Genomic DNA, 57,671 nt, shown 5'->3' with positions numbered 1-57,671 from the left:
CCCTGACGGCCCTTAAGTACATGGCACTTCAGAACCATCAGAAGGAGATTGGGGACATGATTACTGCCCTGGTGAAAATACTGCGCAGCACGGTGAACCGGGACGGCAGATTCATCACAGTGGCGGAGGAGCTGGATAATCTGAAGCAGTATATACATATCCAGAGTGTGCTGACAAAGGATAGAATCCGCTTCCTGGTGGAGGTGGATCCTGAAGTGATGGGATGCTATATGCCCAACTTCATTCTCCAGCCGCTTGTGGAGAACGCGGTAATACACGGGCTGAATCCCAGGGGCTGTGAGGGGACGGTGAGCATTGTCTTAAGGCAGCAGGAGGGAAGGATGCTCATAGAGATCACGGATGACGGCGTGGGCGTGGATCTGGAAAAAATCAGGACGGACAGCCCGGTGCATGTAAAGGGAAAGGGACTATCCAATATTGCCCTGCCCGGTGTGATTAAGAAGATAGAGCTGCTGTATGCAGGAGAGGGGAGCTTTTGTATCGCGCCTGTGGAAACAGGAGGGACGAGGGTGACTATTGTTTTGCCGATGAGGTTTGATAATTGGGAGATGGGATCAGATGATAAGGGTTATACTGGTGGATGATGAACCTTTCCTGCTACAAATGCTGGAGAGCTCCATCGCATGGGAACAATATGGCATGTCCATTATTGGGACCTTCTACAACGGAAAGCAGGCGCTGGAATATATCCGGGAGAACGAGGTGGATGCGGTTATTTGCGACATCATGATGCCGGTGATGGACGGCATGGCATTGCTGCGGGAATTAAAGCGCATGGACTATCCGGCGGAATTTGTGGTGCTCAGCGCTTATCGGGATTTTGAGCTGGTGAGGGATTTCTTCCGGGTGGGGATTTTTGACTATCTGACGAAAATCGATATAGATTCCCCACAGACAGCGGAGGTATTGTCCCGGCTGTCCCTGGAAATTAAAATGAAAAAAAGCGCCGGGAATACGGAGCAGCCCCTGGCTTCCCGTCTCCGGATGCTGTTGCAGGAGGCGGAGGGAAGGGAACAGGAGCGCGTCCGGCTGATGCTTTTGCGCATTGTAAACAAAAGCTATTTATCGGAATTTAATGCTTTTATCGGCCGCTTTTCCACGGAGAGAAAATACAATACCGGACAGGGGGAGGCCATATTTCTTTTTGCAGATCAGCAGGCATCCCAAAGGAAGATGGAGCAGATTGCAGATGAAATGAAACGGATGCCCTATCGTATTCTGGGAGGATCCAGCACGGCGGATTATCCGGAACGGATGGAGGTGCTTCTGGAGGAAGCGGAAAAGGCGGTGAACTATTCCTTCTATTCTGATGAACCAGTTATTTCCTATGTAGATATCCCGGCAAGGGAGAGTAATGTGCAGGCGTTGGAGCCGGTGGCCCTGGATATGTGCAGGCATTATATCAAAAACAATCTTTCCCAGGGTGACAGGAATAATGTCAGGGATAAGATCCTGGATGTCCTGGAGGCGTACCGTAAGTGGAATATGCCCTATTCCGAATTAAAGGAGGGGATCAGGGAGCTTCTGCTCTATCTGAATTACCAGCTCCGGGATGCGGGTATGCCTGAATCTGTGCTGGAGGAAAAGACGGAGAACGTCTTTGCGCTCCTGGAGGAAAACGACGAGTACAATAAAATGAAGTCCTTGCTAAGGGAGCATCTGCAGATGCTGTGTTCCATTGATCCCCAGAGTGGGACGGAGGGACTGGTGGAGAGAATACGCCTATATATTGATGCCAATTACGACAAGGAGCTGGATTTGAAGAGTATTGCCAGGAAATTCGGCATCAGCGGCAATTACCTGAGCAGAATCTTCGTGAAGGAAAATGGTATTACCTTCAAACGTTACGTGAATGCCCTGAAAATAGATAAGGCCAAAGAATATCTGGGCGGGACAGCCCTGCGGATCGGCGAAATCTGTGAACGACTGGGCTACCACAATGTGGAGCATTTTTCCAGGCTGTTCAAGGATGAAACGGGTTTTTCCCCATCAGAGTATCGTAATATGGGGAAAAATGAAAATATGGCAAAAGTGACAAAATGACAACTTAATATTTGGTAAAACAAACGGCATATGGAAATGTTTTCTAAAAGAAACATAAATATATGCCGTTTTATGTTGCGTGTATTGTTATATGGTACAAAAAATGACACAAAACATCAAATTCATGCAATATTTTATCATTCAAATAAATAGGAAAATATTTATAATGGAACATGAAACAAAACGAACCTATCATTTGTAAAGGAGTAGTGGGGTATGAAAAAGAAAAAGGTATTGGCATTAGTACTTGCGGTTGCCACTCTGTTGGGCGGCTGCGGCAAAGCTCCTGCAGAAACTGCGGGAAATACGGCTGCGGAAAAGGAAAGCGGCGCGGCATCCACAACGGCAGCGGAAAGCACAGGATCTGAGGCAGCTGCGGGAGAAGAGGGCGGCGAGCCCATGGAGCTGGAGTGTATGGTGGATCTGTCCACCGACGATAAAGTATATGAAAACAGCCTCCTGATTAAGGAAATCGAGAAGGAACTGAATGTAAAGATAAAGCTCATTCCGGAGCCGACAGGAACCGCAGATGATATAAGGAAGGCAATGAACCTGCAGATTGCGTCCGGTGATTTCCCTGATTTTATCCCGAACGTAAAATTCCCTGATTATTATGCTTACGCACAGCAGGGGCTGCTGGCTGAAATCCCGGTGGATATGATTAAGAGTGAAGCACCCACAATCGCAAGCTGGATTGAGGACAACCTGTATGGTGAAAGCTCCTGGGATTATTATGCAATTGACGGTAAGAACTACATCGTTCCCAGTATCTGGACCATTGGGCCTGCCTTCAACACCATGGTTATCCGTCAGGATATGCTGGAGGAAGCCGGAGTAACCAAGCTTCCCGATACCCTGGAGGAGTGGGAGGCTGCGCTGCTGAAAATAAAAGAAACAAAGAATATTGCCCCTATGATGGGAGCAGCAGGCTTCAAGGGGATTTATGACTGTGTATTCGGCGCATTCGGCCTGTATCCTCAGATTTTCACAGAAAAAGACGGCAAGGTAGTCTACGGCGCTGTGGAACCGGAAGCAAAGCAGGCGCTGGAGGTATTGCACCGCTGGTATGAGGAAGGACTGATTGATCCTGAATTCGTAATCGATGACGAGACAAAGAAGCGTGAAAAATGGACCGCTGAAAAGGCTGCTGTAACCACAGGCGCATTCTACCATGCAATTACAGGAGAAGCCTATTGGGGCGGAAAATATTATGACCCTCTTATGGAGAAGAATCCCAATGCCAAGGTGGTTACCATTCTCCCTCCCGCAGGGCCTGACGGAGAAAGAGGCGTGGGACAGGACAGTCCGATCGTAAACGCAGGTGTTGTATTCAGTAAGGAACTGGAAAGCCAGCCTGAAAAGTTAAAGAAATACCTTCAGCTTTGCGATTATATGCTGAAGGAACAGAAGAAACTGACCATTGGTACGGAAGGCGAGACTTACCAGCTGGATGCTAATGGAAATGTGGAATGGCTGCCTCCCTATGATGATATGGAGACAAGAAAAGAGTATGGGCTTTCTACCTCCGACGTGGTGGACGGATTCTGCGATTATGACATTGATTTCGAATTAAAGCCTGCCCAGTATGCGGATGTGAGAGAGGCAGCAATCAGCAATTGTGTTGGCAAATATGATGTTTTAGGCCCTGCGCCCAGACCGGTTTACCAGGAGAAGAAGGAAGCCCTGGAAAGAATCGTATCCAAGAATCTGATTGATTTCATCACAGGAGACAGGGATCTGGCCGAATTTGATGCTTTCGTGGAAGAATGGAATGCGGCAGGCGGTACGGAGGTTATGGAAGAGGCTCAGGTTTATTTTGAAAAGCTCGGCCTGAATAACGTAACATGGGGCGAAAAATAATTAGCAGAGCAGCCTGATATCGCGGGTTCCCGGCGGTAATTATGCAGCAGGCGATGGAATTGGAGGAAAGAAATTATGAAAGCGGCCATCCAGAAGCGTTCTTCGTTTCATGAAGTAATGAAACACAGACAGTTATACAGCTTGATGCTGCCGGGACTGGCGTTGTTAATAGTATTTATGTACATTCCCATGGTAGGTATAGTCATAGCCTTTAAGGACTATACCTTCGTGGGAGGGATCTTTGGCAGTGAGTGGGTCGGACTGAAGCATTTCCAGAAGACATTTACAGATCCCTATTTTTACCAGGTGTTGGGGAATACACTGATAATCAGCGCTTATAAGCTGCTTTTCAACTTTGTGACACCGGTGGTATTTGCGGTTCTGTTAAACGAAATAACAAACCAGAAGTTTAAAAAGCTGGTACAGACCACCTCTTATCTGCCGTACTTTATCTCATGGATTGTACTGTCGGGGATCGTTTCCTCCGTGCTGTCCATGGACGGAATTGTGAATACCATTTATAGCTTTTTTGGAGGGACGCCCAAGTCCTTCCTGACAGACGAAAGTATTTTCAGGGGAATCCTGATTATATCGGATGTGTGGAAAACCTTTGGCTGGAACGCTATCGTTTATTTGGCGGCGATTACGGGTATTGATCCGACGCTGTATGAAGCGGCCAGGGTGGACGGTGCGTCCCGTTTCCGGAGGATTGTCAGCATTACCATTCCCTCCATTATGCCTGTTATCTGCATCATGTTAATTCTTAATTCGGCAAGCATCCTGAATGCAGGTTTTGATCAAGTATTTAATATGTACAATACGAACGTTATGGATGTGGCGGACATTATTGATACCTATGTATACCGGAAGGGTATTGAGGACCTGCAGTACAGCTATTCCACTGCCATCGGATTGTTCAAATCCATCGTATGTATGGTGCTGATGCTGGTAAGCAATACTGCTGTGAGAAAAATGGGAGGGGAGGACTACGCGTTATGGTGAGCAGAGAAAAGTCCGGAAGGCACCAGCCGAGGGCGCCAAAGCAGAAGTTTAAAAAGTCAATGGGCGATCGGCTGTTTGACGGATTCAATGTGTTATTTATGCTGTTTATCCTGTTCGTAACCCTGTATCCCTTCTGGGAGCAGCTGGTTATGTCCTTCAGCAGCGGTTATGCGGTATATGAGGGCGGAATCAAGCTTTGGCCCAAGCAGTTCTCGCTGGAGGCCTTCCAGGTGGCCTTTGATTATGACGCCATCTGGGTTGGCTACCGGAATACAATTTTCAGGGCAATTATCGGAACAGCCTTCAGCCTGATGGTATCGGCAATGCTGGCTTATCCTCTTTCCAAGAAGCATCTGCCGGCGCGCAGGTTTTTTACCACGATGTTGATTTTTACCATGATTTTTTCAGGAGGGCTGATTCCTTCTTACCTGTTGATTCAGCAGCTGCATCTGTTTGATACCTTCTGGGCGCTGATTCTGCCTACGGCGGTTGTTCCCTGGAATATTTTTGTACTGCGTAACTTCTTCATGTCCATTCCTACGGAGATTGAGGAATCGGTGCAGGTAGACGGCGGCGGCTGGTATACTATTTTCTTTAAATTTGTATTGCCTCTTTCCAAGCCGGTGCTGGCTACAGTGGGACTGTGGATTATGGTGAGCCACTGGAATGCATGGCTGGATGCGCTGCTGTATGTGCGTGATCCTGCAAAGCAGGTGCTGCAGATTATATTGAGAAACATTCTGGTGGTAAATGATATGACGGATATCAACAATGTAATGAACGAGGCCAGCAGGGGCGTTGATCTCACAGGGCCTACGCTGAAGGCGGCAGTGGTTATGATGAGTATCCTTCCGATGTTAATCATTTATCCGTTTATCCAAAAGTATTTTACAAAGGGTGTTATGGTTGGATCGGTAAAGGGATAGATTTTTTACCAATTGAACGGTATTTGTGGCTGGGGTATATTAATATAGTGAAAAATCCATGACAGAATCTTTTCGTGAGATATGTCGTGGATTTTTTCATAAACAGGTGAAAAAATGCAGAAGAGTCAAATGCGGAAAGACCCTGAATAAAAAGGAGAAAACAGAGACAATGGATGAAAATAAGGTGACAGATACGATGGATGGGGAGAGTTTTTTTAAGGGACAGCCCAATATTTTATGGATTATGGCGGATCAGCATAAGGCGACGGCCTTATCCTGCCTGGGAGAGGAGGCGCTGAAAAAGGATCTGACCCCCAATCTGGATTCCCTGGCAGCAGACGGCATTCTTTTTCCCAATGCCTATTGCCCTTCTCCGGTTTGTGGACCAGCCAGGGCTGCCATGAAAACAGGGAAATATCCCCCGGCTACAGGGATGGTAAAGAATTTGCGGCCGCTTCGGGAAAACAACGCCTATTTGCCCGCTCTGTTGCGGGATTCCGGCTATGAAACCGGTATGGCCGGAAAGCTGCACCTGTTTCCTGCGGATAGGGATTATGGCTTTGAGGTACGTCATCTCAGTGATGCGCCTTATTCCGTTTACGGGAATGAGGATAAATATTCGGAGTATATCAAATGGCTGCGGGACAATTATTTTGATGCAAAGGGGATCGATCCGGTAAAGATTTTTGATGAGGATGAGGCTTCTTATGATGAGGACATCAAGCGCTTTATGATGGGCTCTTGCTTTCGGGAAGAGGAGGAGCATGAAACTGCGTGGACGACAAAGCGTACCCTGGAATTTCTGGAAAACCGGGATCAAAAGAGACCGTTTTTCTTCTACACTTCCTATTTCGGCCCGCATCAGCCCTACGGCGTCCCAAAGCCCTATGCGGATTATTATTCTCCGGAGGACATCACGCTGCCGGAATCATTTTACCAGGAATACAGAGAAAAATCACCGTTGTTTCAGGAGAATTGCGGCGTGCTGTACCATCATCTGCGGGACAGCTTAAGCGAGGCGGACTGCAGGGAGCTGATTGCTGCCTATTTGAACCAGGTACGGATGATTGATGCATATATTGGAAAACTTCTGCGTTGTCTGAAGGAAAAGGGGCTGTATGATAAGACCATGATCATATATTCCTCGGATCACGGGGAGAACCTGGGGGAGCATGGACTTTTTTTTAAGAGCCAGATGTATGATTCCTGTGCGAAGGTTCCTCTGATTATCAAGCCGGCGGCCTATGGAGACTGCGGGGCTGGAGAGCCGCCCTGCCAAAGACAGGAAATTGTGAATACTGTTGACCTTTTTGCCACGGTCCTGGAGACGGCGGGATTGGACTGGCAGTCCCTTGCGGCGGCGACTCCGGACATTGAGAGCCGGAGTATGAAGGAACTGCTTTACAGGGGGAAAGCCGGAGAAGCCGTGGGGAGAAAAACAAACTGGGAGAACCGGACATATTCCATCGTGGGTTTTCAGCGGGATAAAGCGCTGTGTATGCTGCGGGAGGGCGACTGGAAGCTGATCCGGCTGGCCCATGGGCCACAGGAGGCTATTTACGAGCTGTACCATATGACGGAGGATCCTAAGGAAATGGAAGATCTGTATCCCGGACGGAAGGAGGATGCGTTGGTGAAGCAGATGAAGGAAAGGCTGGATTGCTGGTTCAGGCGGCAGTATGCGAATTATCCGGTTACTGTTTAGCAGGCTTGCAGGCGCTCTCGCGGATGGACAAGGGAATTCCTGTTGGGCATTGTGTCTGCGCCAGGATGATATAATAGTACCTGCCTGATTCCAATTAATGATATTTATTTAATAAAATGAAATACATTTTTAATAGTTTCTGCTATTATAAATAAATAGGAATATGCATCGGGGATAACTTGGGATATGCAGGGGGGAAAAGTATGAAATACAGAACGCGGATGGCGCTTTATTTCTGTATCATAATTTTAATGATTGCAGTTGGACTGGGAACTATAAATTATTGGAACAGCAGACAGATGGTGATGCAGAATGCCAGGCTGCGGGCGGATGATACCCTGCTTCAGCTGAAAAATACAAATGACCTGCTGCTGGAAAATCTGGGTCAGTCATTAAAGGCGTTTTCCAGTTATCCGGAACTGGAACTGTTTGCTTCCAATTATAATATGATTACGGACTATAAGGCGAAGCAGGCAGTGTTTGACAGGGTTTCGGGGATTCTCAATATGAATCAGTATTTTACCTCCTGCTATGTATATTACCCATCGCAGAAAACAGTTATTGATGTAAATACATACACATCCAGCTATAAGCCGCTTAGTGCCTGCAGTAATTTCAGGCTCATTGAGATGGCGGCGGCAGAGTATGAAAAGGGGAAGGATGTTCCGGGAAATAATATGTTCTGCGTAACGCTGGCAGGCGGGGGAAAAGAGTGGGTTATGGTAGTGCCGGTACGTTATTCTTCCCAAATCGTAGAACCCCCGCTCCTTATTGTTACGGTAGACGGTTCCTATTTTTTTCAGAGCCTGAAAACTGTGGAAAATTCCCGCAAAGCTGAGGTTTATATTGCCAATAATGAACTTATCTGGATAGACAGACAGCCAGAGGAGGACATATTGTCCCGGTTTAAGGAAGAAAGCGCAGGCGAGGAATCGGGGAATTTTGTCTGCAGGAAAGAGGACGGAAATTATATGGCGGCCTATATGGTTTCCGGGGAATCCGGCTGGAGCTATATTTATATGGTGCCGCTGGACAGTGCTTATGAGAAGATTACTGTGCTGGCTTTTACATCCGGGGCGGCGGTTCTGCTGTGTGCACTGGCAGGGATTCTTGTATCCGGCTATCTGTCCGGCAGGCTTTATAAGCCGATCGATGCTCTGTTCAGACAGCTGAAGAATAATGAACAAATTGTCCGGAATTCTTTTCTTAAGCAGCTGCTGGAAAATGAACTTGAACTGTATGATTCTGTTTATGAAAATTTTAGCTTGTATCATATAGACTTCAAGGAAAATATGAGATACACGGTGGCGGTTCTCACAGCAGAATGGGAAGGGGAGAGGCTTCCGGCGCAGACGGCGCATCAGGAACAGCTGAGGCTGCTTGGAGGGATGGAACAGGCTGTCCGTGCTGCAATTTCGAAGCAGGAACCCGGGATTCATGTAGAAATCGTGAAAATGAATGAACGGGAACTGGCTCTTGTTATAGGGCTTGATGAAGAAAGGGCGGATAAGGATGCGATAGAGTTGCTGCTTGCCGGTATTCTTGATAGAACAGAGCATACAGGGAATTGTAATGCAGCTATCGGTTACAGTGTGTCGTCTCTGGATGCAGCAAAAATCCCGTTCCTTTATAAACAGGCAAAATCTGCCCTGGAATATCAGTTTATACTCACGGATTCCCGAATCATTGGATTTTCAGAGCTTCCGTCTAATGTTGCCGACAGCTGCAGATATCCATGGAATACGGAAAAAGTAATCTTGTCCGCATTAAGGCAGGGACTTTCTGAGGAAGTAAAAACAGGCCTGGAGGATTTTTCATCCTTCCTTTTGGAACATGTGAAAAATGTGGAGCAGATCAGGCTGATGTTCGCCCATTTATGTACAGATATTTTACAGGCGGCTGAAGAAATGCGTTGGGGAGATGCTCCGGAGGCGCTGCCGGCGGATCTGTATAATGAAATAATGACATCAGCCAGTATATCGGATATCGTAGCATACCTGAAACATTTCTGCGAAGCTCTTTGCGAGGAAGCCAGGCTAAAGAAAACAGGCAGGGAAAATAAGATTGCCGCTGCCGCGGCTGCGTATCTGGATAAAAATTTTGCATCCAGCAATATGGATTTGGAGCAGCTTTCCGTGGAGGTTGGTTTCAGTGTTTCCTATATCAGCAAGATGTTTAAGGCTTATACAGGAATTCCTGTAAAAGAATATATTACCCAAAAAAGAATAGCAATGGCCAGTGAGCTTCTTTTGAATACCGGGAAAAAGGTCTGGGAGGTAGGAGAGGCAGTGGGATATGACCAGCAGCGTTCTTTTATTGAAATTTTTAAAAAGTACAGGGGCATGACGCCGTCGGAATACCGGAGAGAGGGGAAAAAAGCGGATGAAGCACAAAAATAAAAAAACTCTTTTGGCAGTGATAATTCTTCTGGCGGTTCTGGCGGCAGGTATGGCCGGTACCGGCTGCGGCGCTCCGGAACAGGAAAGAGAGAAGCAGCTACAGGCAGGTGCTCAGGGCATACCGGATAGTATCTGGGAGGATCAGACGTTTGCTTATTTTCAGGAAAATCCGGTGAATAACGGGGAACCGGTAGAACTTACCATGTGGGTAAATGAGGATTGGAAGGAGAGTTATTCCTATCTGATTGAACAATATCGGAAGTACAGGCCGAATGTGGAAATAAAGCTTACATGCTTTCCCTGGAAAAGCTATTGGATAAAGCTGCGGCTGGCGATGGAAAATGGAAATGGTCCGGACATATTCCACATGCATAATGGTTATGGAAAGGACTTTAAGGAATATATGAGCGCTCTTCCGGCAGAAATTTTCGGAGAAGATGGTATGGAGAAGGCAATATCCCAGCCGCCGGGAATCCATATAGATGGGGAATTATATTTTGTGGGCCTGGGGAGCGCTACCGGCGGGATTTTCTATAACAAACAAATGTGGAGGAATGCTGGGTTGACAGAGGATGATATTCCGCTTACCTGGGACGAACTGAAGCAGACGGCGGGAAAACTGACAGAATATGACGCTTCCGGGAATATTATTGTGGACGGTTTTAATTTCAACGGAGAAACGCAGAGTCTTCTGTTTGCCATGCAGGCACAAAAGGGGATGTCCGTATTTTCCCAGGACGGACAGCAATTCCGGCTGAATAATCCGGAGAATATGGAAAATCTGGACTATATCAATTCTTTATGTAATGAGGAAAGGGTATGCAGGACTTTTGAAGCGCCTGCCAATGAATTGCTGGGGACGGGAGAGGCTGCCATGATTTATGGATGGTCGTGGGTGGCAAATTATCTGGAACAGAATTATCCGGAAGTGGAATATGGCTTTTTCAGGACTCCATCCTGGGAAGAAAATGTGCCGCCTGCCTATGATTATAATAATTATGAAAGCAGCTTCGCGCTGAACCGTCAGGCAGGGCAGGAAAAGCAGGAGGCGGCTGTTGATCTGCTTCTTTTTTATCTCTGCAACGATGACGTGTTGATTCGCACGGCCAGGCAGGCGCAAATCGTCCCTGCCAAGGAATCGCTCCTCAGGCAGCATATGGAGGAACTGGGAGATGTAATACGGATACAGTCCTCTTATATTGACCGGACTGCTTTTAAAGGAGTGGTGCCGGAAGCGGTATATGCATATTTGACTCCTCTGATGAATCAGGAACTGTGGGAACAGGGCAATGACAGGAAAGCTATGCTTGAAAATTTGGATAATGAGGTAAGCCGGATATTAAAAAGCTATCAGTTTGAACCGCAGTTAATTCATTATGAGTATTATGAAGAATTCACCAGACAGAATCAGTAACTGGTTATTGGGCCTGGTATGCAATGGAGGAGTGATGATACAAGGCAGTTGTAAAAAGTAGATAAAATATGCCAATGTAAATTGTATATAATATACATAAAATAATTAAAAAATACCATAAAAATAGATAAATACACTATTCTTTGAAAAATATAGCAGGAATCTGTTATGCAATATATAATGCAAACCTGTTCTTTTTATACTGTGTTTTCCATGCTACATTGAAACCACAGTAAGGCGGATTAAAAAGTCTGGCGGCAGAATCACCATGGCAGCCGGGTCAGAAAAAGTTACCGCCAAAGAAAGGGAGAGTATTATATGAAGAACAAAGCCATCAGTCTTATTTTAACGGGAATGCTTGCTGTGTCCATGCTTGCCGGATGCGGTCCAAAAGAGCAGACAGCGGCGCAGGGGAGTCAGAGTGCGGAACCATCAGCACCCGCTGCATCTGAGGAGGCACAGACGTCTGAGCCTGCGGCGGATGCCGGGACGGATGCTGGGACGGATGCGGGAACCGCTTCCGCAGAACTGATTGGGAATGGAGCTGTAACCTATGATCCTTCGGCACCGGTAAATAATGGAGAAGACATTACGATTACCTTCTGGTATGACGATCCGGGCCCGGAGGGATATCAAAGATATGCACGGGCAATTGCAGATTATCAGGAGCTTCATCCAAATGTAACTATTGAGGTCAATAATTCACTTGGCTGGGGAGATTATTGGTCTAAGCTGCCGGTGGCGGTAGCCAGCGGAACCGGACCGGATCTTATGCACTTTCATCTGGGCTGGTATGGCGATTTTATACCTGAGCTTGCAGAACCTTATCCGGAGGATCTGGCACAGGCATTAATAAAGGATTTCCGTGGTGTGGAACCGATGATTTATGAGGGAAAGGTGTATACAATTCCTGTGGGTGATATGACAGGGGCTATTTTCTATAATAAGGAAATGTGGAAGGAAGCCGGACTTACAGAAGCGGATATACCACAAACCTGGGATGAACTGCGGGAGGTGGCTAAAAAGCTTACAAAAACGGAGGGCGATAAGATCGTTGTAAACGGAATGGACATTCCCGATGGTTATTTCCTGCTGGCGCTGAATTATCAGAAGGGCTATAACGTATTCACAGAAGACGGAAAGCATACCCAGATGGATAATCCCGGGGCGCTGGAAGCGGCGCAGATGCTTCAGGGCTTTATTACGGAGGATAAAATATTTGCTCCCGGTTCCGGCTCTTCCCAGGAACGTTTTGGCAACAAACAGTCTGCAATGATGTATAACTGGACATGGGCCGGCGGCTGGCTGGAAGGAAATGTCGGCGACAGTTTTGAATGGGGTGTATTCCCGACTCCCGTATTCGGGGAAGAAACAAAAGTGGTTGACAGAAATAATCCGGAAGTATCAGCAGTGGTAAATGCCAAATCGTCTCCGGAAAACAAAGCGGTGGCTATGGATTTCCTGCGGTTCTATTTTGCAAATGACAGTTATCTTGTAGAATTGGCTGATAAAACCTATACAGCGCCCACAAAAATTACCTGTGCGGAAGATCCTGTGATTGCAGAGAATGAGGTAGTTGCTACCATTTCAAGTTATATTGACAAGACTGTATGGACGGGTATCTGCACAAGCGGATTTGGCGATGCCGTGAATCAGATACTGGCTGATGAGCTTTTCATCCAGGGAAAGGATGCAAAGACAACGCTGCAGAAATTTGATGAAGAAAATGCCAAGCTGGCGGAAGAAGCCCTGCTGGAAACTGCAGAAAGAAAATCTTCTCTGGCACAATATCTGAAGTAAGACAGAATATTGACGGGGCAGGAGGATATCCTGCCCCGGTTTGCCAGAGAGGGCACATTGCTGATTAATGCAGTATCGCAGGCAGGCCTGCGTTAGCGGGGGTATAAAGATGAATAAAAAAAAGAACTTGCATTCTTCCGTATTCAAAGGAAGAAAACGCCAGGAAAGATGGCTGATTCTTTTTTCCATGGCGCTGCTCCTGGTTTATATTGGAATATTTAATTACTTTCCTATTGCTTACAGTTTTATCGGCAGCTTTTTTGAATGGAAGCCAATTAAAGGTATTTTCCGGTTTGAAGGCTTTGACAATTATGCATGGATGCTGAGCGAACCACTTTTTTGGAAGTCGATGTCCAATACACTGGTATTTGCGCTGGCCGCCTGTTTTTTTTACGTGGCGCTGGGGCTTATATTTGCAACATTAATTTATATGTCTCCCAGATTTCAGGGATTTTTCAGAACAACCTATTTTTTGCCTGTAATCACCTCGGGAGTGGCGGTATCCCTGCTGTGGAAATATGCGTTCTATAATACGAATAATGGGATATTCAATGTGGTTTTGGAATTTTTCGGCCTGCCTCCCCAGATGTGGCTGTTGGATGAAAACCAGGTCCTTCCCTGTATTATATTGATGACAGTCTGGAAAGAAATCGGCTACGCTATCATTATTTTTATTGCCGGGCTGAATGAAATCCCGGGGGAACTTTTTGAAGCGGCGACAATAGATGGGGGAAGCCGTTTTCAGTGCTTCCGCTATATAATCATTCCCAGGATAAAGCCCACTACCATGCTTGTGGCAGTGACGGGGATGATTAATTTCCTGCAGGTATTCAATCAGGTTATGCTGATGACCAGCACAGCTGGGAAATCACCGGGAGGCCCGGGGACCTCTTCCTATACAATGATGCTGCTCATATATGAAAAAGGCTTCCAGGATTTTAATTTCGGCAGGGCTTCCGCCATCGGTTATGCACTTGTGCTGATTATTCTGGTATTTACATTGATTCAGTTCCGATTGAATGCGGCGGAGGATTAGCTATGAGAAAATTGAAAAAAGGTCCGGTATTATGGCTTGTATATTTTTTGTTGTTTGCAGTTGCAGCCTGTATGCTTTTTCCCTTTATCTGGATGGTGATTTCCAGTTTCAAAACGCCTGTTGAGATATTGGCAATTCCGCCCACCTTTTTCCCGAAAGAGCCTACCCTGGAAAATTATCAGGTATTGTGGGAAAAATTTGACTTTGCACGTTTTTTTGCAAACAGTATATTCATTACGGTGATTTGCGTGGCAGCCCAGCTGTATACGGCTTCTCTGTTTGGGTTTGTTTTAGGGAAATATAAATTCCGTGGCAAAAACCTGATTTTTATGGCGGTTATGTTCTGTATGATGGTGCCGACGACCATAAATATTATACCCTTGTATCAGATGATGATGTGGTTTGGCTGGATTGACAGCTATAAAGCGGTGATTGTCCCGAATCTGATTACTTTGTTCGGAACCTTTATGATGCGCCAGTTTGCGGGCAGTATTCCGGATGAGATGATGGAGGCGGCCCGGATAGACGGGGCGAATGAGTTCCGGGTATTTCACCGGGTATGTCTGCCGCTGTTTAAAAACCCGCTGTCAGCGTTGGCAATTCTTCAGTTTCTCTGGACATGGGACTCCTATCTGTGGCCCATGCTCATGCTGAATGATGTGAAGAAATATACAATAACGCTGGGGCTGGGAGCTTTGAATGGCCAGTATGGGACGCCGATAGAAAAAATGCTGGCAGGGGCCAGTATTGCGGTAATTCCCGTATTGATTGTATATCTGATATTCCAGAACCGCTTTATTGAAGGAATGGCAGGCGCCAGTGTGAAGGGCTGACAAAGCAGGGGTGTTTACATTTATAAAAAGGAGATTGACGATGAAACAGGTTTGGCTTAGGGATTACGGATTGCTGCCGGATACAGGGACGGACTGTACGGCGGCGCTTTTAAAAGCGCTTCAGGAGAATTCCCGGGATACGGAATTTTGCCTGGAGCCGGGACGATATGATTTCTGGGCTAAGGAAGCGCTGCTGCAGGATTATTACCTGTCAAACAGTGATATATGCAATCCCCGGCATTTATCTGTGAAAATGTATGGCATGGAAAATATTGTTTTTTATGGAAACGGTAGCAGCTTTATCTTCCATGGACAGACCATGCCGTTTACGATTGAAAAATGCAGGGGTATTATAGTGAAAGGGATTTCCATTGACTGGGAAATCCCTTTAAGTGCAGAAGGAACTGTGGTGACCAGCGGCACGGATTATATCGATGTTCATATTGACAAAAGCCGCTTTCCTTATGTTGTGGAAGAAAAAACGCTTTATTTTCTGGGGGAGGACTGGAAGGAGCCTGTATGGAAATGGGGAAATACGGAATTTGATGTCCATACACATAAGGTGGCCTGGCGGAGCGGGGATACCTTTCCTCCTACCTGGCAGGAACAATTGGCTAACGGACTGGTGCGTTTTCACGGGAACTTTGAAAGAAGGCCCGGGGAAGGAAATTTCCTGGTGCTGCGTCATGGAAAACGGATACATGCCGCTGTTTTCATGAAGGACAGCGCAGATATAACGATGGAAGAGATGACCGTTTATCATTCGGGCGGATTGGGGTTTCTGGCGCAGTTTTGTGAGAACCTGACATTCCGCAGAATCCAGATGCGCCCGAATCAGGAGCGCGGCAGGAACTTTTTATCAGGACATGACGACGGAATCCATCTGACAGGAAACCGGGGGAAAGTTATGGTGGAGGAATGCTATTTCCATGGCCTGATGGATGACTGCCTGAATCTGCATGGTGTGGCGGCAAGAATAGAAAAAAAAGCCGATGCCCATACAATCATAGGAAGGTTTGTCCATGAACAGTCCAGGGGCTTTGAAGAATGGGCCGGAAAGGGGCACCTGATTTCTTTTTTGAAAAGCGGCAGCATGTGCAGGGGAGCCTGTCTGGAAGCGGAAGAATACCGGCTGCTTACACCCGGGGAATTCCTGATAACGTTCCGGGAAACTGTTCCGGCGGATGTGAAAGAAGGGGATTCCCTTGAGAATCTCACCTGTACGGCAGCCCTGACCTGCCGGAATAATTTTTTCGGAAACGGCAGGGCCAGAGGTATTTTATTTACAACGCCGCAGCCGGTGGTGATAGAAAACAACGTATTTGAATCCGCCGGCGCCGCTGTTTTAATTGCCGGGGATGCATCGTGCTGGTATGAATCGGGAAGCTGTGAGGATGTGCTGATACAGAAAAACCATTTTGGGGATTGCTGTCTTACCTCTTCTTATTTAGGCGGAGAAGCGGTTATCAGTATTCATCCTGAAGTGGAGAAACCGGATAAAGCCTGCCCTTTCCACCGTAATATACGGATTGTGGAGAATACGTTTCAGCTGTTTGACGTTCCGGTCCTTTATGCCAGAAGCACGCAGGGGCTGGTCTTTGCCAAAAACAGGCTTATCCGAAGCTATGTGTACAATCCCTGGAATGCGCAGGGAAGCATGGTATGTCTGGATGTTTGCGGGGATGCGTACATAGGGGACAATATTTTTATCGGGGATATTTCCGCAAGGGAAACGGAGAGAAGGGGTTAGTCAGGTGGCAAAAGGGAAAGGGAAAAGGTCGAACATTCTTCGAACGATATTTACCAAAATCTGCGGTGCCTTTTTGGGATTTATCATAATAATACTTGGATTGGCTTATGGCCTTTATTCTGTGGGGATAGCTACAATAAAAGGGCAGCTTCAAAAAGAGCTGTCTGTTCAGAATGCCAATTTTTCTGAAAGTCTGAGGACGGAGCTGGAACGAATCACACTGCTTCAATATGATTTGATTAATGATTGGGATCTGAAAAAGCTGACACTTGATATACCTATCTATACAGACTATGAAAAATCAGAAATGATCCTGAATATAAAAAACAGGATCGTTCCCATACAGACCAGCAGCAAACTGGTTCAGGAAATTAAAGTAATTATTCCGGCGATAGATCAGTATATAGGAACCCGCATGGTAAGCCAAATAGATGACCATATTCGGCGGATTATTGATGAATATGAAAAAAACTGCCATACCCATATCCTTTATCATGAAGGCGAGTGCATGATATTGATTTCCTATCCTCAGCTTTACAATATGACAAATCGGAAAATGCAGTTTATGCTGCAGACAACGTTGTCAGAACGGGCGATAAACAGTTATCTCCGGGAACAGCGTCAGGAACGGGACGGGAGTGTATTTCTGGTAAGCGAAGAACAGAAAATGGTTATAGGGGAAGAAAATGAAGCTTTTCAGGAAGCGGTGCGTAATTGCATCCGGGAAAAGGAAGTGGAAGAGGGAAAGCCTCATCCGGAGGAACGAAAGACACTGTTTTTGGATGGGAAAATAGATGGTAAATCATATTTTATTGTATATACGGATATTGGTTTTCAGGATCTGAGACTGGTAAACTGTGTGGCAGCGGATGCGGTTTTCGGGGAATTGAAAAATTACAGGCTATGGATGATGGCATTTGCTTCCGTTTCGGTTATTGCTGTATTTTTGTTTGCCATATATATAAGAAAAGAAATCCATCAGCCGCTTCATGAACTTATGGAGGGTTTCCGTGAGGTGAAGGCCGGAAACCTGGATATCCGTGTAGAACACAGGCAGGAAGATGAATTTCGGTATATTTATGATGATTTTAACGATATGCTTCTGCGGCTGAATGACTTAATCGATCAGCAATACAAGCAGAAAATACTAATTCAGAAATCAGAGTTAAAACAGCTGCAGGCGCAGATAAACCCTCATTTTCTTTTTAACAGTTTTCTGATACTTAGCAACCGGATAGATATGGGAGATATGGAGTTCGCTGCCGACTTTTCCAGGCAGCTCGGCTATTTTTTTCGTTTCATAACAAAAAATAAAAGCAGTATCATCCCTTTGAAGGAGGAAGTGGAGCATGCCTGCATTTATTGTAATATTCAATACGCCAGGTTTGCAAGCAGGATGGATATGGAGCGGGCAGAGCTTCCGGAAGATTGTGAATCCATTCCCGTGCCGCGGCTGATACTGCAGCCAATCCTGGAAAACATGTTCCTGTATACGCTGGAAGTCATTGACTACAGGGGATTCCTGAAAGTTTCCTATGAAAAAAACAATGAATTTTTAGATATTGTATTTGAAGATAATGGCGATACGGTATCCGAAGAAAAACTGGAAAGTATGCGCAAAATGCTGGAAGAACATGAAACCGGGGAGACAACCGCCCTGATTAATATTCATGAACGGCTTCGGCTTGCTTATGATGAACGGTGCGGCCTGCAGTTTGACAGAAGCAGCTATGGTGGGATCAGGGTAACGGTACGGATTTTAAGGGATGGGGATAAAATGCGATGGAACGATTACTGATTGTGGATGACGAATGGGAAGCGGCAGATTACTTTGAAAGGATCCTGCTGCAGGAGGAGTCGCTGCAGCTGGATGTTTACAAGGCGCATTCGGCCAGAGAAGCATTGGAATGTCTGGGAAAAATAAGAATGGATGTGGTCCTTTCCGATATTAAAATGCCGGGAATGGACGGCCTGCAGATGTACGATATCATTAAGGAGCGGTGGGCGGAATGCAGGGTGATTTTCATCAGCGGCATTATGGATTTTGATTATGTCTATTCTTCCTTCCAGAAAAAAGATGTAAGGTATCTGACCAAACTGGAACCCAAGGAAAAGATTATTGAAACGGTCAGGGAAGTTCTTTTGGAAATCGAGGAAAATTATAATCAGGCAAAAGAACTTCAGCTGTTCAGAAGACAGCTGGATGAGGCAATGCCTCTGCTAAGGAACAAGTTCCTATCAGAGTTTTTGTCAGGGGCCGGGGGAGACAGGGAACAGGCAGATAAGAGGATGAAGGAACTGGGAATACCTTTGTCTACCCGGGAAAAGAGCATTCTGATTGGCGCTGTTTTTGACGGGGCGGAAGAAAAGGAGGATCCCGGAAGCAAGGATCGTGAACGTGCCGCCGCGGATTTGATGTTTCTGCAGTTATTTGAGGAGTCATATTATATCGCCTCTTTTCTGCCTGATCAGGATCTTTTGATATGGATTCTGCAGGAAAAAGAAGGGGGGAAGGAACAGAAGCTGCCGACGCAGTCCATGCTTAACGGAAAACTGGAATACTTGCAGAAGCATGTGAAATTCACATTGAATAATACCCTGTCGCTGACTTATTATAAGGAACCGTCAGGCTGGGAAGAACTTCCCCAGATTTTCAGTTACCTGAAAAGAACGCTTGGATACAAGGCACGCCTTTTGTCGGAAGGAATAATTATTTGCTCCGGCTATGAGACAGAGGATATCTGGCAGATGGATAGGGGACAAATCGACAGCCAGAAGCAGCTGGCCTATATCAATGAACTGGAAGGATATCTGGAATTGGGAAAGGCGGAGGCTTACAAGGAGCTGCTGATCCGTATGACCTCCTGTCTGGAAGAGGTTAACAGTTTTCACTATGGACCTGCCCTGGAGGTGTATTACCGTATTATGGGAGTGATCCTGAAATATATAAACAGCTGGAAACTGACGGAAAAGCTGATATTTAAAACGGATCTTTACAAGCTGTATCATCCGGAGCTGCACAGCTCCTGGAGGGCGGCGGCCGTTTATCTTCAGGATATATCGGACTGTATCTTTGAAATCCATTTTTCTGATGAAAGGGCATGGTCTCTGTCTGCAGTCACAAGGGTGCGTAATTATATTGAAGCCAACCTGGAGAAGGATCTGTCGCTTGTGAGGCTGGCAGAGGAGGCGGGGCTGAATGCCACCTATTTGTCCCGGCTGTTTAAGAATGTGACAGGGGTTAATATTTATGAATATGTACTGGACTGTCGGATGAGGAAGGCAAAAGAACTGCTTCTGAAAAGCAGTGAGAAAATTCAGGACATCGGAATCCGCGTGGGTTATGATTCGGCACAGTCTTTTACCAGGGTATTCCGAAAGCATACAGGACAGACACCAACGGACTACAGGGAAAAAGAAAAGAATTGTTAACAAAGGTAAAGTATAGAATATGGTGTTTTTCTCCCTGCGAAAATATAATTTAAGTATACCTGATACAAATAAAAAGGGAGGGAAACAAATGGTTAAGTGTAACATGAAGAAATTATGGGCAGTTGCGTTGTCGGCCTGTATGGCGGCATCCACATTCCTTGCGGGCTGCGGTTCGGAGCAGACGGGCGGCGCCGCGTCAGAAGCAGGAACCGGGACAGTCGGTGAGGCAGATACGGCAGCTCAGGAAACTGTTCCCGCAAAGGAAACAGGCGATGCATCCACGGCAGATGCGTTAGACACGGCGGAAGTGGATCCTTACGGAAAATATGAGGAGCCGGTAACAATTACGGTGGCACGCCGCAGCTTTGGTACCGAAAAGGTGGATGAATACTGGAAAGAGGTCCTGCTTCGTGACTACAATATCAATGTGGAGATCGCACTGGAAGCAGATGCCTCTCAGTATGACGAGAAGGTGAATGTAGCCATTACATCAGGTTCTATTCCTGATTTAATGCTGGTAAATCCCCAGCAGATGGATACGCTCATCAAAGCCGATATGGTAAGCGATATGACAACGGCATTGAACGATTATCTGGCTCCGGAGCCTCATCAATATCTTCTGGAAGGAACGGGAGCGGAGGCCCTTGCCAGTGTTACCTATGATGGGAAAGTAATGTTCATCCCGGCGAACATCACCAGCCTTGAGAATAATGCATTCCCGCTGTTCATCCGCAAGGACTGGCTGGATAATCTGGGTTTGGACGTGCCAAAAACCATTGAAGACTTTAAAAATGTGGCAATTGCTTTTACAAAAGATGATCCGGATCAGAATGGAAAAGATGATACCTATGGCCTTGCGGTATCAGGGCAGAGTAACCTGCTTCATGACTGGGGCGGCCTGTATGGCTTCTTCCCCGCATACGGCGTACAGCCCTGTACCTGGTATGACTATATGATTTTCTATTCTGAGGATGAGAACGGAAATATTGTATGGGATGGAGAAAAGCCGGAAGTAAAGGAAGGGCTTCAGCTGCTGGCTGATCTTTATAAGGAAGGCGCTATCCCCAAGGATTTCATTACTATGGACAATAACAAAATCATGGAGGACATGAATGCAGGCAAGGGCGGTATGACCTTCGGTGTAAGGGGGCTTCCTTACTGGGCGATCCAGAATACGATTAAGAACAATCCCGAGGCAGAATGGTATGCCATGAATATGCCGACTAAGGATGGTTCACAGCCTCCGATCTTCGTATATCAGCCGGTCAATGTGGCTTATGCAGTATCCGCAGAATGCGAACATCCCGAAGCAATTGTTAAGATGATGAACGCATACTATAGACTGGCCGATCCTGAAAGCCCGGATTTTGACAGCAAGACATTGGAAACCACAGTAAGCGCAGGGGAGTTTATCGCAGTTCATGATCCGGATCAGGAAATGAACGATCATAAGGCTCTGTTTGAAGCGATTAAAAAAGAAGATAAATCCGGTCTGAATGCCAGCCTTCAGGTACAATATGACGAAGTTATGGAATATGTGGAAACGAAGAATCCCGAAAAGTGGAGCAGATGGAATGCGGTTTATCCTGAGGAAGGGCATGCATATTATCTGGTATTTGGATTAAATGATGCCTCTATGCTGAAAAAGAATGTGTGGTGGAAGCTGCCCTCTGAGAATATGGTAGAGAAGCTCCCTATCTACAGAGATATGGCGCAGGAGACTATGACCAAGATTATTGCAGGGGCAGAACCGGTTTCTGCATGGGATGACATGGTGGCACAGTGGAAGAAGCTGGGCGGTGATGAAATTACACAGGAAGTCATCGAGTCAGCAAAATAAACTGACACAGAAGTAAATGAATAGTACCTGGCGTGTACTATCCGGAATTGGAAAATGCAGAGTGTACCCGCTCTGCATTTTCTGATATAAAAGCCTGTATAGAAGGAGGCCTCAGGAATGAAATTTAAAAAAGAAAAATTTAAGAGACAGCTTCCGCTGCATCTGATGCTGCTGTTTCCGGTGTCTCTTCTGATTATTTACTGTTACGGTCCCATGGTGGGGCTACTTATGGCATTCCAGAACTATATTCCGTCCAACAAAGGTTTTTTCCGCTCATTGGCAAACAGTCCCTGGGTCGGGCTGGATCATTTTGAATATATGCTGAATATGCCCGATGTCCCACGCGCTGTCTGGAATACCTTATTTATAGCGGTGCTGAAAATTGTCTCCAAAATTGTGTTCCCTCTTATTTTTGCACTTCTGCTCAATGAGGTGAGAAAAAGCTGGTTCCGTAAGGGAATACAGACAGTAACCTTTCTGCCTTATTTCCTGTCCTGGGTAATTCTTGGGGGAATCTTACTGGATATTTTTTCACCCAGAGGCGGAATTGTCAGTTCTCTGTTTGAAGCGTTCCATCTGGAAGCACCATATTTCTTTGGCGATCCGAAGCTTTTCCCCTTCATGCTGGTGGCAACCGATCTGTGGAAGGAAATTGGCTTTAATACTATTATTTTTCTTGCGGCACTTACCGGTCTGGATGTAAGTCTGCTGGAGGCGGCGGCCATTGACGGCGCCGGACGGTGGCAGCAGATAAGAAATATTGTGATTCCCAGCATTGCTTCCACCGTAGTTCTGGTGACCATCCTGGGAATCGGCAACATCATGAATGCCGGGTTTGATCAGGTGTTTATGCTTTATAATCCCATGGTATATTCCACGGGAGACATTATTGACACCTACACCTACCGGATGGGTATGGAAAACGGCAGATATTCCCTGGCTACCGCTGTGGGGATGTTTAAGTCGGTGGTCACCCTGATTATTATGGTCACCTCCTATCACCTGGCAAAAAAACACTGCGATTACAGAATCTTTTAAAGGGGGAAGCGGGAAATGAAAAATGCAAAAAAAACAAGAACGACAGATGAGATCCTCATGGGCAGTTCCCGGAAAAGAAGGGCTTTTGAGGTCTTCAATTACTTGCTTCTGACTTTTATGGGAGTGATTTCCCTGTTGCCTGTATGGCATATATTGATGAAATCCTTCAGCGCGCCGGAAAGCGTGGAGGCCGGTCTGGTGAAGCTTCTGCCAGTTAATTTCAGTACCTTTTCCTATGAATTTATTCTGCAGAAAAAAGAATTTTATACCGCCTTCTTTGTTTCCGTCAAACGTGTGCTTCTGGGAGTGCCGCTGCAGCTTCTTTGCACAATACTTGCAGCTTATCCATTGTCCAAAGAGGACAGCCAGCTTTATGGACGCAGGTGGTATGTCACTTTGTTCATTATTACTATGGTTTTCAGCGGTGGGATGATTCCCACTTATATGGTGGTAAAATATACAGGGCTTCTTAATACGATATGGTCTTTAATTCTGCCCGGGGCGGTATCCGTATTCAATATACTGATATTGATGAATTTTTTCAGGGATCTGCCAAAGGAAATTGAAGAATCCGCGTTAATTGACGGGGCGGGGCATTTCACTATTATGGCCAGGCTTTTTCTTCCGCTGGCAAAGCCGGCGCTGGCCACGATAGTGCTGTTTATCTTTGTAAACCACTGGAACTCCTGGTTTGACGGGCTGATTTACATGAGCCTGCAGAAAGATTTTCCGCTGCAGACCTATCTGCAGTCCATACTTACTGTGCCGGATATTCAGAATATGACCACAGAACAGCTCAGCCAATTGGGAAAAGTAAGCCGGGCGGCTACGAATGCGGCACAGATTGTTATTTCCAGCGTTCCTATTCTTATTATTTACCCGTTTTTGCAGAGATATTATACGAAAGGGCTGACGCTTGGAAGCGTGAAGGGATAGGAAAAGATGGATACTTATACGTTTCAGGCAGCAGTTCCGCCAACCCCGGTTTTGCTTTCAGGGTATGGAGGCAGGATCTGCCAGGTGAACAGCAGATATTTGATAAAGGACGCAAAACCATGGCTTCCGGCTTCCGGTGAGCTTCATTATTCCAGACTGTCCAGGGAACTGTGGGATACGGAACTGGATAAAATGAAAAATGCCGGATTAAGTATTGTTTCCACCTATATATTTTGGATTCATCATGAAGAAACAGAAAATGAATTCTGCTGGGATGGGAACCGGAATCTGGGTGAATTTATCGATCTCTGTCATGAAAAAGAGTTGGAGGTAACGCTGCGGATCGGCCCCTGGGTCCATGGTGAATGCAGAAATGGGGGATTGCCTGACTGGCTTGTGGAGAAATGCAAAGATAAAATAAGATGTAATGAAATGCCCTACATGGCTTACGTCAGGCGTTATTATGAACGGATTACGGAGCATCTGCTGGGGCGGAGGCTTTTTTCCATACAAATAGAGAATGAATTGGTTTTTAATACAGAGCATCTGGATAGGCTATATGATCTGGCCAGAGAGTGCGGATTTCAGGCAGATTTATTTACTGCCACAGCGTGGGGCTTTGATATGCGCCCGCTGACGCATAAGATGATTCCCACCTTTGGGGGATATCCGGAACAGCCATGGAATCAGAGTACAGGCCCATCACTGCCTAATCCGCATTTTTTCTTTACAGGTATACGCAGTGACAGTTATATTGGAAATGATCTGCTGCCAGTGAAAGAAGTCATACAGGATGAAAGCGTACCCTATTTTACCTGTGAGACAGGTCCGGGAGTACAGCCATGCTATCACCGAAGGCCGCGGATTACGGCGGCGGATGCCTTGGCCTTGGCCATTACCACACTGGGAGACGGCTGTAACTGGCTGGGGTTCTATATGTTTCACGGAGGGAGCAATCCCCTGGGGAAGCTTTCTACTATGCAGGAAAGCAGGGAGACTGGTTATCCAAATGACTGTCCTGTAATCTCTTATGATTTCCAGGCGCCTGTCGGGGAAGCGGGATTTTTGAGGGAGTCCTATTATAAATTGCAGAATATCTGTACCTTCCTTCAGAGTTTCGGTGAAAGGCTGGCTCCTATGATACCGTCTTATCCCGATTGCCGTCCCAAAGGGCTGGAGGATATACGGACGCTGCGCTGCTGTATGCGCAGCAACGGAAGGGAAGGGTTTTTATTTATTAATAACCATCACCATGGGAAAAAACTTCCCGAACACAGAGATATATGTATGGCAATACAGTTCGAAGATAGAAAAATGGAAATAGAACTGCCGGTGATACCTTCGGATGCCTGTTTTTTGTTCCCTGTCAGAATGAAGCTGAGCGATAAGCTGACATTGGACTATGCCTTTGCCCAGCCTTTATTTACAGATGGAATGGATTTCTATTTTAAAGCGGTTGACGGGATTACGCCTTTGTTTGTGTTTGACAATGGAGTCAGCCGGATAATAGAAGACATGGCTGAGGTGGAAGGGATAACAGTCTATGTTAGAAAAGATTTTCACGGACAGGAAAATAGGGAGGATGGCCTTCCCCTTATTTTCAGGCAGACGCAAGCCTATCGGTGGATGGCAGACGTACCCTTTGGAGCCGGGGCAATTCGGCTTTATTATTATGGGGATGTTTTGTCTGTTTATGGTAACGGAAGGCTGATTGCGGATCAGTTTTATTACGGAGAATATGCGCAGTTTTATAAACCACTGGGTGTCACTTCCCTGGAAATAGCAATACAGCCTTTGCTGCCGGAGAAGGATATTTATTTTGAATGTGAGAGGAAGAATGGAAGAAATCTGGAAAGCGTGCTGTTTTATCCAGATATTTAGACAGCAGGAAGGCGGGGAGCAAAAATGAACTGGTCCGATATTTCGGGAGAATATTATGATTATACGGAAACCATGGAACCGGAGAAACCTTATAACTATGACTATTCGAAAACGATGACTATGAAACTGCTTTTATCAGTGCCAACTCAGGACGGGGGTACAAAGGTGTTTTTTACGTTTGCCCAGGCGCTGGAGGTAATCCGCTGTGTGGATCGGCTGTCCAGGGAAATACCTAAAATTCTTTATCTTGTAGGCTGGCAGTTTCACGGACATGATGATAAATATCCATCATTTGCCTGCGTGAATGAGGCGCTGAAAAGAACACAGGACGCAGATGGGGCAGAAAGCCTGAAATGGCTGATGAGGGAAGCCGCCGTATATCATACCACGGTAAGCCTGCATATTAATATGACGGATGCCTATGAAGACAGCCCTTTGTGGCAGGAGTACCTGGAAAATGAATTGATAGCGAAGAATGAAGATGGTTCTTATATGGCAACTGGCATATGGGGAGCCGGAAAAACGGCATATCAGATCTGCTATAAAAAGGAATGGGAATCCGGTTATGCAATCCGGCGGATAAATGGCCTTCTTGCTATGCTGCCCATTGAAGCGGCCGGGACAATTCATATTGACGCATATATTTGCAGGCAGTCTTCAGACAGTTCTCTGGAAGAGGAGCGAAATGCCAGGAGGAAGGTTATACGTTATTTCCGAAGGCGGGGAATCGATGTTACTACGGAATTTCTTTATCGCTTTCCGGGGATGGATCAGGGGAAGCTGCCAAAGGAAATCGCAAAGCAGCAGGCGGATGATTTAATTGGGCTTGTGCCCATGATCTGGTGGCTGAACCAGGAGCAGGAGGATTATATAAAAAGGCCGGTCAGTCTGATTTGCGGAGGAAGATATAATGAGGACTTGAACACCTGCGGTTTTGAAGGGCTTGGTTTCCTGACAGGCAACGGCGTTCATGGGGAAAGCCAGTTTGATGGATTCCGTATTTCCCGGGAAGAGGGGGAAAAGAGATTCCTGGAAACCTTCTGCCTGGACGGCGCGGCATGGTATTACCAGAACTGCCGCAGGCTGCTGGGATTTGAGGGCAGCGCAGGCAGGACGAGGGCAATCTATAACGATGGACTGGAAGCGGAGCTTGCTGGTCATCGTTTGATTGAAAAAGGGGTCTTGCTTCGCGAAGGAAATGATATTTGCATTCCCTTATTGTGGAGAGAGAAAGAGTTATTATTATACACATCAGACGGATACACGAACAAGTGCTGGAGGCTGCCGAAAGAATTTTGCGGATTAAGAGTTAAAGAAATTCTATCTTTATCAACAGTTAATCCTGCTCAAATATTAAATAGCATTCTTCTTTCAAACGAGAGTATTACTTTGTCATTGAAGAAGCAGGAGGCGTTGATTATTGTTTTTGATGGATAACTGTTTTGGGCTGTCGATTTATGCGACAGCCCATATTTTCGGAATGCCAGCAGCTTGCGGATGAGTAAAAGTATTATAACCTTTCCGAGCATATTCCTGGAAGGTTTCATCACTATGTCTCTGGCCAAAAAGGTGACATTTGTAAAATGAATAGGGGAATAAGGCATTTATGCATGCATTTTTTTATAGAAAAAATGCCCGTTTATGAAGGAAAACTTACAAATAAAGAGATATTTTTATGGAAGAAGCAAAAAAATATTAAAAGTATGCAAAGGAGATTATTATGGAATATTATGTGGAGCCGGAAAAAAAGATACCTGTCACTGACCGTGTTGACGTACTGGTAGCTGGCGGCGGGCCTGCTGGTATCGGCGCGGCGGTTGCCGCCGCCAGGCAGGGATGTAAAACCATGCTGATTGAACAGGCCGGAGATGTGGGAGGTGTGGCCACCACCGGCATGATGAGCCATTGGACAGGGGAGACCAGAGGGGGCTTGTATGAAGAGATTCTGGACCGTTCCAGGGACGATGAACGCAATGGAGACCGGCAGACTATCAATCCGGAAAAGCTGAAAAACGTGCTGCTTGAGATGCTGGAGGAGGCAGGGGTGCTGGTACGTACCTATACGTTTGCTTCAGATGTAGTTATGGAAGGAGACCGCATACGCGGCGTTTTGCTGGAATCCAAGTCAGGTAGGGAGGCTGTCATGGCGGGTACAGTCATTGACTGCACCGGTGATGGGGATTTAGCGGCAAGAGCGGGAGCGCCTTTTTATAAGGGAAGGGAAGAGGACGGTCAGATGCAGCCTATGACCCTGATGTTCAAAGTGGCGGGAGTGGATGAGAAAAGAGCCATTTTCCCGGGTTCCTTTGAAACGAATATCCCTGTACCGGACGGCATGGTTCAGGATTTGGGAAAAGCAAACCTGCCTTCTCCAGCAGGGCATGTGTTGCTGTACCGTTCCACGATTCCAGGGGTGGTAACTGTAAATATGACCAACTGCACGGGAGCCGATGGAACCAGTGCGGGGGATTTGGCCAGGGCGCACCGGGACTGCCGGATGCAGATGGAGGCAATTGTAGCATTTTTAAGGCGTTTCGTGCCTGGATATGAAGAATGCTATATTATCAGCAGCGCATCTATTATAGGCGTGCGGGAAACAAGACATTTTCTGGGAGAGAGCACAATCCGCAGGGAAGATGTGGAAAATGCGGTGCAGCATGAGGACTGGGCGGTGAAGGATGCCCATTTTAATTTCGACGTACATAATTTGACCGGGGCGGGGCTGGATGCCACCGGGTGCCAGGCAAAATTCACTCAAAAGAAGGGGTATACAATTCCTTATGGCTGCCTTGTTCCTAAAAAGGTGGAAGGGCTTCTTCTGGCCGGCCGGGATATTTGCGGAACACATATGGCCCATTCCAGCTACCGGGTTATGCCCATTTGTGTAAAGCTGGAAGAAGCCGCCGGAAATGCTGCGGCAATCTGTACCAGAGAAGGAATCTGCCCCAGACAGGTGCCTGTTAAGGAACTCCAGCAGATGCTTGGCAGATAGGCCGCTTTACGTATACTTTTTCCGGTATTCCTTTGGAGAGATTCCATTCATCCTCTGAAAAACCAGAGAAAAATAATTGGAATTGGAAAACCCTGTTTTCATGGATATCTCGGTAATGGAAAAAGAAGTATTTACAAGCAGTTTTTTTGCCTCTTCGATTCGAAGGAGGTTAATATATTCCCGGAAGTTGCAGCCGGTGGAAGACTTGAAGGTATGGCTGACATAGGAACGGCTGCAATGGAAGGCAGCGCAGATGTCCTCAATGGATATCTGCCTGTGAAAATTTTTTTCAATAAAAAGAAGGATATGGTTAAGAACATAATCCGCGTCTTGTGCCTGCGCCGGGGACTCCCCGTAGAGCAGGCATTCTTTTTGATAAAGAGTTTCCAGCATGGAGGAAAGTGGATAAAGCAAGGTATCGAGCAGGGTGGTATCGGGCAAATCGGCCGACAGATGCATCTTAAATAAACTGTGTACGGATTCATAATTCAAATCATATTTTTCACAGATATGCCTCAGCTTGCCTGCGGTGGTTTCCGTACAGGTACGGTAGCCGCTTACACTGATGAAGCCAATCACCTTTTCTTCCGGGAGGCTCTGTTTCAGGGGATAGACATATTCCGTTACTCCGCAGTGGCATACGCCCCAGAAAGGGCCGTTCTCCAGCAGTGAAAATAATTTTTGCTGGTTAATGATGCAATCATCCCAGATTTCAGGATGTGATTTTAAATAAATGCAGTAGGGATTGGAGTGGACACGGTAAGGAAGGAACTGCGCCAGATAAGGCGAGGTTATTTTCTGGAATTCATGAATGGTGATATTCCGCTGGAACACAGACTCCAGGTATTCCAGGTAAGCTAAAATATGGTTTACCAGATTCTGCATGTGGGCGCTCCTTTTCCAATGATGGCGTATTCGGTAAGAAAGATCAAAAATTCGTAACTGTTCAGTACCTTCACAGTTATTTGCAAGTATTCATTTAAAATCGCCTGCGGAGATGGGATTTTTGCACTCTTGAATCACTTTCTTACGGTCTGTGCAGTAAATGCACGGACCTGCTGAACAGTTACAAAAATTCTCCCTTTATTGTAAAAAATACAGGCAAATAAGTCAATCATACATGCACTTTTTATCTTAAATCAGAAAGAGAATGGAGGAATAAAGGATGGAATTTGTGAATCAGATTTGTTTCAGGAGTTATCTATTACCTTGTTGAACTGTATTATGAAGTTTAGAATATGATTGCTGAATGGCCGGCATGTCTTTTACATCAACTACAAGAATTTTACAAAAATAGGCTAACATGTTATAGCCTATAATGATAAAATATGCTACATTTTAAGTAAACTTTATTTTTTCTCAGATAAATAATACATTATAGAGTTTGGTATTTGACGGAAGCATTGTAGCTTGTTTTATTGAAAGGCGGCAGCTGTATGGGGAATTTATTAATTGTGGATGACGAACCGGATATTCTGGAATCTCTGGAGGAAATGTTTAAGTATGAATCTGGTTTGGATATAGATGTCTATGTGGCAAAATCAGCGACGAATGCGGTCAAGCTGCTGGAGAAAATAAAATTTGATGTAGTTATGACAGACATTAAAATGCCTGGAATGAACGGTATTGATCTGTTCAAGCTGATTAAAGAAAACTGGCCGAAATGCAGGGTGATTTTTCTGACCGGCTACAGGGATTTTGATAATCTATATGAAATCAGCGGCTACAAGGATGTAAGGTATCTGCTGAAAAGTGAAGAGGATGAGGTACTGATATCTGCAGTTGCTGACGCCTTCGAAGAAATTGATAAAATGATGCAGTCGGAAATGCAGGAAAGTGAGCATCAGAGTGAAATTAAAAAAGCCCAGAATGTTCTTCGCAAAAATGTTATGAGAGAATTTTTCCACAATACAGCAGCCGCCAATGTAACGCAGGAAGAACTTAATCGTATTAAAATACCTCTCCGATTTGATAAGGATTTGTTTATTTTTTTATTACGGGCAGATAACTTTGAAGAAAATATCAGCTTTGAAGAGGAAACGGAAAGGGAGGTGGCGCTTTGTGAAATAATTGAAGAGTTTCTGCCTCCCAGAATCAGTTATTACCTGTATTATGATATTAATGGCTATTATCTTCTGTTTTTACAGCCGGTTCGTTTCCCGGAGGATTCTCTTTCGGCAAGAACCTGGATGCGGCTGTATACTAATCTTGCGGGGGCAATGGAATATGTACAGGAAAAGGCCTTTATCTTATTCTCCCTTTCGCTTTCCTTTGTCACCTGTGATGAGAGATGCCGCTTGAGAGACGGACAGTCTTATTTGAACAGGCTGAAGCAGGAGGCTGCTGACAGGATTGGGAACAATGTGCAGAGAACGATTATGGCAGAGTCTGCTCCGTTAGCCTCAGGGCTTCTTGAGGATAATGCGCCGGTAAATCTTCAGCTGCAGGTAAAGCGGCTGGAGGAAGCCCTTGAAACAAAAAAATTTCGTGACTTTATGACCAGGCTGCAGCAGCTGACCGACGTGCTATGTGTGGAGGATAAAAAAGATACACTGAAGGCAACGGAGCTGTATTATAGTATTGCGATTCTTTTACTTCGGTATATTAATATAAATCATATTAAAAACAAAATAGGGTCGGATTACCCTCTGGATAAGTTAATTTACGTAGAAAAGCACGCAGGCATGAGAGAGGCTGCCAATTATCTGCAGGCTGTAGCCGGTGCTATTGCAGATGAAATGGATGCGGAAAGAAAGAGCAGAACCAATGATGTACTGGAAAAGGTACTGCTGTATATTGATAACCATCTGGCGGAGGATTTGACGCTGACCAGGCTTGCAGAAATCAGTTACCTGAATGCCTCCTATCTTTCCAGAATATTTAAGCAAAGATATGGCTGCAACATCACTGAATATATAAGTAATGCCAGGCTGGAAAAAGCAAAAAAACTGCTTACGACCACAGCCTGTAAAATCAATGAGATTTCTGTCCGCGTTGGATATCTGACGGCACCTTCTTTTACCAGGGTTTTTAAAAAGTCGGTGGGTATATCTCCGGTAGAGTATCGTGACAGATACGGAGAAAAAAATAATGATATATAAGAAATTGGGTAAAAGTATGATAAAGGGTATCGGATGCAAAAAATCAATCCGGACAAAACAACTGATTATTTTTGCTGTTTTTATGGCTGTCAATGTATTATTTTCCATGGTTTTGTATTTTCTGGCTACTGCTACGGTGAAAAAATCCATTTTTGACAAAATGGACGCTCAAGCTGATTTTTATCTGGAAACTATAGATAATCATTTAAAAAGTACGGAAAATATGCTCTACAATATGTTTTCCGATAGAAAACTTATTTTTCTGGTCGAACATACCAATCTTCTTAATGCCTACGAACTGAGGGATGCTTACCTGTCGGAACAGGAACGGATTATAATGCTGAAGGAAAATAACCCGCTGGTAGCTTCGGGCATTATTTATCTTCCGAATGCGAAGATGAAGATATCTGATTCCTATATTACAGATATGGATGCTGATGACTTTGAGGCTGTAAGGCAGAAATATACAATGTCGGATTTTCCTTTGAAATATATGGAGGGCTCCTTGTTTATGTCATCCTCCGGTGTGCCGGTATATCAGACCAGAGAATTGCCGGCTGTTTTGTTTGTGGTAGAATTTAACGAAAAAAAGATAAAAGAGACACTGCGGAATTTTAATACAATAGATAACAGTGGTTCCTTCCTATACCAGCCTGAACAGAGTATTTTTATTGAAAGCGGAGAAAATGCGGGAACGGGGAACAGAATTTTGGAACTTTTGCGGCCTGAACTTGAGGAGAAGGAAGAATTTTCCGATGTTATTAAAACGGAAGAGGGAAATTACCAGATATCGGTTACTCAATCTTCATATCTGGGATATTTTGTACAGTATGCACCGGAAAAAGAAGTCCTTAAAAACATGGAAAGCTATAAATGGCTCGTGTTTATTTATATTATAGGTGTAGCTTCAGTGGCAGTCGTATTTTCTGAAAGTATAGAAAAGACCATTCACAGGCCATTAAATAAACTGATGGAAGCCTTTTCAAAAGTGGAAAAGGAAAACCTCAGCTCTGGCGGGACGGAATACACAGGTGAGGATGAATTCAGCTATTTGTTTGAAGGTTTTAATCATATGCAGGATAAAACGAAGCGTTTGATAGAAGAACTGGTTTTGCAGAAGGAACTTGCTCAGCAGGCAGAGCTGAAGCAGCTCCAGGCGCAGATCAATCCGCATTTTTTGTATAACAGCTTTTTTTCTCTTAAAAATAAGATTAAGCGGGAAGAGCTGGAAGATGCGGAGAAGCTGGCTTCTCTTTTAGGAACTTATTTCCGGTTCCTTACCAGGAATGATGAAAACTGCATTTCTTTAAAAAGTGAAGTGGAGCATGCGCGAAGCTATACAGATATCCAGTATATGAGATTTCATGATCGGATTAATGTTTATTTTGAAGAACTTCCGAAGGAATATGAATCTGTTATGGTTCCCAGGCTGATTCTCCAGCCAGTAATAGAAAATGCTCTGAAATATGGCCTGGAAGAAAAGGAAGAGGGCGGAATGCTACGTATTACATTCCGGCCAAAGGAGGATATTCTGGAGATACATGTTGAAGACAATGGGCAGATGTTTACTGATGATACTTTGAGGGAATTAAGGGAAAAACTGGAGAAAACCGATGAAATAACAGGAATTATAAATATCCATAAGCGTCTTAAGTTGTACTGGGGTGAAAAAAGCGGGCTTGAAATAAGTCGAAGCAGTCTTGGCGGAGCGCATATCGTTATCAAAATATTTATAGGAAAATGACAGAGAGTCCCAGAACCGGGCGGATAGGGGAAAGAAGACCGGGCTAGAGGGGGGAAGGTTAAACTGCAACAATTGAAAAGGCTTATGCATGGCATTACCGGCAAAGTAATGCCATGTATAAGCCTTTTTGGTAAAGAAATGTTATGAAAGTAAAATATTGTAAATAGAAAGAGAAAAATTTTTCTATATAATTTTTGTTGTAGAGAAAATCAAAAAACACATGTGCGTATAACGTGCAGAAGGGAGTAGAAATGAAAAGGAAATGGTTTGAGAAGTTTTTGGCGGCTTTTATTGCAGTAACCTGCGTAACTGGGCTTGCGGCCTGCGGCAGTGCCGAAACGGCAAACAGTACTAATATGGCGCAGAGCGATGCAGTGCAGACGGAGGCATCCCAGACTGCAGCGGATACGGTGGATTCGGGTGAACTGAATCTTTATGGATATGAGGATCCGATTACCCTGAAAGTCGGGCTGGCCTTTAATTCTGATTTTGAGTGGCAGGGTGATGAAAGTGTAGATAATAATACCTGGTATAACCTTTATAAAGAAAACGGAATCAATCTTGATATCATGTATAACGTGGATGGCTCCCAGCAGGAGACGAAAAGAACCACTGCAATTGCATCAGGAAACTATCCGGATATCATGGCTGTCAGCGGCTCAGATTTAATTAAGTATGCGCAGACAGGTGTAATCGCTGACATCACGGAGGTTTATGAAAAATATGCTTCTGATCAGCTTAGGGAATATCAGGCATGGGGAGACGGAAATTCGCTGAATGCGGCAAAGGTGGACGGAAAATTATATGGGATTCCTCAGGTAAATGACTATCGTGGAGATGCGATGATGATGTTTATCCGTCAGGACTGGCTTGATAATCTGAATCTTGAAATACCGACTACCATGGAGGAATTAAAAGCGGTGGCCAAGGCATTTACAGAACAGGATCCGGACGGCAACGGGGTAGATGATACATACGGACTGGCGTTAAACGGTAAAGAAGGCTTTAATTACTGGTCAGGAATCCAGGCTTTCTTTGAAGGCTATGGTGCAGCTCCCGGTTATTGGAACGGGCAGTTTACTTTTATTGAAAAAGACGGCAAGGTAGTATGGGGCGGTTCCCTGGCAGAGGAAATGAAAGCAGGGCTTGCAGATCTTCAGGAGATGTATGCAAACGGCTCCCTGGCAAAGAACTTTGGTACAATGGACTATAATCAGATTACCCAGGATGTGGGAGCCGGAAGATGCGGTATTTATTTTGCACCCCGCTGGGGAGCTATGGTGCCTGTTGTTGATGCGGTTAAAGCAAATCCTGAAGCACGTATTGTATCCGCAAAGATTCCTGACGGTATGGGAGAAGGGTCTTCTAAGCCTTATATCCCGACAACCCCCGGAACCTATTTTGTAATCAGCAGCAAATGCAAGAATCCTGAAGCACTGATTAAGCTGTGCAATCTGAGTGTGGATAAACTTTGCTATTATGAAGATGAGACAGAGTATGATATGTATACAGGAAAAGGCGGCGTATACAGCGGCTGGAAAGCATGTCTGGTTCAGCTTACTTCTCAGGGAGAGGCTGTTGAAAATATCGATGAAGAACATGAAGCAATAAAAACTGGAAATAAAGAGGGACTGACCCAGTCCCAGTTAATTGATGTGACTAATATGGAAGCTTATACCACAGCAGTAAAGGATGGTACTCTTATTGAAAAACTGGAAGCGGAGGATCCCGATGTTCTGGCTGGAATAGGAATGTGGACCGTATCCGGAGACGATTTGGGAGGCGGAATTACTATGGTGGATCTGATTAAAGATAATAATTATAACTATTCGGTCTATAACTATATTCCTACAGAAACAATGTCATCAAAATTTTCCACGCTGGATAAGCTGGCCCTGGAGACTATTGTAAAAATTATATCAGGGGACAGTGTTGACAGCTACGACACCTTCTTACAATCCTGGGAGGCACTTGGGGGAACCGAAGTTACCAGAGAAGCACAGGAATGGTACGACCAGAATCATTAAGGGAAAACGCAGGCAGGCATAAGTTTTTACTTATGCCTCCTGTTTTAAAAGAGGAGTATGGTTTATGAGAAAAAAGAAACAACGCATGAGTAATTCAGCAAGATCCCGGCAGAGGGCATTCCACATGATGCTTTTTTTACCGGTTTTGCTGCTGTTTATTTTTAATTATCTGCCGATATTTGGTCTGGTTATGGCGTTTCAGGATTTCCAGCCGGGGCTGGGCTTCTTAAAGTCAAAGTGGGTCGGCTTTGATAATTTTAGAACAATCTATTATCTGCCCGATTTTCTTCCGGCATTGAGAAATACGCTGATGATAGCTTTGGGAAAGATTATCGGCAATATTGCAGTGCCTCTTACCTTCGCTCTGATGCTTAACGAGATTAAAAATAAATTATTTAAAAAGACCGTACAGACGGCAACATATCTTCCCTACTTCCTATCCTGGATTGTTCTGTCAGGTATTCTGATAAACTTTCTGTCACAGGGAAATACCAAAAGTGACACCGGACTTTTTAACATGTTCCTTCAGACCATTGGACTGATTGGAGAACCGGTAAATTTCCTGGGGGATAAGAACATATTCCCGTGGACGATGATTCTGACGGATGTGTGGAAAAACTTTGGCTATAATGCCATTGTATATCTGGCGGCACTGACAGGGATTGATCCCGGTTTATATGAGGCAGCCGCCATTGACGGCGCCGGCAGATGGAAACAGACGATTCATGTCACCATTCCGGGAATTGCGCCTATTATTACCCTGATGACGGTTCTTTCCATCGGAAATATTTTGAATGCCGGATTTGATCAGATTTTTAACCTGTACAGTGCAAGCGTTTATTCTACAGGTGATATTATTGATACACTTGTTTACCGCCTGGGTCTTGTGAATCAGCAGTATTCGCTTTCCGCCACAGTAGGCTTTTTTAAATCGGTGGTTTCCGGTATCCTGATTGTAGCCTCTTATAAGCTGGCAGATAAATTTGCCGGATATCGTGTATTCTGAGAAGGAAGGGATAAAGGTCAATGAAAAAAATAAAAGTTTCTCCGGCAAGAAAATTATTTAATATATGTAATGTTGTTGTTATTACTCTTATTATGTTAATCTGCCTGGTTCCTATCTTAAATGTATTGGCGCAGTCGTTCAGCAGTTCCCATGCAATTGTTCAAAATAAAGTAAGGCTGTTTCCTGTGGAATTTACCACATCCGCTTATTCCTATGTTATGAAAAACAAGGATTTCTGGCAGGCAGCTTTAGTTTCTGCAGAACGTGTGCTCCTGGGGGTTCCCATTAATATGCTGCTTACGGTTCTGGCGGCATACCCGCTGTCTAAAAGCGACAGGGTTTTTAAGGCAAGGAAATATTATTCAGCATATTTTGTGTTCCTTATGATTTTCAACGGCGGTTTGATTCCCACCTACTACGTAATTTCCAAACTGGGACTGATCGATACAATCTGGGCATTGGTGCTTCCCTGCGGCGTGCCGATTTTTAATGTCATATTGATGATGAATTTCTTCAGAGGCATTCCTGAATCTCTGGAGGAATCAGCTATGTTGGAAGGCGCGGGACAATGGACTATCATGAGCAAGATTTATCTGCCTTTATCTAAACCCTCTATTGCGACGGTGACTTTGTTTTCCCTGATTAACCATTGGAACAGCTGGTTTGACGGACTGATTTATTCTAATTTTACGGATAATTATCCGCTTCAGTCCTATCTTCAGACCATGGTAGTGGATATGCGTTCCATTATTCAGAGCGGGAATATGGAAGATATAGTAAATGCACTGAGTGTAAATGATAAAAACCTGAAGGCTGCTCAGATTTTTATTTCCATTATCCCTCTGATGGTTATTTATCCGTTCTGCCAGAAATACTTTACGGCAGGACTGACTTTAGGAAGTGTGAAAGGGTAAAAAAGTGGAAAATACGATTCAAATTATAAAGAATAACTTTGAAAAAGGAGATAAGCTTCTTCCTATGGGAGGAAGGGACAAGGCCGGCAATAGATTTGAAGTAGACAATATCAGCTTTATGAAAAATGGCAGGCGTTTTATTCCTATAATGGGAGAATTCCATTTTTCCCGGTATGAGCCGGAGGCATGGGAAGAAGAGCTGCTGAAAATGCGTGCAGGCGGTGTGGCTATTATCGCTACTTATGTATTCTGGATACACCATGAGGAAGCCGAAGGTGAATGGGATTTTACAGGATGCAGAAATCTCAGAGGCTTTTTACAAATATGCAGGGATATCGGAATGCCGGTATGGCTCCGTATTGGCCCCTGGGCACATGGAGAATGCCGAAACGGAGGGTTTCCGGACTGGCTTATAAAAGACGGAGCCCCTGTACGTATTAATGATCCTGTATATCTGAAACGCGTGGAGCGTTTCTGGGAGCAGTTGGGAGAACAGGCAGAAGGAATGATGTGCATGGACGGAGGGCCGGTTCTGGGAGTTCAGCTGGAAAACGAGTATGGACACTGCGGCGGACCGTCAGACAGTAAAGAAGGAATGGCACATATGCTGACCCTGAAAAAAATGGCGCAGGCGGCAGGTTTTATAGTTCCTTACTATACTGCCACAGGCTGGGGCGGCGCTTATGTACCGGATGGTGAAGCGCTTCCGGTACTGGGTGGATATGTGGACGCACCCTGGGCGGATCATGTGCAGGAAATGCCTGCCAATACCAATTTTATTTTTTCTTCTTACAAAATGGATGATACGATTGGCTCCGACTTCAGTAAAAAAGAAGAGAACAATTTTACCTTTAATATACATAAGAATCCTTATCTGACAGCGGAGCTGGGAGGCGGACTTCAGGTGACGAGTCACAGAAGAACATATCCCTGGCCGGAGGATATACAGGCGCAGGCGTTATGTATGCTGGGCAGCGGTGCCAATCTCCTGGGCTACTATATGTACCATGGCGGAATAAATCCGGACGGGAAATACAGTACGCTTCAGGAATCCAGGGCAACCGGATATAATAACGATCTTCCGATAAAAAGCTATGACTTCCAAACCTGTATTCGGGAATCCGGAGAAATCAACACAAGCTTTGGAGCTTTGAAAAAACTTCATTTATTTATTTCTTCATTTGGAGAAATTTTAGCCGGAGCAGATACTTATTTCGCACAGAAGCAGCCGGAATCGGCAGACGACTGTCATACCTTGCGGATGGCGGCAAGAGTAAATATTTCAGACGGATTGGGATTCCTGTTTGTGAATAATCATCAAAGGAAACGCAGGATGGATGATCATAGGGAATACAACGTCCGCATTGTCTGGGAGGGCGGTGAAAAAATTCTGGGACATATCAACATAAAGGGCGGAGAATGCGCTGTTTTTCCTTTCCGTATTCCCGGAGGCACAGAGACAGGTAACGGAAAGGAGCTTATGCCGGTATCTCTTCTTCCTGCATGGACAAACGCTTCGCTGCTGTGCAGGCTTGGAAAGCGTATTTTCTTTTGGTCAGATTTGGAAAGACCGTACTTTGAGTCAGAAAAGGAAGATGCTGATTATGTGATATTAACAAAGGCGCAGGCAGACAGAGCCTTTCTGACGGGAGGGCATCTGTATATTACCGAGAGACCTGACAGCTGCCTGATTGAGGATAAAGGACAGCAGTTTCTGCTTACTAAGGCTGAAAAAGAAACTATAATGATATATAGCGGGACAGGAGCACCAGAACAGGTTAAACTGGAGGCAACGTCGGTGAAAGTTTCCGTAAAGGCAGAATTATTCAGAGAAGAACAGGATACGGATGGAAGTGCGGCTTATAAGGAATATATGATACAAATAGAAAAATTAACGGCAGGTACTGTACATCAGCTTTATCTTGAAACAGAATATGACGGCGACCGTGCAGAGGTTTACATTAATGGAAAGCTGGCTGATGACTGGTTTACCAATGGTGAAAAATGGCATATGGCACTGAAGAGATTCGGATATCCTGAGGAGTTGGTAATTCGTATTTATCCCAGTAATAAACCAATTCCTAATCCTTATGGAAATAAGGTATATTATGATCTGCCGGTAAAAGAGGGATGTGAACTTTATGACGTGAAGGTGCTGCCCGAATATAAGATAAAGATTTGATAATCAATATCTGCTCTTTTGCATTAGTTTCGGTAAAACTGCATTGTGCCAAATATCATGAAGGCTGTATGAATAACTACCGGAAGCTGTTTCAGATGATTAATAAGATCACGTTAAAAAAATGGAGGCACCGTAAGAATTTACGGTGTCAGACTGTAGACAAAACGGTTCGCGATGTCATGTCCGCGAACCGTTTTTTTAGCCATTTCCAAATTGCCAGTTTCTTTAGATTCATGCATCCAAATAAGAGGTTTAGCTCCATTTTAATCTTAGCCAGACCTCTGTATTGAGTGTATCTCATTCCGTGTTTTTCCTTTGCATCTGCAAACACACTCTCTATGGTTTCCTTGCGTTGTTTTTATCGTTCCTTCATTCCGCTTGTATGACGGATTTCTTCCACCTGCTCCATGTAGTTTTCCCATACATGACGGGTAATTACTTTTACGCATTCTTTACTGTTTGTGCAACGATTCCGGTATGGACAGCTTTGGCAACTTTTATACTACCGATATCCTTCACGGTTTGTTGTGTTGTAATGAAGCACTTTGTGATTCGGGCATAGATAGCAGTTAAAGAATTCATCGTATACAAAATCATCCTTTTTGAAAAATCCTTCTTGACGCACAGGCCTTTTATATGGCATGACCGGTGTCTTTCCGTCTTTTATCAGCTGGCGGGCGATTGACGGTATCTTATATCCTGCATCCATCACTTAGTATTTGCCATATTTCCGATTCTGCCTTAACCGTCGGTATAAATGCCAGAACGACACACTGTCATGGACATTCCCCGCAGTCACCTCAAAATCCAAAATATAATTATTCTTGTCACAACAGGTGTTGGCAGCATAGGCAAAGACCTGCTTATGCTCACCTTTGTGGAACCAGCCGCTATCAGGGTTAGTGGTGCTGACCTTCGCGTGATCATTTCCGGTTCCTTTTCTTTTTCTTTCAGTGGCTTCTTTCCGTGCTCCTGACGATCCCTTTCGATTTCTTCCTGCAGTTCTTTCTCATAACTGCGTGCTTCTTTTTGGATAACCTCATTACGATATTTATGCGAATTGGCACTGGCTTTGATGTGCGTGCCGTCAATAAACAGGCTTTCTGTATCAAGAAAGCCATTTGCTGCAGCCTCGGACCGTATCCTTGAGAAAATTTTTTCAAACAAATCCGTATCTTTAAAATGTCTGGAGTAGTTTTTGCCAAAGGTAGAAAAATGAGGGATTCCCTCATGCATTCCATAGCCCAGATACCACCTGTAAGCGAAATTTACTTCGATTTCACGGATTGTTTTGCGCATGGAAGGGATTCCGAAAATGTACTGGATCATGGCAATTTTAATCAATACCACCGGATCGGTACTATCACGTCCAAAATCACTGTATAAATCTTTCACTTCCTCATATATAAAACTCATGTCAATTGCTTCATCCAGCTTGCGTACCAGATGATTTCCAGGTACAAGATCCTCCAGATTTGCAATTTCCATTTGTGTTCTTTCTGCGTTATCTTTTTTCCCCATCATAAAGAAAAACCTGCCTTTCCTGATGACACTATTATACCATCTGGAAAGGGCAGGTTAAACTGAAAATAGACAACCGCCTGACGATTGTCTACAGTCTGATTCTCCTCCTGAGCCTTCAAACTCCAGTTCCTCAAAACGCGGACAACAATCAATTCCTGCCCCCGTTCTTTTGAATCGGAAAATGTATAAATCATCTTCTGTTCCCGAGCAATAATTACTATTTTATGGAGCTTGCTAATCTTTCCTGATTCCTGTAATACTTAATCAATTATTTATTTGTTGAAATCATCCGAGAAATCAGTATATGTCCGCTCAAGCATTATTGTGAAGAAAAACAGGTACTTACAGAGCTAGTGAATCAGAAATAGAACGTCATAAATAAAGATAAAAATAGAAAAGTTAAGAAAAATATCTTTTCTTAAGAATTATTCCCTTGCAAATCGCAAGATTTAAACGTAATCAAAAGAATACATTCTGTTTTTTAACATTCTCATTTGTTAAGATGACATTAGCTAAAGCAAACATGAGAAAAAGATATAACTATTGCTATGTATGAAATTTAAATGTTTTGCTGAAGTCCTGTGGGTTATCTTCCACTGTCTATTTATCACTGTCATCAGACGGAGGAATTGGTTAACAATGAAGCAGGTTTCATTGCAATATGAACTGTCCGTTCATATGTTAGTGCAAGGTGGTTTACTGGAAACTGCTATATTCTCGGTCTGGCATAGAAAACTGGGATTTTGATAGACTTCGGAGGGAGGGGAGTTTGAAAGGGGTAATTCCATTCTGCAGGAACAAAGTATTAAAAATAGAATTTGTAAATCTTATTAATCAAGTGCCAAAGATTCCGAGAAATTATGAATGGGAAAAAGGAGGTTAAGCAAGAAAATGAAAAAAAGGTGGGATCTTAAAGACGATATAAGGCGAAGATGGCAGCTATATCTAATGTTGTTGTTGCCGGTAGTTTATATTATTATTTTCTGCTATATACCAATGTATGGAATTGTGATTGCTTTTGAAGATTATTCATTTAGAAAAGGTGTTTTCGGAAGTGATTGGGTAGGGTTAAAATACTTTATACAGTTTTTTGATAGTCCAGATTTTGCGAGGGTGTTAAAAAATACGTTGGTTTTAAGTTTCTACCAATTATTAGTAAGTTTTCCAGCACCGATTATATTAGCACTTGCTTTACATATTATTGGTGGAAAGCATTTTAAAAAGTTTATGCAGACGTTGACGTATGCGCCATATTTTATTTCTACCGTAGTACTGATAGGTATTGTAAATCAGTGTCTTCATTTGAATATGGGAATTGTAAATAATCTTTTTGAGTTAATTGGATTGAATAGGATAGATTTCATGGGAAGAGCTTCTTATTTTAGACATATTTATGTGTGGTCAGGCATATGGCAGACATGCGGGTATTCAGCCATTATTTATATTGCATCGCTTGGCAATGTGGATCAATCACTGGTGGAGGCTTCGCTTATCGATGGAGCAAATCGTTTGCAGAGAATTAAAGCTATTGAGTTACCGGCTTTAAAGCCAATTATAACTATTCAGTTAATCATGGCAGTAGGTAGTATTATGGGTATCGGCTTTGAAAAAGTATTCTTGATGCAGAATAGTTTGAATACACCGGTATCTGAAATTATTTCGACCCTGGTATATAAAAGAGGCTTACATGATATGCAGTATTCTTTTGCTACAGCAGTAGGCTTATTTAATACGATAGTCAATTTTACATTGTTGTTTGTCGCAAATAAGCTGTCGCAGAAATTCGGTGAGACAAGTCTTTGGTAGGAGTGGAAAAATGCAGAGAGAAAAGCTGATAATGGAAAAAAGTAAAATTAAGCTATACCATAGTGTGTCTGATAGAATTTTGCTGGCATGCATATGGGTATTGTTGATTTCAATTATGATAGTATTTTTAGGACCGATTTTATTTATTCTTGCATCTTCGTTTAGTGATGCAAAGGCGGTATCAGCAGGAAAAGTATTTTTGTGGCCGATAGATTTTTCGCTGCAGGGTTATAAAATCATCTTAGAATCATCTAATATTATGAGAGGATTTTTGAATTCAGTAGCATATACCATTGTAGGTACAATTATCAGTGTAACATTGACACTGCTTGCAGGATATCCGTTGGCACGAAAAGATTTGCAGATTCGTGGACCGGTAATGTTTATGTTTACAATAACAATGTTTATCAGTGGCGGTATGATTCCTACATACCTTGTTGTAAATAAACTGAATTTAATTGATACATTCTGGGCAATGGTTATTCCCTCAGCGATGGGAGTCTGGAATGTAGTCTTGATAAAGACCTATATTCAGAGTTCGATACCGGGAGAGATTTTTGAGAGTGCATGTGTGGACGGATGCTCTGATTGGAAATATTTTACTAAAATGGTAATTCCGCTTTCAAAACCGATTATTGCTGTTATGGTACTGCTTTATGCCGTAGGAAAATGGAATGATTTTATGTCAGGTCTGCTATATATTAATGACGTAACAAAACAGCCATTGCAGTTGATTCTGCGAAATATCCTGATTGTGGGCGATACTGGAAATATGAAAATGACTCTTGACGAACAGATGCACAGACAGGAATTAAAAACATTAATGCAATATTCACTGATTGTGGTATCTTCACTTCCTGTGATGATTCTCTATCCGTTTATACAAAAACATTTTGTGAAAGGAATTATGATGGGATCTATCAAAGGATAATTTAGAACCATAACAGTTGAAAAAAAAAGGAGAATATTACTATGAAAAAACAAAAAATTGCAACACGGGTAACATCCATGGGGCTTGCAGCTATGATGTTGTTAGGCGGCTGTGGAGCTGAAAAGGAAGCAAACAATGTAGAAGGGAGTGGAAATGAATCAGGAGTGCCTGTTATTTCAGTAGCTCTTCCAATGTCTGAAAATACGGAATATTCAGATAAAAACTATGCTATTCGCCATTTGGAAGAAAATACAGGAGTGAAACTTGAGTTTGTAGCACTTCCAATGGATGCAGGGGAGGCGGAGACAAAATTAAATCTGATGTTAACAAGTGGAGAATATCCGGATGTTATTGCTTATAATTTGGATAGACAAAAAACAGTAAAATTTGGTGAGGATGGTGTCTTTATACCAATTAATGACTATTTTGAAAAGGATGGGGATAATTTAAAGAAACTTTTTAAAGAGAGACCTCAGTATGAAAAAACTGCGTATGCGCCGGATGGAAATATGTATGGCTTTCCGAGAATATCAGAAAGCTATCACGGTCAGGCGTATCCAAAACTCTGGTATAATACAGAATGGCTAAAGGAACTTGGATTAGATGAACCTACAACTACAGAGGAGTTAAAAGAAGTGCTAATTGCTGTGAAAAACAGTGACTATAATGGAAATGGAAAGGCAGACGAAATTCCGCTTACAGGAAGTCCTGATTGGGATTGTCAGTTGGAATGGTTCCTTATGAACTCTTTTATTCCGTGTGATAAAGACACACTTTCCTATGCAAAGGATGGAAAAGTTATTTTTGCTTGTGATAAACCGGAATTTAAAGCAGGACTTGAGTATATGAATGATTTGTTTGAGGAAGGTTTAATTGACCCAACTACTTTTTCCCAGAAAAGTGATCAGATGCAGCAGGTAATTCGTTCTGATGAAAAGCGTGTATTCGGCTATACGGCAGATCACTTTGGAATGGGTATTGATATTGAAAACAGAGATTTAAATAAGGCAATTTCTGCAATGATTCCAGTGGAAGGTCCTACAGGTGCAAGATATCAGTTACATCAGGACTATGTGGATATGTCATCAAATTATTGCTGGTTTATTACAGATAAGTGTGAAGAACCAGAAGCTGCTTTTAAAGTTGGAGAATATCTTTTGTCTGATGAAGCTTTGATGATTCAGCAGTATGGTGAAGAAGGTGTAGGCTGGAAAAGACTAGACAGCCCTACCGAGTCTATTCTTTCAGGAGTAGATGCTATTTATAGTATCATTTATAATGAGGAAGAAAATGAAAAAAATACACAGACTTGGGGAGTTCCACTTTGGTTTGCAACTTCAGAAAACCGGGCTAAATTTTCTCCTATTCCAGAAGATATGTATGCCCCAAGTTCCTATGAAGCAAGATTGTTTCAGGAGACCAGTAAAGTAGTTGATTATTTCTATCCGGAATATCTTCCTAAAAAGATTTTTTTTGATGATGTAAATGAATCTGAAGAATTCATTACACTCAGAACTTCTCTTCAGGAATATGTGAAGACATCTGTAGCTCAGTTTATCACTGGCGAATTAAGTCTGGAAAAGGATTGGGATTCATATGTGGAAACTTTGAAAGGTTATGGTGTGGAAACCTATGTGAATTTGTATCAGAAAGCATATGATGAATTTAATAGTGTTGAATAGAGCATAAACACAGGATATTGTTTGAAAAATAAAGTTAATCAGGAAACAGTGAATATCCATAAGGATGAACTGTTTCCTGACTAAAAATATAATGGAGAAAATAGTATGGTGGGATACCAAAATGAATGGCAAAAAATAAAACAGAATTTATCAAAATATAGTAGTACTTGGACTGGTACGGATTATAAAGAAGCTGTAAGTAATAAAATGGCGCAAACAGCATTACTTGGAAATGGAGACTTAGGTATTGTTTCGTCAGGAAATTTATATGAAAAGACATATCTGATCTGTAAAGGGGATTTTTGGAATTGTGGTGATATGAAGAAAGATTCTGTAGAAAAGGCAGATTCTAAAAGAGTCTCTCCTCTTGCTGTTGGAGGGATTTCTGTTTGCAGTCAAGATAATACGTTGAAAATTATATCAAGTGAAGAAGAACTTAGTATATTTAATGGTGAATTAAAGACTTATATAAAATATGAAGAAGCTTCATTTATAATGACAAGCTGGATATCACAGGAAGAAAATCTGTTGATCACAGTGATTGAAAATAAAGGTAATCAAAAAGCACATTTGAAAGCAAAAGTGTGGGCGCATAAAGAAATACCAGAGTTTAAATCAGAGTCAGGAACAGTAGATGGCCAGATATGGTTTTCGAGAAAAAGTAATAATGAAGCAAATACAAATAAAAAATCATGGACTTCAGAAGTATATGTACAAACAAAAATACTTGGAATAAAAGTTGATACAAAAAATATAGATAATTATTGCTCGGAATTAAACTTTAATTTAGAAAGAGATGCAAAGGTATACTTAATTACTGCAGTAGGAGGAGGTGGAAAAACATATGATTGTCATGGAAACCTGAATATGGAGGCGCCAAGTATTCAGGCTAAAAATATGCTGAATAATATGCTTTCAATGGAAAGTATTTATAATAATCGTCAGAAAAGCGAAGAGTGGTGGGAAAAATACTGGATGAAATCCCATATAGAGATTGGTGATGATTTAATTCAGCGCTATTATTATGGTTCTCTTTATTATATGGGAGCCGGTACACGCGAAAACAAACTAGTACCTGGACTTTATGGAATTTGGACAACTACAGATGGTGCAATGTGGAATGGGGATTATCATTTGAACTATAATATGATAGCACCATTTTATGGAATGTATTCCAGCAACAGATGTGAATTTGCAAAGGCATTGAAAGATCCGCTGTTAGATTATATGGAAGAGGGGAAACGCAGGTCAAAAGAAGACCTTTCATTAGTTTTTCCGAATTATATTTCTGGTGGACCAGGAATGAAAGCATCAGGGGAAATTTTTGCGGGAAGAAAAGATTTAAGGGAAGGAATTGAGGGTGGAATTCTGTATCCGGTTGCATTAGGACCTTGGGGAAGTACATCTTGGGGGAAAGATGGTGCATATTTAATGCAGGTATTTAATGCAGGATTTTCTGGATTAGGGTTAACAGCATATTACAGTTATACACAGGATGCGGAATATATAAGAGAAATATATCCATTCCTTGAAGCGAATATAAATTTTTATCTGAAATGGTGTGAGAAAGAAGAGATTGAAGACGGAAGATTCAGATATATTATCTGGTCTGGTGCACATGAAGGAACATTTGACAAGAACGCATCTGCGGCATTAGGAGTGATAAAAAATATTCTACAATGTTTACTAAATGCAGTCGAAAATGGCCATATTCAAGCTTCAGAAGAGAAACTTTTGAAATGGAAAGATTTAGACGAACATTTAGCGGATATTTACCTGGAAAAATGGAATGATGGTAAAATATTTAATAAAGTGGTAGTTCCATTGAGTGAAAAGGGGGTGAAACTGGAAGCAAAACAAGCTACAGTTAATCTTGAATTTATTCATCCGGGTGAACAGTTGGATTTTGATTCGTCATCGGATTTGATAGAGGCGGTAAAAAACTCACTTGAGCAAAAAGAGTTAGTAAATCAGGAGATATGGAATCAAATTAATAATACCCCTAAGATGTATATACATGCAATAAGGGCAGGATATAATCCACAGTATGTTATGGACAAGTTCAAGATATATTTAAAAAATATGAAAAAAAATTTTACAATTTATGACGGGTATCATGGAATAGAAAAAGCAGGGGCCATTGAATTTATTAACAATATGCTGCTACAAAGTGCAGATGGAATACTGAAGGTGTTTCCAGTATGGACAAAAAAAGATGCGTCTTTCAGCTGTTTGAGGGAAAAAGGAGCCTATATTGTCTCTTCAGAAATGAAAGATGGTGAAGTCAAATATGTTGATGTAGTCAGTGAAACAGGTAAACCGGTTGTGATTGTCTCACCATGGGATAAAGTACGTGTTGTAGATGAAAATGAAAACACTATAGCATTTGTAGAAGGAATGACAAAAAATAGTGAAGAACGGACAATTGCGTTTAAAGCATTGCCAGGAAAAACATATCGAGTTGTGAAAAATAATAATATTTCAAGAACGTAAATCAGGGGATGGTACAGAGTGACAGGGGAAAGAGTTGTGTTGGCATTTACTGGATATGTTTGAATGTATGAAGTTTCATAAATAACCTATTAAACTTTATTGTTTAATGTTACCTCCATAGTGCTAGGTGGGGCAACAATGTTATACAAAAAGCATACAGAAATAATTCAAACAATTAAATATGTTACTTTTCAAGGGTTATGGAAGCTTTGCAATTTCTTCATAACCCTCGTTTTTTTTCTGGTTTTCATTCTGAGTTGGTGAATTTTCAGGGTTGCTGTAAACAGTAACTTTTCAAGAAACTTTATTTAGAAAAAGAAATAATTTCTAGTTTCATCTGATAAGTATCTGGGGTAAAATGAATATGTCAAACATTGTTTTTTAGTCCTTATTCGGATTGCAGAATAAAATTGATTAAGGGAAACATTTGCTTTGATGAGAAAGATTAAGACAGGAAGTGGTTTTAGTGATTGGGATAAGAATAAATATTTGTGTCGCTGACCTGGCCGTGGAGCGGAGATTTTTATGAAAAACAAGAAAATATATATCAGATTGATGAGTACATATTTAGTTACATTCTTGCTTCCATTTTTCATAAGTATAATAAGTCTGGAAAATTTTGCAACTTACAGACAGGAGGAAATTTGCAGGAGTGTTTTGACGAATTTGAACCATACGAAAGAGATGATTGATAAGAATTTTAAAGAGATATATTCACTTATTTATAATTTAACTGCTAACAATACAATTCAGTATGCTGCAACACAGATGGATGAGCAGGATAAATATATTAAAGTCTCAAAATTGTATGATATACAGAAATATATGAATATAATACAACTTCCTATGTTTTCAAAAGAGTATTATCTGTATTTTGAAAAAAGCGACATGGTAATCAGTCCGCAACATATTTTTCTGACACAGGATTCTTACAGGGCATTTTTTCAGTATGATGGAATGGAGCCAAATAAATGGGAAAAAGAAATGGAAGGAATTTATTCAAATCGAATTTTTCCGAGTGCCGGAATATTGCAGAATGAAATAAATTATGATGGAATGCTGTATGTACAGCCATTGGTTACAGTTCTCGGGATAAAAGGAAACTTTGTAGTCCCTATTCGGAGTGATTATATAAAAGAATTGTTGAACGTACCGTATGTGATGAGCGGGGGGTGGATGTATATAACGGATGCGGATAATCAGGTATTAATGAAGATACCGTCTGCGGATAATCAGTTTTCGTTAATACCGGAGAAAAATATAAATAGTGAGGCAGATATACAGACTGCTGAAGTGTTCGGGACAAAGGTTCATATTATAAAGTCAGTTTCCAAAGAAACAGGACTTACATTTGTTGCAGTTATACCGCAGAAAGAGGTGTTGGTACAGATAAGGCAAAAACAACGTAATATGATTATTTTAATGATTTCAACTGTTGCAGTGGGGGGAATGTGTATTTTGTTGTTTGTCAGGTATCGCAGTCGAAAAATTGCAGATATTTTACAGATCCTGTTTAAGATTGAAGATATAGAGCCGGTGAATAGGACGAATGATGAGATGATGTATATCTCAAATTCCTTAAAAAAATTAATTAGTAATAATACAAGTCTGAAGAATAGTGTACAAGAGAAAGAACTGATGACACGGGAAATGTTGTTAAAAAGTCTCTTGTTTATTGCTGAAGATAAAATAGAGGAGGAACTGAAAAAATATGATATTTATTTGGAAGATAAAAAGATATTGATGCTAACATTTATAATGACTTCTGAAAATCAGGGAGAAACTGGAATTGCTGCAGAAAATTTGTCTATTTATAAACAGATACTTCAGACAACAATAGGAGAAATTGTTCCAGGTAAACAATATATGTGCGATATGGACATTAAATCAGGCGTTATTCTTTGTGCTTTGGACAAAGAATTTAATCAGAATCCGGAGGAAGCGTTCGGTGAACAATTGAAAAAATTAAGTAATATTTTCTTGGAAGGATATGATGTTCGCTTAAGAATAGGGGTAAGTAACATTTGTATGGCAATATCACAAATAAGCAAGGTTTATGATCAGTTGTCCGAAGTGATACAATATGGCTTATGTTCTAAAGAAAATGTATTATTCTATAATGAGTATATTGAAACCAGAGAATACTACTATTTTCCAATGCCGCTGGAGGAACGTCTTATAAATGCAGTGAGAACCGGAAATCTTGAAATTATGCATAACCAATTGCGGGAAGTATATCAGATTAATGTATTGGAAAGAAATATCAAACCAAATATGATGCATTTTTTGGTAAATGATTTACAATGTACTCTATTCAGAACTTTACATGGACTAAGTGAAAATATTGAAATTGATGAAGAAGAAATTTATAGATGTCTGGAACAACTAAGTAATGAAAAAAATATTCTTTTGCGTTTTAAGACGATTAATGATCTTTTTAGGCAAATCTGTGAGAAAGTGTACGAAAAAAACTGTGGTACTAGTGATGAACAGAAAGAAGCGATTCGAGAATATATCATGAAGAATTACAGTTGCAGTGATTTAGGATTGAGAAAAATTGCTGATGACTTTGAATATTCTAGCGCATATTTTTCAAAATTATTTAAAGATTTATTTCAGGAGAACTTTGCTGTGTATCTGGAAAAAATCAGAATTGAGCAGGTGTGCATGCTTCTGGATGGAGAGGACACAATGGAAAAAATAGCAGTAAAGACAGGATACAACAGTGTATATGTAATGAGAAATGCATTTAAGCGTGTGAAAGGTTTGACACCGAATGAGTACCGCAAGGTTCATACAACGAAGAAAGAGAAGAAATAATAGTTTCAGGAATTGGAAGTGGGGGGGGAAAATTCCTTTCGAGGAGTGAAAAACTATGTACAAATTTACTGATAGATAATACACAGAGCCGTTTTCTCAGTTTCAATCAGCTCTTGGAACTGACTCCATAAGAATCTTAAGAGACGCTGGCTTAAAATGGCAGGTACTATTCTATGGGAGATATTTGAAAAGAAATACTCCCGATTATCCAAGGAAAGAATGGGTGTACAGCAAAGCCTATGTATCAAAGAAGGTTATGTACCGACGTTTAAAGAGCTCCTACTTCTGATAACCATATACAAAGTATATGAGCAACAGCAGTAAATGTATCAAAACAAAGTACACAGTGTAGATAACCGGATTCGGCTGGATTGAGAAAAATCTTATGAAGCTTACCACCAAAGCATTGCTCTTATGGAAGCGATAGAGCGTTTCCGGGAACATACCGGGCATTACCTAGAATGGTTACTTATGGATTAGATATATCGAACCAGAGAAAACCGAAGATTTTGTAAAGATTATGGAATCTGGTTATCTGATCCAAATCGTGGAGGAACAAGTTTAGTAAAGCAGTCAGTCAAAGATAAAAAACAGGAATATAAGGATATTATCTATCGAATCGTAGTGGAACGTTCATTCAGATTAAGTACAAGTTACAAGTAACAGATAATTCCCCGCATGCTTATTTCACTCTGGAAAAGTCCTGGGGGGGGGGCAAAAGACCTTCTGCCCCCCCAGACATCTTATATATGGTATTATTCTACATCCTGCAATGCTGCAAAATCCTCTTCCCCGGTGCGGACCTTGACAACTCTGTCAACACTGTATACGAAGATTTTACCGTCACCGATATGCCCTGTATATAGAGTTTTCTTAGCCGTATCGACTACGCTGTCAACTGAGATCTTGCTGACTACAACCTCGATCTTGACCTTTGGAAGCAGGGTGGCGTCAACTTCAACACCGCGGTACATTTCTCCGGAACCCTTCTGAATGCCGCAGCCCATAACCTGAGTGACGGTCATACCGGTAACGCCCAACTCATTGAGCGCTTTTTTGATCTTGTCATATCTGGAAAGCCTGGTAATAATGACAACCTTGTGTATGTCGGTATCTGCAGCGGAGGTCTGTTTTACGACGCTGATGGCTGCGTTCTTCTGTGCTTCGGAGGCCATTTCGTAATCGGAAGCGCCAAGGCTTGTATTCTGGTTGATATCCATCGTCATAGTGTTGGAAACGTCCAGGATGGAAAAACCGGAGTAGGCGCTTGCCAGGCCGTGCTCTACAGGATCAAGACCCTGAAGCTCTTCTTCCTCGCTGACACGCAGACCTACCAAGGCTTTGATGATTATAAATGTAAGGGTAATGGTAACCAATGTCCACGCAGCAACGCTCAAAAGCCCCAGTAGCTGAATACCAAGAAGTTTAAAACCGCCGCCATAGAAAAGGCCGGTGCCTGCGATCTGGTTTGCGCCGAAGCTTACGCCGTCACCGAAGCCTCTTGAAAAGGCAGGAGCGGTATCTGTCGCGAAAAGGCCGACAGCGATGGTGCCCCAGATACCGTTTAAACAGTGAACCGCTACAGCACCTACAGGATCATCAATATGTAGTTTATAATCAAGGAGCCATACGCCGAATATCACCAGCAGTCCGGCTACAGTGCCGATGATAATTGCACCAAAGCAGTCGGTTACATCACAGGGGGCGGTAATGGCAACCAGGCCTGCCAGTGAGGCGTTTAAGCACATGGAAACATCGGGCTTTCCATATTTAAGCCAGGTAAAAATCATACATACGACGGTTGCCACAGCAGGTGAGACTGTAGTGGTAAGAAAGATAGAGCCAAGTTCGGAAACACTGGTAGCAGCGGCACCGTTGAAACCATACCAGCCAAGCCACAGGATAAATACGCCCAAACAACCGATGGGAAGGTTATGGCCGGGAAATGCGTTTACTTTTATGACCTTTCCGGATTTATCTCTTTCAAATTTACCGATGCGGGCGCCTAATAGCTTTGCGCCGACAAGGGCGCTGATCCCGCCAACCATGTGAATCGCGCAGGAGCCGGCAAAGTCATGGAAACCGATTTGCGCAAGCCAGCCGCCGCCCCAGATCCAGTGTGCTTCGATGGGGTAAATCAAGGCGGAGATTACGCCGGAGTAGATGCAGTAAGAAAGAAATTTCGTTCTTTCTGCCATAGCCCCGGATACGATGGTTGCGGTAGTTGCGCAGAACACAAGATTAAATACAAAATTGGACCAGTCGAAACTTTCATAAGCGGTGAAGATGTCAAAACCGGGCTTGCCGATGAAGCCCAATAAATCTTCACCAAGCAGGAATGAAAAGCCGATCAAAATGAACATTACTGTACCGATACAGAAGTCCATCAGGTTTTTCATCAGGATATTTCCCGCATTTTTGGCTCTGGTAAAGCCGGTCTCCACCATGGCAAAGCCGGCCTGCATCCAGAATACCAACGCGGCTCCGATCAGGAACCATACGCCATACACTTCACTGCTGATGGCTCTCAAAATTTCTTCAGTCATAATAGTTTCCTCCTCATTCTTTTTTTCGGCTTTAGGGCGGTACGAAAGCATACCGGACATAAGCCGTGTGAAACTGCAGAAACATCAAAAGCGCGGACTCTGTTTTTTTGAGTTCGCGCTTTTGCGATGTTCCTATAAGGGAATTATATCTAATTTGCGGATACATCCGTCAGAAAGCTCACGGCTTTCTGACGGATGTATCCGCGTTTAAAGAATGCCTGACAGCCGGGGAGAGTTATACAGGGTATTGGCTGTCGAAGCACGCTTTACATAAGGGAAGTTCCCGGGTCATCTGTTTTAGATCTTCGAGTTTCAGATAACCGAGGGAATCTGCGCCGATTTCGGTACAGATTTGGGCAGCTGTGCGGGAAGAAGCGATCAGCTGGTCGTTGCTGGGAACGTCGGTTCCGTAGTAACAGGGGAATAGAAAGGGCGGGGAGCTGATGCGTACATGAACCTCTCTGGCGCCTGCGTTCTTTAGCATACCAATCAGGCTTGCTATAGTAGTGCCCCGGACAATGGAATCGTCGATGAGGACAAGCCTTTTATCCCTGACGACATTTTCCAGTACGCTCAGCTTCAGATGGACAGCTGATTCCCGCTCCTTTTGGGTAGGTTTTATAAAAGTTCTTCCCACATAACTGTTTTTATAAAATGCAAAGGCAAACGGCAGGCCGGAGGCCTGTGCATATCCCATTGCAGCAGTGATGCCGGAGTCAGGCACTCCGGTGACCAGATCTGCATCTACAGGATAAGAAGCGGCAAGCGCCTTTCCGGCACGGATTCTTGCGTCATAGATATTGATTCCATCCAGTATGGAATCCGGCCGGGCGAAATAGATATATTCAAAAATGCAGTGTGCATGTTTTTCCTGAACGAGACGGCGGTCAGACCGGACCCCATCTTTTGAAATCGTAATGATTTCACCGGGCTGTATGTCACGGATAAAGTCAGCGCCCACTGCGGTCAGGGCACAGCTTTCGGAAGCAAGGATATAGCTGTTATCGCGTTTCCCGAGGCATAAGGGCTTTAGCCCCAGGGGATCCCGCACACCAATTAATTTTCTGGGACTCATGATGACCAGCGCATATCCGCCTTTCAGCCTTCTGGCAGTCTGCAGTATCGCATCCTCCACACAGGAGGTGTGTGTCCGTTCCCTGGCGATATAGCAGGCAATCACTTCGGAATCCGTTGTCGTCTGGAAAACAGCGCCTTCTTCCTGGAGTTTTTGCGCCAGCTTCTGCGCATTGATCAGATTTCCGTTATGGGCCAGGGCAAGCGTTCCCTTCAGGTAACTTAATACCAGGGGCTGCGCATTTTCAGCGGTGCTTGCCCCGGTAGTAGAGTAGCGGACATGGCCCACGCCCGCACTCCCCTTAAGTTTTTCCAAAATATCAGTATGAAAGACTTCACTTACAAGTCCTGTATCCTTGTGCCACGAGATATTCCCCTTGGGGCCGCAGGGGTCGCATACCGCTATACCGCAGGCTTCCTGTCCCCGATGTTGCAAAGCGCACAGCCCCCAGGCAACATCGGGGGCTGCGGCGCTGCCATCGGTATGATAGATACCGAATACACCGCATTCTTCTTTGGGTTTATCAAATTCTTCACATCGATTATTCATCGTTTTTGTGCCACTTTCCCTTTCCTTTGCTCAGACGGAGAATAACAGCTTTTCATAGTTCGGATAAGGAAGAATCTCATCTGGAAGATATTTTTCAACAGAATCCGCTGCTTTTCTGAGCGCATTCATATCGGAGAGAACCGTTTCATAATAAAATACCGCGGCTTCCTGCATTTCGGTCAATGCTTCCGCTTTGGCCGTATCGGCTTCCAGTTTTTCTTCCGCCCGGAAAATTTCTTCATAATATACAGAGAGCTTTTCCAGAAGCCGTTCCTGTGAGCTGCATGAAAGTTCCGGAAGAAGGGCTTTTTTAGCACGAAGGGAACTGGCGATTTTGTCTGTGTATTCCATCAAAGCAGGCAGGAATTCTCTGCAGATCATATCCTGCATGGTCTTTGCTTCAATGTGGAGTGTTTTACAATAGTTTTCCAACAGGATCTCATATCTGGAGTAAATTTCCTCCCGGGTGAAAATATGATGTTCCGTAAAGAGCGCCACATTTTTTTCAGCGATAAAATGGGGCAGTGCCTCAGAAGTGGACCTTAAGTTATAAAGCCCTCGTGCGGCAGCTTCTTTTATCCATTCCTCCGTATAACCGTTGCCGTTGAAAATTATTTTTTTATGATTGAAAATGGCCCGCTTTACCAGACCGTGAACCGCTTCCTCCATCTGGTCGGAGGGAGTGTCCTTTAATTCTTCATAAAACTGGCGGAGGGCTTCCGCTACGGCGGTATTCAGTACAATGTTGGGACCTGCGACGGAAATGGAGGACCCCAGCATACGGAATTCAAACTTGTTGCCAGTAAAAGCAAAGGGAGAGGTACGGTTCCTGTCAGTGTTGTCCTTGAAAAAATGGGGCAGTACCGCAGCGCCGGTCTCCATTTGGATCTTTTGCTGCTTTCCAAAAAAAGTGTCGTTTTCAATGGAATTTAAAACAGCTGTCAGTTCATCGCCAAGGAAAATGGAAACAATGGCCGGAGGCGCTTCATTTGCGCCAAGCCTGTGATCATTGCCTGCGCTGGCCACAGAAACCCTCATCAGATCCGCGTACTCATCCACCGCTTTGATGACTGCCATCAAAAAGACGAGAAACTGAATGTTTTCAGCGGGAGTCCGGCCGGGATCCAGCAGGTTAACGCCGGTATTGGTGATCATGGACCAGTTGTTGTGCTTGCCGGAACCATTGATGCCTTCAAATGGTTTTTCATGAAGAAGACATACCAGCCCATGTCTGTCGGCTACTTTTTTCATCATTTCCATGGTAAGCTGATTATGGTCCACGGCTATATTGGCCGTATCAAAAACAGGCGCCAGTTCATGCTGGGCAGGGGCTACTTCATTATGTTTTGTCTTGGCCGGGATGCCCAGCTTCCAGAGTTCTTCATCCAAATCATGCATGTAAGCGGATACACGGGGCTTTAAAGCGCCGAAATAGTGATCCTCCATTTCCTGCCCCTTGGGAGGCATTGCGCCAAGCAGTGTCCTTCCGGTAAAGATCAGATCTTTCCTCTTTTCATAGAGGGCTTTGTCCACAAGGAAATATTCCTGTTCAGGGCCGATGGTTGTGGAAACGCTGGTCACATCGTTTTTGCCCAGCAAATGTAAAATTTTTACCGCTTCCTTATTAAGTGTCTCCATGGAACGCAGAAGGGGCGTCTTTTTATCCAGGGCTTCTCCGCTGTAGGAGCAAAAAGCGGTGGGAATATACAGCGTCCTGTCTTTAATGAAGGCAGGGGAAGTGGGATCCCAGGCGGTGTAGCCCCTTGCTTCAAAGGTAGCCCTCAAACCGCCGGAAGGAAAGCTGGATGCATCCGGTTCCCCTTTTACCAGCTCTTTTCCTGAAAAATCCATAATTACCTGGCCGTCGCCGATGGGGGTAATGAAACTGTCGTGTTTTTCAGCGGTGTGGCCGGTCATGGGCTGAAACCAGTGTGTGAAGTGGGTGGCACCGTTTTCAACCGCCCACTCCTTCATTGCCACAGCCACAGAGTTGGCCACATCCAGCTCCAGATGCGTATTATTTTCAATGGTTTTGCGTAGCGCCCTGTAAATATCCTTCGGAAGCTTATCGCGCATGACCCTGTTATTAAAAACCAGGCTGCCGTAAAGTTCGGGAATTCCTTTTGTCATTAAAAGTTTCTCCTTTCGGTTTATAGTAAAAAAAAGGCACTCTGGAAGGATTTCTTCCAAAGCGCCTTTGCTTTATGGTTCGCATCATACTCCTGTTTTTGCAGGCTGTCAAGAAAAAATTTTGAAAATTTCAGAACCTGCTCCAGGGTTACTGTTCACACCCCATTTGGGTCCCTGCCACCGCCGTCCTATGGCCGCGCCTCTGTGTCCACCAGCCGGCTTAGATGTTGTTT

37 protein-coding genes and 1 pseudogene (1 of these 38 running past the window's edge) are annotated in these 57,671 nt (G+C 43.5%); 32 read left to right on the top strand and 6 right to left on the bottom strand.

From position 1 onward, the window contains the following. The 20 genes from HMPREF1548_RS01345 to HMPREF1548_RS01250 form a co-directional block, all read left to right on the top strand. Positions 1-605, top strand: the 3' end of a protein-coding gene (locus HMPREF1548_RS01345) for a sensor histidine kinase (protein WP_021633853.1). The gene continues 1,204 nt to the left of window position 1, outside the view; 605 of the gene's 1,809 nt are visible here — the last part of the coding sequence; the start codon falls outside the window, past its left edge; its stop codon occupies positions 603-605. Then, positions 580-2,064, top strand: a complete 1,485-nt coding sequence (locus HMPREF1548_RS01340; RefSeq protein WP_021633852.1) for a response regulator transcription factor — start codon at positions 580-582, stop codon at positions 2,062-2,064. Before HMPREF1548_RS01345 ends, HMPREF1548_RS01340 begins: the two co-directional genes overlap by 26 nt. Positions 2,065-2,280: 216 nt before the next feature. Next, the gene (locus HMPREF1548_RS01335) at positions 2,281-3,924 is read left to right on the top strand and encodes a type 2 periplasmic-binding domain-containing protein (RefSeq protein WP_021633851.1); all 1,644 of its coding nucleotides are present in this window, start codon (positions 2,281-2,283) and stop codon (positions 3,922-3,924) included. 75 nt (positions 3,925-3,999) lie between these two features. Beyond that, positions 4,000-4,926 (top strand): ABC transporter permease, encoded by a 927-nt coding sequence (locus HMPREF1548_RS01330; RefSeq protein ID WP_021633850.1) that lies wholly within the window; start codon positions 4,000-4,002, stop codon positions 4,924-4,926. Continuing rightward, complete coding sequence (locus tag HMPREF1548_RS01325) at positions 4,920-5,852, top strand: carbohydrate ABC transporter permease (RefSeq protein WP_021633849.1); 933 nt, start codon at positions 4,920-4,922, stop codon at positions 5,850-5,852. The genes HMPREF1548_RS01330 and HMPREF1548_RS01325 overlap by 7 nt, the downstream gene beginning before the upstream one ends. 169 nt (positions 5,853-6,021) lie before the next feature. Next, entirely contained in the window at positions 6,022-7,557 is a 1,536-nt protein-coding gene (locus HMPREF1548_RS01320; RefSeq protein ID WP_198168597.1) for a sulfatase family protein, read from the top strand. Between the two features lie 203 nt (positions 7,558-7,760). Beyond that, positions 7,761-9,956, top strand: coding sequence for a helix-turn-helix transcriptional regulator (locus HMPREF1548_RS01315; protein ID WP_035320551.1), 2,196 nt, complete (start codon positions 7,761-7,763; stop codon positions 9,954-9,956). Beyond that, a complete protein-coding gene (locus HMPREF1548_RS01310; RefSeq protein ID WP_021633846.1) occupies positions 9,940-11,370 on the top strand; it encodes an ABC transporter substrate-binding protein in 1,431 nt (476 codons plus the stop codon). The genes HMPREF1548_RS01315 and HMPREF1548_RS01310 overlap by 17 nt, the downstream gene beginning before the upstream one ends. A gap of 318 nt (positions 11,371-11,688) precedes the next feature. Continuing rightward, positions 11,689-13,170 carry an extracellular solute-binding protein gene (locus HMPREF1548_RS01305; protein ID WP_021633845.1) on the top strand — a complete coding sequence of 494 codons (1,482 nt, stop codon included), beginning with the start codon at positions 11,689-11,691 and terminating at the stop codon, positions 13,168-13,170. 109 nt (positions 13,171-13,279) lie between these two features. Further along, complete coding sequence (locus HMPREF1548_RS01300; RefSeq protein WP_051358288.1) at positions 13,280-14,206, top strand: carbohydrate ABC transporter permease; 927 nt, start codon at positions 13,280-13,282, stop codon at positions 14,204-14,206. 2 nt (positions 14,207-14,208) lie between these two features. Next, the gene (locus HMPREF1548_RS01295) at positions 14,209-15,039 is read left to right on the top strand and encodes a carbohydrate ABC transporter permease (RefSeq protein WP_021633843.1); all 831 of its coding nucleotides are present in this window, start codon (positions 14,209-14,211) and stop codon (positions 15,037-15,039) included. 40 nt (positions 15,040-15,079) lie between these two features. Then, positions 15,080-16,789, top strand: a complete 1,710-nt coding sequence (locus tag HMPREF1548_RS01290) for an alpha-1,3-galactosidase-related protein (RefSeq protein ID WP_021633842.1) — start codon at positions 15,080-15,082, stop codon at positions 16,787-16,789. A 4-nt stretch (positions 16,790-16,793) separates the two neighbouring features. Then, positions 16,794-18,587, top strand: a complete 1,794-nt coding sequence (locus tag HMPREF1548_RS01285; RefSeq protein ID WP_021633841.1) for a sensor histidine kinase — start codon at positions 16,794-16,796, stop codon at positions 18,585-18,587. Next, positions 18,572-20,221, top strand: a complete 1,650-nt coding sequence (locus HMPREF1548_RS01280) for a response regulator transcription factor (protein ID WP_021633840.1) — start codon at positions 18,572-18,574, stop codon at positions 20,219-20,221. The genes HMPREF1548_RS01285 and HMPREF1548_RS01280 overlap by 16 nt, the downstream gene beginning before the upstream one ends. Before the next feature lie 88 nt (positions 20,222-20,309). Beyond that, positions 20,310-22,061: an extracellular solute-binding protein gene (locus HMPREF1548_RS01275; RefSeq protein ID WP_035320547.1), complete on the top strand. Its 1,752-nt coding sequence runs from the start codon at positions 20,310-20,312 to the stop codon at positions 22,059-22,061. A 117-nt stretch (positions 22,062-22,178) separates the two neighbouring features. After that, positions 22,179-23,099 carry an ABC transporter permease gene (locus HMPREF1548_RS01270; protein WP_021633838.1) on the top strand — a complete coding sequence of 307 codons (921 nt, stop codon included), beginning with the start codon at positions 22,179-22,181 and terminating at the stop codon, positions 23,097-23,099. 15 nt (positions 23,100-23,114) lie between these two features. After that, on the top strand, positions 23,115-24,035 hold the full coding sequence (locus tag HMPREF1548_RS01265; protein ID WP_021633837.1) for a carbohydrate ABC transporter permease: 921 nt from the start codon (positions 23,115-23,117) through the stop codon (positions 24,033-24,035). Between the two features lie 6 nt (positions 24,036-24,041). After that, on the top strand, positions 24,042-25,916 hold the full coding sequence (locus HMPREF1548_RS01260; protein WP_021633836.1) for a beta-galactosidase: 1,875 nt from the start codon (positions 24,042-24,044) through the stop codon (positions 25,914-25,916). A 24-nt stretch (positions 25,917-25,940) separates the two neighbouring features. Then, complete coding sequence (locus tag HMPREF1548_RS01255) at positions 25,941-27,353, top strand: endo-alpha-N-acetylgalactosaminidase family protein (protein WP_021633835.1); 1,413 nt, start codon at positions 25,941-25,943, stop codon at positions 27,351-27,353. 283 nt (positions 27,354-27,636) lie between these two features. Further along, positions 27,637-28,908, top strand: coding sequence for an FAD-dependent oxidoreductase (locus HMPREF1548_RS01250; RefSeq protein ID WP_021633834.1), 1,272 nt, complete (start codon positions 27,637-27,639; stop codon positions 28,906-28,908). A 6-nt stretch (positions 28,909-28,914) separates the two neighbouring features. Here the strand turns inward: HMPREF1548_RS01250 and HMPREF1548_RS01245 are convergent, their stop codons facing one another. After that, positions 28,915-29,793, bottom strand: coding sequence for a helix-turn-helix transcriptional regulator (locus HMPREF1548_RS01245; protein ID WP_021633833.1), 879 nt, complete (start codon positions 29,791-29,793; stop codon positions 28,915-28,917). Between the two features lie 551 nt (positions 29,794-30,344). Here HMPREF1548_RS01245 and HMPREF1548_RS01240 point away from each other — a divergent pair. From HMPREF1548_RS01240 to HMPREF1548_RS01215, 6 genes are all read left to right on the top strand, one after another. Then, positions 30,345-32,009, top strand: a complete 1,665-nt coding sequence (locus tag HMPREF1548_RS01240) for a response regulator (protein WP_021633832.1) — start codon at positions 30,345-30,347, stop codon at positions 32,007-32,009. Next, positions 31,999-33,753: a sensor histidine kinase gene (locus tag HMPREF1548_RS01235; RefSeq protein ID WP_021633831.1), complete on the top strand. Its 1,755-nt coding sequence runs from the start codon at positions 31,999-32,001 to the stop codon at positions 33,751-33,753. Before HMPREF1548_RS01240 ends, HMPREF1548_RS01235 begins: the two co-directional genes overlap by 11 nt. 251 nt (positions 33,754-34,004) lie before the next feature. Next, positions 34,005-35,780, top strand: coding sequence for an extracellular solute-binding protein (locus HMPREF1548_RS01230; protein WP_025490373.1), 1,776 nt, complete (start codon positions 34,005-34,007; stop codon positions 35,778-35,780). 64 nt (positions 35,781-35,844) lie between these two features. Next, a complete protein-coding gene (locus tag HMPREF1548_RS01225; RefSeq protein ID WP_021633828.1) occupies positions 35,845-36,786 on the top strand; it encodes an ABC transporter permease in 942 nt (313 codons plus the stop codon). Between the two features lie 20 nt (positions 36,787-36,806). After that, positions 36,807-37,700, top strand: coding sequence for a carbohydrate ABC transporter permease (locus HMPREF1548_RS01220; RefSeq protein WP_021633827.1), 894 nt, complete (start codon positions 36,807-36,809; stop codon positions 37,698-37,700). A 4-nt stretch (positions 37,701-37,704) separates the two neighbouring features. Continuing rightward, the gene (locus HMPREF1548_RS01215; protein ID WP_021633826.1) at positions 37,705-39,882 is read left to right on the top strand and encodes a beta-galactosidase; all 2,178 of its coding nucleotides are present in this window, start codon (positions 37,705-37,707) and stop codon (positions 39,880-39,882) included. A gap of 148 nt (positions 39,883-40,030) precedes the next feature. On the opposite strand, the pseudogene HMPREF1548_RS01210 reads toward HMPREF1548_RS01215, so the two are convergent. Both HMPREF1548_RS01210 and HMPREF1548_RS01205 read right to left on the bottom strand, forming a co-directional pair. After that, positions 40,031-41,406: pseudogene (locus tag HMPREF1548_RS01210) on the bottom strand (IS1182 family transposase). Continuing rightward, entirely contained in the window at positions 41,403-41,600 is a 198-nt protein-coding gene (locus HMPREF1548_RS01205; protein ID WP_021633822.1) for a hypothetical protein, read from the bottom strand. Before HMPREF1548_RS01205 ends, HMPREF1548_RS01210 begins: the two are co-directional and overlap by 4 nt. Before the next feature lie 697 nt (positions 41,601-42,297). Between HMPREF1548_RS01205 and HMPREF1548_RS01200 the strand changes: the two genes are divergently transcribed. The 6 genes from HMPREF1548_RS01200 to HMPREF1548_RS30775 all read left to right on the top strand — a co-directional run bounded on the left by HMPREF1548_RS01200 (position 42,298) and on the right by HMPREF1548_RS30775 (position 51,801). Beyond that, entirely contained in the window at positions 42,298-43,212 is a 915-nt protein-coding gene (locus tag HMPREF1548_RS01200; protein WP_286137732.1) for an ABC transporter permease, read from the top strand. A 10-nt stretch (positions 43,213-43,222) separates the two neighbouring features. After that, positions 43,223-44,143 (top strand): carbohydrate ABC transporter permease, encoded by a 921-nt coding sequence (locus HMPREF1548_RS01195; protein WP_021633820.1) that lies wholly within the window; start codon positions 43,223-43,225, stop codon positions 44,141-44,143. A 41-nt stretch (positions 44,144-44,184) separates the two neighbouring features. Continuing rightward, positions 44,185-45,825: an extracellular solute-binding protein gene (locus tag HMPREF1548_RS01190; RefSeq protein WP_021633819.1), complete on the top strand. Its 1,641-nt coding sequence runs from the start codon at positions 44,185-44,187 to the stop codon at positions 45,823-45,825. Between the two features lie 105 nt (positions 45,826-45,930). Next, positions 45,931-48,318, top strand: a complete 2,388-nt coding sequence (locus HMPREF1548_RS01185; RefSeq protein ID WP_021633818.1) for a glycosyl hydrolase family 95 catalytic domain-containing protein — start codon at positions 45,931-45,933, stop codon at positions 48,316-48,318. A gap of 525 nt (positions 48,319-48,843) precedes the next feature. Next, complete coding sequence (locus HMPREF1548_RS01180) at positions 48,844-51,138, top strand: helix-turn-helix domain-containing protein (protein ID WP_021633817.1); 2,295 nt, start codon at positions 48,844-48,846, stop codon at positions 51,136-51,138. Between the two features lie 480 nt (positions 51,139-51,618). Next, positions 51,619-51,801 carry a transposase gene (locus tag HMPREF1548_RS30775; protein WP_083492898.1) on the top strand — a complete coding sequence of 61 codons (183 nt, stop codon included), beginning with the start codon at positions 51,619-51,621 and terminating at the stop codon, positions 51,799-51,801. 92 nt (positions 51,802-51,893) lie between these two features. On the opposite strand, the gene HMPREF1548_RS01175 is transcribed toward HMPREF1548_RS30775, so the two are convergent. From HMPREF1548_RS01175 to HMPREF1548_RS01165, 3 genes are all read right to left on the bottom strand, one after another. Beyond that, the gene (locus tag HMPREF1548_RS01175; RefSeq protein WP_035320540.1) at positions 51,894-53,684 is read right to left on the bottom strand and encodes an ammonium transporter; all 1,791 of its coding nucleotides are present in this window, start codon (positions 53,682-53,684) and stop codon (positions 51,894-51,896) included. A 235-nt stretch (positions 53,685-53,919) separates the two neighbouring features. Further along, complete coding sequence (gene purF / locus HMPREF1548_RS01170; RefSeq protein ID WP_021633813.1) at positions 53,920-55,308, bottom strand: amidophosphoribosyltransferase; 1,389 nt, start codon at positions 55,306-55,308, stop codon at positions 53,920-53,922. Positions 55,309-55,338: 30 nt separating this feature from the next. Beyond that, positions 55,339-57,438, bottom strand: a complete 2,100-nt coding sequence (locus tag HMPREF1548_RS01165; RefSeq protein ID WP_035320539.1) for a glutamine synthetase III family protein — start codon at positions 57,436-57,438, stop codon at positions 55,339-55,341. Positions 57,439-57,671 lie beyond the last annotated feature (233 nt).

Origin of the sequence: Clostridium sp. KLE 1755, from assembly GCF_000466465.2 — a bacterium.
Classification (GTDB): Bacteria; Bacillota; Clostridia; order Lachnospirales; family Lachnospiraceae; genus Eisenbergiella; species Eisenbergiella porci.
The sequence above is the reverse complement of the archived record's forward strand: the minus strand, read 5'-3'. Positions and strand labels throughout refer to the sequence as shown.

Coding starts and splice junctions, on each gene's coding strand:
- HMPREF1548_RS01205 (WP_021633822.1), bottom strand. CDS start 41,600: ATGATTTATACATTTTCCGATTCAAAAGAACGGGGGCAGGAATTGATT.
- HMPREF1548_RS01200 (WP_286137732.1), top strand. CDS start 42,298: ATGAAAAAAAGGTGGGATCTTAAAGACGATATAAGGCGAAGATGGCAG.
- HMPREF1548_RS01220 (WP_021633827.1), top strand. CDS start 36,807: ATGAAAAAAATAAAAGTTTCTCCGGCAAGAAAATTATTTAATATATGT.
- HMPREF1548_RS01250 (WP_021633834.1), top strand. CDS start 27,637: ATGGAATATTATGTGGAGCCGGAAAAAAAGATACCTGTCACTGACCGT.
- HMPREF1548_RS01175 (WP_035320540.1), bottom strand. CDS start 53,684: ATGACTGAAGAAATTTTGAGAGCCATCAGCAGTGAAGTGTATGGCGTA.
- HMPREF1548_RS01225 (WP_021633828.1), top strand. CDS start 35,845: ATGAGAAAAAAGAAACAACGCATGAGTAATTCAGCAAGATCCCGGCAG.
- HMPREF1548_RS01185 (WP_021633818.1), top strand. CDS start 45,931: ATGGTGGGATACCAAAATGAATGGCAAAAAATAAAACAGAATTTATCA.
- HMPREF1548_RS01325 (WP_021633849.1), top strand. CDS start 4,920: ATGGTGAGCAGAGAAAAGTCCGGAAGGCACCAGCCGAGGGCGCCAAAG.
- HMPREF1548_RS01235 (WP_021633831.1), top strand. CDS start 31,999: ATGATATATAAGAAATTGGGTAAAAGTATGATAAAGGGTATCGGATGC.
- HMPREF1548_RS01180 (WP_021633817.1), top strand. CDS start 48,844: ATGAAAAACAAGAAAATATATATCAGATTGATGAGTACATATTTAGTT.
- HMPREF1548_RS01190 (WP_021633819.1), top strand. CDS start 44,185: ATGAAAAAACAAAAAATTGCAACACGGGTAACATCCATGGGGCTTGCA.
- HMPREF1548_RS01305 (WP_021633845.1), top strand. CDS start 11,689: ATGAAGAACAAAGCCATCAGTCTTATTTTAACGGGAATGCTTGCTGTG.
- HMPREF1548_RS01165 (WP_035320539.1), bottom strand. CDS start 57,438: ATGACAAAAGGAATTCCCGAACTTTACGGCAGCCTGGTTTTTAATAAC.
- HMPREF1548_RS01255 (WP_021633835.1), top strand. CDS start 25,941: ATGAACTGGTCCGATATTTCGGGAGAATATTATGATTATACGGAAACC.
- HMPREF1548_RS01340 (WP_021633852.1), top strand. CDS start 580: ATGATAAGGGTTATACTGGTGGATGATGAACCTTTCCTGCTACAAATG.
- HMPREF1548_RS01240 (WP_021633832.1), top strand. CDS start 30,345: ATGGGGAATTTATTAATTGTGGATGACGAACCGGATATTCTGGAATCT.
- purF (WP_021633813.1), bottom strand. CDS start 55,308: ATGAATAATCGATGTGAAGAATTTGATAAACCCAAAGAAGAATGCGGT.
- HMPREF1548_RS01290 (WP_021633842.1), top strand. CDS start 15,080: ATGAAACAGGTTTGGCTTAGGGATTACGGATTGCTGCCGGATACAGGG.
- HMPREF1548_RS01300 (WP_051358288.1), top strand. CDS start 13,280: ATGAATAAAAAAAAGAACTTGCATTCTTCCGTATTCAAAGGAAGAAAA.
- HMPREF1548_RS01280 (WP_021633840.1), top strand. CDS start 18,572: ATGGAACGATTACTGATTGTGGATGACGAATGGGAAGCGGCAGATTAC.
- HMPREF1548_RS01275 (WP_035320547.1), top strand. CDS start 20,310: ATGGTTAAGTGTAACATGAAGAAATTATGGGCAGTTGCGTTGTCGGCC.
- HMPREF1548_RS01265 (WP_021633837.1), top strand. CDS start 23,115: ATGAAAAATGCAAAAAAAACAAGAACGACAGATGAGATCCTCATGGGC.
- HMPREF1548_RS01195 (WP_021633820.1), top strand. CDS start 43,223: ATGCAGAGAGAAAAGCTGATAATGGAAAAAAGTAAAATTAAGCTATAC.
- HMPREF1548_RS01335 (WP_021633851.1), top strand. CDS start 2,281: ATGAAAAAGAAAAAGGTATTGGCATTAGTACTTGCGGTTGCCACTCTG.
- HMPREF1548_RS01295 (WP_021633843.1), top strand. CDS start 14,209: ATGAGAAAATTGAAAAAAGGTCCGGTATTATGGCTTGTATATTTTTTG.
- HMPREF1548_RS01315 (WP_035320551.1), top strand. CDS start 7,761: ATGAAATACAGAACGCGGATGGCGCTTTATTTCTGTATCATAATTTTA.
- HMPREF1548_RS01245 (WP_021633833.1), bottom strand. CDS start 29,793: ATGCAGAATCTGGTAAACCATATTTTAGCTTACCTGGAATACCTGGAG.
- HMPREF1548_RS01320 (WP_198168597.1), top strand. CDS start 6,022: ATGGATGAAAATAAGGTGACAGATACGATGGATGGGGAGAGTTTTTTT.
- HMPREF1548_RS01310 (WP_021633846.1), top strand. CDS start 9,940: ATGAAGCACAAAAATAAAAAAACTCTTTTGGCAGTGATAATTCTTCTG.
- HMPREF1548_RS01270 (WP_021633838.1), top strand. CDS start 22,179: ATGAAATTTAAAAAAGAAAAATTTAAGAGACAGCTTCCGCTGCATCTG.
- HMPREF1548_RS01330 (WP_021633850.1), top strand. CDS start 4,000: ATGAAAGCGGCCATCCAGAAGCGTTCTTCGTTTCATGAAGTAATGAAA.
- HMPREF1548_RS01260 (WP_021633836.1), top strand. CDS start 24,042: ATGGATACTTATACGTTTCAGGCAGCAGTTCCGCCAACCCCGGTTTTG.
- HMPREF1548_RS01230 (WP_025490373.1), top strand. CDS start 34,005: ATGAAAAGGAAATGGTTTGAGAAGTTTTTGGCGGCTTTTATTGCAGTA.